Raw genomic sequence first — 55755 nt, 5'->3', positions numbered from 1 at the left:
CGTGACGGGATAAGCCGCAACAATGAAAAAGGCCGGATGTCAGACATCCGGCCTTTTTTATCACGCCTGGCCTACAGCTGCGGGCCGGCGGATACCAGCGCCGCACCGGCGGCCGTATCGGTATACTTATCAAAATTAGTAATAAACAGCTGCGCCAGGTCGCGCGCTTTCTCTTCCCACCGTGCGGCATCGGCGTAAGTGTTGCGCGGGTCGAGGATCGCACTGTCCACGCCTGGCAGCGCCAGCGGCACCGTCAGGTTAAAGATCGGCAGCGTGATGGTTTCCGCCCCGGCAATCTCATCGCTGAGGATAGCGTTGATAATGGCGCGTGTGTCCTTCAGCGAAATACGTTTGCCGCTGCCGTTCCAGCCGGTATTGACCAGATAAGCTTCCGCGCCCGCCGCCGCCATGCGTTTTACCAGCACCTCGGCGTATTGCGTCGGATGCAGCGTCAGGAACGCCGCGCCAAAGCAGGCGGAAAAGGTCGGCGTCGGTTCGGTGACGCCACGCTCCGTACCGGCCAGCTTGGCGGTAAAACCTGACAGAAAGTGATACTGCGTCTGCTCCGGCGTCAGGCGCGACACCGGCGGCAGCACGCCGAAAGCGTCCGCTGTCAGAAAGATCACCTTACGGGCGTGTCCCGCTTTCGACACGGGCTTCACGATGTTGTCGATGTGGTAAATCGGGTAGGAGACGCGGGTATTCTCGGTCTTGCTGCCGTCGTCATAGTCCACCGAACCGTCGGCGCGTACCACCACGTTTTCCAGCAGCGCATCGCGACGAATAGCGTGATAGATTTCCGGCTCCGCCTGTTCAGACAGCTTGATGGTTTTGGCGTAGCAGCCGCCTTCAAAGTTGAAGACGCCGTCATCGTCCCAGCCGTGCTCATCGTCGCCGATCAGCTGGCGGTTTGGATCGGTCGACAGCGTGGTCTTGCCGGTGCCGGAGAGGCCGAAAAACACCGCCACATCGCCTTTTTCGCCAACGTTGGCCGAACAGTGCATCGACGCGATACCCTTCAGCGGCAGCAGATAGTTCATGATGGCGAACAGCCCTTTCTTCATCTCGCCGCCGTACCAGGTGCCGCCAATCAGCTGGATGCGCTCGGTCAGGTTAAACGCGACAAAGTTTTCGGAATGCAGCCCCTGCTGTTGCCAGTCGGGGTTAGTGCATTTCGCGCCGTTCATCACCACAAAGTCAGGTTCGAAGCTGGCCAGCGCCGCCTCATCCGGCCGGATAAACATGTTCTTAACGAAATGCGCCTGCCAGGCCACTTCGGTAATAAAACGCACGCTGAGACGCGTATCCGGGTTAGCGCCGCACCAGGCATCCACAACAAAAAGACGTTTGCCGGAGAGCTGTTTGGTGACTTTGGCTTTCAGATCCTGCCAGATTTCCTGCGAAAGCGGCTGGTTGTCATTTTTGCCTTTGCCCTGATCGTTCCACCACAGCGTGTCGCGAGTTGTCTCGTCACGCACGATATATTTATCTTTGGGGGAACGGCCGGTAAAGATGCCGGTATCGACGGCAATCGCGCCGGATTGCGTTTCGATACCGCGTTCATATCCGCTCAGTTCGGGACGCGTTTCTTCCCTGTACAGCGTGTCGAAATCCGGGTTGTAAAGGATCTCAACCACGTCCGTGATGCCATAATCGACGAGATCCTGCTGGGTCAGGTCACGCATGTTACTGCTCCTTTGTCGGGTCGGTTGTAATTACAGATGAAGGGAAATCACGTGCCGTTAACCGTAGTGGTTATCAAATTCTTAATAAAGTGTAAATTGCGATCGCGCGCAGTTTACACGGCTAAAGGCTGAGGAAAAGCAACAGGAGGCAGAAATGAGAGGCGACACATGAAACGCTTATTATCGCCTCAGCGTATGCATTTGCGTAAGGGTTTTGCGGAATGACTACGGTAAAAAGGCATAGGATGGTCAGAGAGATGCGCCGCCTGGCGACGGCGCAGTATTATCAGTGCACGCGCTCGTCGCCGGCGGCAGAGTCGTTGCGGATCGCTGCGATATCTACAGCATCGTAAATATAGTGGCTGCCGCAGTAGTCGCAATGCATATCGATCTTGCCGTCTTCGGCCAGGATCTCATTCACTTCTTCTTCCGGCAGGCTGCGCAGAACTTCACCGCAGCGTTCATGCGAACAGGTGCAGCGGAAGATCACGTCCTGCGGATCGTAGAGCGTGACTTCTTCCTGATGATACAGTCGCCACAGCACTTCGTTGGCCGGCAGGCCCAGCAGCTCTTCCGTTTTAATGGTGTCGGTCAGCGTCGCCAGATGCTCGAAGTCCTCTGTTTTGGCGTCCTGCGCGGGCAGAACCTGCAGCAGAATACCACCTGCGCCAGCCTGGCCTTCCGCTTCGCCGGTACGGATAAACAGGCGGGTCGGCAGCTGCTCCGAACGCATAAAGTAGTCTTCCAGACACTCGGCCAGGGTTTCGCCTTCCAGCCCAACCACGCCCTGATAGCGTTCGCCTTTGGCTGGCGTGATGGTGATCACCAGGTAGCCGTTGCCGACCATCTCTTTCAGGCTGCTGTCCGGCGCGATCTCGCTGTTAACACGGGCCACGCCGCGCATTTCCTGACGATTGTTACCGTTGATCACGGCCAGGTTCAGCGGGCCGTCGCCCTGAAGCTGCACGGTGATGTCGCCGTCGAACTTCAGCGTGGCGGTCAGCAGGCTGGTGGCGACCAGCAGCTCGCCCAGCACTTTCTGTACCGGCAGCGGGTAATCGTGACCGTTGATAATCTGCTGCCAGGTGTCGGATACCGTCACCAGTTCGCCGCGTACGGCGTAATTTTCAAACAGATAACGGTGCATTTGGTCTTGATGAGCCATAATTCTCTCTCGTTGTGGCAAGCTTATTCGTCGCCAGAATTTTTAAATTTCATCAGGTCCCGGCGCTCTTTTTTGTCAGGGCGACGGTCAGGATGCGGCATAGTCAACGCGTTCATTTTTCGCGCCAGCGCTATCTTTTCCCGCTTCTCAATACTTTCAGCCGTTTCGGCATACATCTGCTGGGCTTCCGCGGCCGGACGACGCTGGTCACCCGTTGCCAGAACGATGATCGTACGTTCATCATTGCCCTGGCGTAAGGTTAGCTGGGCGTTCAGCTCCACCAGCTTGCTCGGCTTGCTGCGCTGGCCGTTGTAGTGCACTTTGCCGCCTTCAATCATCTCACGTGCGACCGCGCGGGTTTTATAGAAGCGAGCGGCCCACAGCCATTTATCGAGCCGAACCGCTTCTGCGGATTTCTCTTTCATCGCTGCTCCTGTTTGGGAATATCCCTATGTATGGGTTGCCTGTCGGAAATCAAGGTGCCTCTCCGGCTTAAGCCGGAGAGCGTCATGCGGGATGGCGCAGAGAGGACGATAACCTTAAAAATAGCATAAAACCGACGGGCTCAGAACAGCGGTCGGATAGTCTGCGGCGTGCTTAGCGCGGGGTTAAAACACTTATCGTAATAGTCCTGAATCGCCGTGGTGCGCACGCGATTGAGATGAATACGTCTGAGGGCCAGCAGACCGTTAAAGATAAAGCTTAAGGCAACGATCAGTAGCAGCAGGGTGGTGCCGAGATAGTGGCCCAGTCGGGTGGCGTCCGGCTCGCTGTGCAGCGCGATATGCCGCGTGCCGTTGGCGTCGGTGGTAATGCTGGTCACGATGCCGCTGGCGGAAAACGGCGTGTGCAGCAGCATGCCCGCCAGGCGCTGTAATTCCGGCCACTGGTCGGGCGCGTTGAAGTCGAACAGGGAGATGCCGGGCGCCTGCTGATTGACCAGCTGGCGGCCTTCATCGCTGAGGATCAGAAAACCGCCGGGCGGCGGGCTGTTAAGCGCTTCCGCCGCGCGTCTTGTTTCCCGATAGAAAAACGAAGAGGTGGCGGTGTTGACCAGGTTTTCCAGCGCTTCGGCGCTGACCGGTCGCAGCAGCACATTGGTGCCGGCCAGCGCGCCAGAGTCCGCCCGACGCACCAGCGTTTCCCAGTCTTTAGCGTTGCCAAGGTTGACCAGCGCGTTTTTCAGCCTGACGCAGTCCTGCTCCTGGCTGCACAGATCCTGCGTTTTCAGCACGATATCGGAAAAGTCATCCAGCAGGATCATGCCTGATTTTTGGATAGCCGTGGCGAGCTGCGGATTAAGCTTGGGATCGGTGCTGTTCTGTGGATGCAGCTGCAGGCTGGTGGTGTTCAGCAGGGCGGTAGCCTTATCGATAATATCCGACTGCGGCTGGGGCAGGGGAGCGGCGTTATTCCAGTAGACGGCCGAACAGTCGAAAGGCATAAACGCGTAGCTGCGGTTGCCCTGATAGGTCGCCGGGACTGAACACATGCCTTCACCGCTGACTTTAAGGGAGTCGCCGATGCGCAAGGCAACGTTTTCCAGATCGCCCACGCTGTGCACCTGGACGCTTTCGGTGCCTTTCAGCCAGGCGATGCTTAGCTTGAGCGGCATACTTAGCGGCACCAGAAAAACCAGCAGCACCAGCACCAGCAGCGAACCCGTAGCCAGCACCAGGTTTTTGCGCCAGCGATGAATAGGGAAATTGCGGACTTCATCCTGTAGTGACAGAAAGCGGCCCTGACGCACGACCTGACGGTTAAGATAGATATCCACTTCGGTAGGCTGGCCTAAATCGTGCGCCACGTAAGGCTGCCAGTGGGGAGGATAGATCAGATCGATAATGCCGAGTGAAATATTGCTGACCTGGCCCTGGTTGGATTCGCCGAACAGACCCCAGCGTTTGGGCGCGCCGCGCAGGCAGTGGATTTCCCGCAGGTCTTTCTCGCCTGGCCGCCGCCAGAGCGACCAGGCGCTGATAAGGATAATGACCAGCGCGGTGACCACCAGCCACGGCATCATTACCGCCGGGCTAATCAGGCTAAAAAAGAGCAGCAGCAGCCCCAGGCTGATAGCTACCGCCTCGCGCGTGCCGTCGGGACGGCTGAGCATATACTCTTCAGGCGTCTCTTTACGCACGCTAAGCAGCTCAATGTTTTCGCTTTCTTCTTTTCTGATCGAGGCGTTTTGCGCCGCAGGCCGCGTTACCGTCCCCAGCGCAGGCGGCTCGTAAACGTAGTTGACCAGCGAATGCCCGTTGAGCGAAACCACCAGCGGAATAGTTTGCGTTTTGATCAGCTCGACGTAATTTTCTTCGGCGATGTACTGTTCCCACAGCGGCGGCAGATGCACTTCAACCGCATCCAGATAGTAACGCCATTTGTGCGGATCGTCGGTGGAAAGGCCGTAGCGGGTAATAGAGCGGGTAACCGGATAGACGTTGCTGCTTTGCGAGGTTAGCGCCAGATTATCGTTTGCATGTGTATTGCCGCCGGGAAGCGGAATGCTGCGGTGCTTCGCTAAAGAGCCGATGTAGCGTTCAACGGCTTTACGCTCGTCGTCGCTCAGCTTGCGAAAAGGCGGACTAATGAATGGCAGCGGTTTCGCCAACGGCGGGCGATGCCGCATAGCGTACCAGAAAAAACAACCCGCTCCGAGTGAACAGGCCAGCATTACAGCCAATATAATGACTATTGTGCTCATGCTTTTCTCCCTGCCATCCTGCTCCTGCCATTGTGCTGGAAATTACCGGCCTGAATCATAGTTATATCGATATTGTGACGGCTTCAGGCAGCGCTGGCAATCCGCGAAGTTTAATAAAATAACGCGCAAAATCATAAAATTAGAATAATAGTAGATTAGCCCCGACCGAGATGGTAACAAGCCATAGGCCGTAGCAATATCGGTATATTCTTATTTTGTAAAACACGCATTGACTTTTTTAAAACTTTTTAATTACTTACGGGTGGATTTGTTATAACGGTGTAAAATAATTCATGCGCTGATTGGCAACCTTCTTTCACTGCCGCACAATAGCGTAACTGTCGGTAAATTTACCGCGACTGGCGAGCTATTACGCTCATTTTTTTGGCTTTTCCCTGGGGCCACTATGACCGGACAACTGCAAAAACCTAAAATCCTGAATGTTGAAACCGTCGCGCGGTCGCGTCTGTTTACCGTGGAGGCCGTGGATTTAGTGTTCAGCAACGGTGCTGAGCGCGTTTATGAGCGAATGAAACCCACTGAACGTGAAGCCGTGATGATCGTCCCCATTGTGGACAACCATCTTATTCTTATCCGGGAATATGCCGTCGGACTGGAAAATTATGAGCTGGGGTTCCCTAAAGGCCTGATCGATCCGGGCGAAACGCCTGCGGAAGCCGCCAACCGCGAGCTGAAGGAAGAGGTAGGTTTTGGCGCACGTCAGCAGGAATGGCTGGGCAAGCTCACCATGGCGCCGTCCTATTTTTCCAGCAAGATGAATATCATCGTGGCGGAAGATCTTTACGAAGAGCGGCTGGAAGGCGACGAGCCGGAACCGCTGCCGCAGGTTCGCTGGCCGTTGGATAACCTGATGGCGCTGCTGCAGGAGCCTGATTTTTGCGAGGCGCGCAACGTCAGCGCGCTGTTTATGGTGCGGGAGTGGTTGATTCGCCAGGGGCGGCTGAGCTACTAAAAACGCGACAGCATTCCAAAGAAAAGCCCGGTAAAAACCGGGCTTTTTTTGTGGCCGTCAGGCACGGGCGACAGGGCCCGGCATCAGAACAGCTCGTGGCTTTCGCCGTTGTCCATCAGCGTGGTGCCGACATCATGGACGGAATACTCGGTCGGCTGTGTGCCGTTGATAAAGTACTCCTGACGGGTATTGCCGCCGCCGTTGGCCAGCTTGCCGGTACGGCGATCGATGGTGACGGTAACCACGCCTTCAGGCGGCGTCAGCGGCTGCACCGGTACGCCATCCAGCGCGACCTTCATGTAGTCGTCCCACGCTGGCTGAGCGCTCTTCGCGCCGCCTTCATAGCCTGAAATCTGATCTTTAATCGCGCCGGAAGCGGTCGTTCGGCCCAAATCGCGGCGGTGATCGTCAAAGCCGATCCACACAGAGGTCACCACGCCCGGACCATAGCCTGAGAACCAGGCGTCTTTCGAGCTGTTGGTGGTGCCCGTTTTACCGCCGATATCGTTGCGCTTCAGATCGCGTCCTGCGCGCCAGCCGGTGCCCATCCAGCCCGGTTCGCCAAAGATATTGGAGTTCATCGCGCTTTTGATCAGGAAAGAGAGCGGCGTGTTGATCACGTGCGGCGCGTACTGTTCATCCTGCTGTGGCGGCTGGGAAACCTGCTCCAGCTGCGGCTGCGGAACGACTGCGTTGCCGCCCTGCTGCGATACCGTCGGGTTTTCCACGCTGTCTTCATTCAGCGCTACCGCTTTCTGCGTCTCGCCGTAAATCACCGGCAGATTGCATTCCGGGCAGGCTACTTTCGGCCTGGCTTCAAACAGCGTATTGCCCTGTTCATCCTCAATCTTGCTGATAAAGAAAGGATCGACCAGGAAGCCGCCGTTGGCCATCACCGAATAGCCGCGCACCATCTGCAATGGCGTAAACGAAGCGGAGCCAAGCGCCAGCGATTCGGTGTGCACGATATTCTGCGCCGGGAAGCCAAAGCGTTGCAGATACTGCGCGGCGTAATCAACGCCCATCGCACGCATGGCGCGCACCATGACCACGTTCTTGGACTGACCCAGCCCCTGACGCAGGCGGATCGGGCCGTCGTAGGTCGCCGGTGAGTTTTTTGGCCGCCAGTCGGCGCCCGAGCCGGCATCCCAGCGGGAGATCGGCACGTCGTTCAGGATAGAGGCCAGCGTCAGCCCGCGATCCATCGCTGCGGTATACAGGAACGGCTTGATGTTCGAGCCTACCTGGCGCAGCGCCTGGGTCGCGCGGTTAAATTTGCTCAGGTTAAAGTCGAAACCGCCTACCAGTGCGCGAACGGCGCCGTTGTGCGGATCCAGCGAAACCAGCGACGAGTTAACGTCCGGCACCTGCGCCAGCCACCAGCCGGTATCCATCTGGCGAACCCAAATCTGCTGGCCCGGCTGCACCACTTCGGTCACGGAAGTCGGCGTGCGGCCCTGGACGGTATCGGATTTATAAGGCCGCGCCCAGCGTACGCCAGCCAGGTTCAGCGTCACGCTGCTGCCGTCGCGCATCAGTACCGTGGCTTCTTCGCGGTTGGCTTCGGTTACCACCGCCGGGAAGAGCGGGCCGTAAACCGGCAGCGCCTTCAGCGTTTTCAGGATCTCCGTACGGCCCCAGGCGGTCTGGCCGACTTTCCACAGCACGTTGGCCGGGCCGCGGTAGCCATGACGCATATCGTAATTCAGCACGTTGTCCTGCAACGCTTTCTGCGCGCCCAGCTGTAATTTACGGGTAATGGTCGTGGTGACTTTAAAGCCGTCGTTATACGCGTTGTCGCCGTAGCGTTTCACCATCTCCTGACGCACCATCTCGGTCAGATAAGGGGCGGAGAAGGCGATTTCCGGCGCGTGATAGTGCGCTTCCAGCGGCGAAAGGCGCGCTTCGTCATACTGCGCCTGCGTAATGTAATTCTGATCCAGCATGCGGCTGAGCACGACGTTGCGACGAGACAGCGCGCGAGTAGGGGAATAGAGCGGGTTAAAGGTCGATGGCGCTTTAGGCAGACCGGCGATCATCGCCATCTCGCCCAGCGAGAGTTGATCGACATTTTTGCCGAAATAGACCTGTGCAGCGGCGCCCACGCCATAGGCGCGGTAGCCCAGATAGATTTTGTTCAGGTAAAGCTCAAGGATTTCGTCTTTGCTCATCATCTGCTCAATGCGAATGGCGAGAAAAGCCTCCTTGATTTTACGCATCAGCGTACGCTCGGGGCTGAGGAAAAAGTTACGGGCCAGCTGCTGTGTGATGGTACTGGCGCCCTGGGAAGCGTGGCCGGAAACCAGCGCAATGCTTACCGCGCGGAAAATGCCGATAGGATCGATACCGTGATGCTCATAAAAGCGGCTGTCTTCGGTAGCGATAAAGGCCTTGACCATGACGGGCGGGATCTGCCCAAGCTTTAACGGGATGCGGCGCTTTTCGCCGTATTGAGCAATCAGCTCGTTATCCGCGCTGTAGACCTGCATGGGCGTTTGCAGCCGGACATCTTTCAGCGTGGCGACATCGGGCAGCTGCGGCTGTATGTACTGATACAGACCATAAATCGAGCCGGCTCCCAACAAAATGCAACACACTGCAAGGATCAAAAAATACTTTACGAACTTCACCTGATATTTTCCATCTTAAGTCGCCTGGACAGTTTATAAACAATCGCGCGGTAGTATAAAGGCAAGCCAGAGGCCTGGATACATCATTTTTCTACTGAGCAGGGAGACCGCGCGAAATGGCATTTCAGACATGGCAAGTCGGCCTGGATATTCAGAACGGACAGCTTTGCGCCCTGGGTATTCAATACCGTCGTAACGGCTGGCAACTGCGCCACTGGTGGCAACATGCGCTGCCGCACGATACGTTAACCAACGGGCTGGTGCAACGGCCCGACCCGCTTATTCCCCTGCTGCGACAGTGGCGAAAACGGCTGCCGCGGCAGATCTCGCTGCGCGTCGGCTTTCCCGCCCGGCTGGCGTTGCAGCACGCGCTGGCGCTGCCGCAAATCTCACTGCGTGAACCAGAGCGTAGCAGCTATATCGCGGCCGCGGCGAAGCGATTTTTTCCGATAGAGCCTGAAAAACTTGCGCTTGACTACCGCCAGGCAGCTGCCGACAGCGGGCAGCTGTGGCTGACCGCCGCCCGCCGGGACGCGGTTCATGACTGGCTATCGATGCTGAAGACGGCGGGACTCAACCCTCGGGTGCTGGAGCTGGCCCCGGCCGCGCTGTTTGCGCTGGCGCAAAGCCTGCGGCTCAGCCCGGATGCCGTGCTGGTGCACCGTTTACCCGACCACTGGCTCTGGTTTGGCGCGCGGCTACAGCCGCCATGGGGGTGGTGTCCCGCTGATGAAGCGGCCAACCTGGCGGCGCTGCGCGAAAAATACCTCGCCGATGCGGCCACGCTTTACTATAGCTCGGCCTTGCCGGAAGCGCTGCCTGCCAATGCGCTGTGGCTGGAGCCGCTGGCGGCTTTCGCTTTTAAGTCGCTGCCGTTGCCCGCGTACAGCGGCGCTTTTGCGCTGGCCGCCGGGCTGGCGCTGCGGCCGGAGGACGCCTGATGGTCTGGGTAAATTTTCTTCCCTGGCGTCGGCAGCGGCAGCGCCAACAGCTGCGCCGCGACGGCCTGTTGCTTATGGCGCTACTGGTTCTGTTGCTCGCGCTGACGATGCCCTTACTGGAGCAGCAGACGCTCGGCAAGCGGCAGCAGACCGGCTTGCGCTGGCTGAAAGAGACTAACGACCAGCTCGACAGGCTCAGCGCTCGCCTGGCTCGTCTGGAAGCCCGGCGCGATACGCTTCGACGCGCGCTGGCCATCAGTGAAGGCAGGCAGGCGCGCCTGCGCGAGTGGCAGGCATTTACGCGTGACCTGGCCGCAACCCTGCCAGCGGCGCTCTGGCTGAGCGAAATCAGCAAAACCGCGCAGAGTCTGACCGTCACCGGATTTTGCCTGCGGCTGGCTGAAGTTGAGGCGTTTCGTCAGCAGTTAGAGCGGTTTCACCTGTTTCAACAGGTCAACACCGGCAGGCTCAGCCGCGACGGAAAGGGCATTATCCGCTTCAGCCTGGAGGCCACGCTGCCGGAACAGGAACATGAGTAGCGTTCTGCTGCATCGCTGGCTCGCTTTGCCGTTCTGGCTAAGGCTGCTGTTGCTGGTGCTCTGCTTTATCACGGGCGCGCTGATGGTACGCCAGGTCTGGCTGCGGCCTCTTCAGCAGCAGGCTTTACAGGTGGCGCAGCAGCGGCAACAGGAGCACAAGCGCTATCGGCTGCTGCTGCACAATTTGCAACAGCGAAGCTCGCTGCACGAAGCCGAAGCGGATATCGCTGGCCTGCAACTGGCGTTACGGCCTGGGGCGGCGCGGCCTTTCTCGTGGCTACAGCTGAGCGAGGCGGCGGGCAACCGTTTACAGGGCTGGCAGCCAACGCCTCAGGGCGGCGAATTAACCCTGCTGCTTAGCTGGCCGCAGCTGCAGTCCGCGTTTCGCTATCTGAGCGAGCGGCAACCCGCCGTCAGGCTGGCGCAGTTCAGCCTGAAGCGGGTGGATGAACAGCTGCGGTTAAATCTGGTGGTGCAATATGAACGCTAGTGCCTTTTTAAAAGATTGGCTAAAACGCCCGGTAATACTGGTGGCTGCGCTGCTGCTGGGGTGTAGCGCGCTGGCGGCCCGCGATCCCTTTTCGCCGCCGGAAAACATGTTTTGTGACCCCCTGTTACCCATGCCGCCGCCGCAGCTGCGCGGCATCATCGGTCGGCCAGCGAACTACCGCGCCTGGCTGGTGACCCGTAGCGGCAGCGGTAAATTATGGGCTGCGCAGAGCTGGCCGGACGCTTACTGGCAGCTGCGGGACGTCACCGCGCTGGGCATTACGCTGGCGGCCGCCACGCCGTGCAGCGCGCCTTTAAGGATTAACTTGCAAGGAAGCCTTTATGAAACACCTTCGCCTGTGGAAAGTTCTTCTCCTGCTGCCGCTATGGCTGGCAACGCCATTGCGGGGCAGCCCGGCGCCGCTTTCCCTGGCGTTCGATGACGCGCCTGTCGGGCAAATTCTTCAGGCGCTGGCGGACTATCAGCAGCTGAATTTGCTGGTTGCGCCCGGCGTCGAGGGACGGCTTTCCGTCCGTTTAAAAGAGGTCAGCTGGCAGCAGGCGCTGACGCTGGTTTCCCGCCTGGCGAAGCTGAAGGTGAATAAAGAAGGCAACGTGCTGCTGGTTTTCCCGCAGGGCTGGCAGGAAGAGCAGCAGCGACGGCAAACGCTTGAGCGGGAGGAGGCGGAAAAGGCGCTGCCGCTTGATACGCTGGCGTTGCCGCTGCGCTATGCAGAGGCGGAAAAAGTCTACGGCAGCCTGCAGAGCGCGCAGGCGAAGCTGCTGAGTTCGCGCGGCAGCGTGACGGTAGATAAACGCACCAACAGCCTGATCCTGCGCGACACCCGAGCCGCGCTGAACGAGATCCAGCGCTGGGTCACGGCATTGGATACGCCGCTGGAGCAGGTCGAACTCGCCGCGCATATCGTTACCCTCAGCGAAGAGAGCCTGCGCGAGCTGGGCGTGCGCTGGGGCCTGGGCGGCGAAGAGCAGATCGCCCGCGCGCTGCGGGTCAGCCAGCTGCGCGTTGATCTACCGGTGGCTAATCCCGCACTGGCCTTAGGCTTTACCCTGGCGCGCCTGAACGGCAGGATGCTGGATCTGGAGCTGAACGCGCTGGAGCAGGAAAACAAACTGGAGATTATCGCCAGTCCCCGACTGTTCACCTCGCATCAGCAGCCCGCCAGTATTAAGCAGGGCACCGAAATCCCCTATGAGGTCTCCAGCGGCAGCAACGGTAAAACCAGCGTGGAGTTCAGGGAGGCGGTCTTAGGCATGGACGTAACGCCTTACGTGCAGCCGAACGGCCGCATCATGCTAAAGCTGCATATCAGCCAGAACCTGCCCGGCAGTACGGTACGCAGCGGCGAGGGCGAATATATCGCCATCGATAAACAGGAGATCCAGACCCAGGTCACGCTGAAAGATGGTGAAACGCTGGCGCTGGGCGGCATCTTCCAGCAGCAGCGCGCAAAAGGGCAGAGCCGGGTGCCGTTTCTTGGCTCTGTACCGCTGTTGGGCGCGCTTTTTCGCCATGCGACTACCGGCCAAAAAAAACGTGAGCTGGTGATCTTCATTACCCCAAGACTGATTCGTGACGAGTAAAGCTTTTTTGTAACAAACTGAGCGAGCGAGTGCTTTTTTAGCGGATTGCAGCCATATGCGTTTGACGCAAGGGCGGAATTAGCTTACAAGGTTTAGCGATTTTTGAATTACAGGCCTCGGTTTGGCTTTAAGAAAAAGCATTTACCCGTTTTTTATCGTGCGCAACCGGCGTAACCGATGCTGTGACATCGGCGTGATAAATGAAGCGGACTGAACGCGCCAGCTGTGGGCGCAATGGGCAAGGTCAATTTAATCGGTTGCCAAAACACCTTCAGTGTTGAGATAATTTTCCTCTGACTCTCGCACTATCGCTCATGAGGTTTCAGTTCATGTCCTGTCCGCTGTAGGACGGGGTATCATTAACGAATTGTCTTAGTAATACCGAAAAAATGGCAGAGAAACGCAATATCTTTCTGGTTGGGCCTATGGGTGCCGGCAAAAGCACTATTGGGCGTCAGTTAGCTCAGCAACTCAATATGGAATTTTTCGATTCCGATCAAGAAATTGAGCGACGTACCGGAGCGGATGTGGGCTGGGTGTTCGACGTCGAAGGCGAAGAAGGCTTCCGCGATCGCGAAGAAAAGATCATTAACGAACTCACCGAGAAGCAGGGCATTGTCCTGGCGACCGGCGGCGGTTCCGTTAAGTCTCGCGAAACACGCAACCGTCTTTCCGCTCGCGGCGTGGTGGTCTATCTGGAGACCACGATCGAAAAACAGCTGGCTCGTACGCAGCGCGATAAAAAGCGTCCTTTGCTGCAGGTGGATTCTCCACCGCGCGAAGTGCTGGAAGCGTTGGCGGACGAACGTAATCCGCTGTATGAAGAGATTGCTGACGTCACCATTCGTACCGATGACCAAAGTGCTAAAGTCGTCGCAAATCAAATCATTAACATGCTGGAAAAGAGCTAGCGGCTCTGCTCCGCCTGCGGGCCGAAAAGGAGTGCTTCATGGAGAAGATTACCGTCACTCTGGGGGAACGCAGTTACCCCATTACCATCGCTGCCGGACTGTTTAACGATCCGGCTTCTTTTTGGCCGCTTAAGGCGGGCGAGCGGGCAATGCTGGTCACTAACGACACGCTGGCACCGCTTTATCTTCAACCTGTTCGTCAGCGGCTGGAAAGCGCTGGTATAGAAGTGGACCAGGTGATCCTGCCCGATGGCGAGCAGCACAAAACGCTGGCGGTGATGGATCGGGTCTTTACCGCGCTGCTGGAAAAACCGCACGGTCGCGATACCACGCTGATTGCCCTGGGCGGCGGCGTGATTGGCGATCTGACCGGTTTCGCGGCGGCCAGCTACCAGCGCGGCGTGCGGTTTATTCAGGTTCCTACCACGCTGCTGTCGCAGGTGGACTCCTCCGTTGGCGGCAAAACGGCCGTTAATCATCCCCTTGGCAAGAACATGATCGGCGCGTTCTATCAGCCGGCTTCGGTAGTGATCGATATCAACTGCCTGAGCAGCCTGCCCGCTCGCGAGCTGGCGTCAGGTCTTGCGGAAGTGATCAAATACGGCATCATCCTCGACGGTGAGTTCTTCTGCTGGCTGGAAGCTAACCTGGATGCGCTGCTGGCGCTGGACGGCAAGGCGATGGCCTACTGTATTCGCCGCTGCTGCGAGCTGAAAGCCGAGGTCGTCGCCGCCGACGAGCGCGAAATGGGGCAGCGCGCGTTGCTGAATCTGGGCCACACTTACGGACACGCCATCGAAGCGCATATGGGCTACGGCAACTGGCTGCATGGCGAGGCCGTGGCGGCTGGCATGGTGATGGCCGCGCGTACCGCAGAGCGGCTGGGCGAGTTTTCCGCTGGCGATACCGACAGGATCATCAGCCTGCTGCAGCGTGCCGGACTGCCGGTGCACGGCCCGGAGAGCATGGCGGCGACGGATTATCTGCCGCATATGCTGCGTGATAAAAAAGTGCTGGCGGGCGAGCTGCGTCTGGTGCTGCCGCTGGCTTTAGGACAGGCCTGCGTGCGCGGCGGCGTTGCGCATGATACGGTGCTGGCAGCGATTAACGACTGTCAGAAACCGGCCTGAGCCGTTAGTTAACTACTGGCGTACACGTAAAGCGGCGCGGCTGCTTTACCGGAGGAGGTGAAATGGACGATTTTAAACCGGAAGATGAGTTAAAGCCTGATACCAGCGATCGCCGTCCACAGCGAGCGCGAAAAACGTCCTCTGCCCCTAAGGTGCCGGTATCACGCCAGCATCTGATGATGGGGGTAGGCGTGCTGGTGCTGCTGCTGATCGTGCTTGGCATCGGTTCAACGCTGAACTCGTCGGACAGCGGCGATAAAAAAGCCGCCCAGACGCCGGCCACCTCCGGCGGCAGCGATAAAAATATCGATCTGACCGGCTCTTCTTCCATGAGCGGACAGAGCGGCGCGCAGCAGCCTGGCGCTGATGCAAGCGCCTCTGGCGCGGGCGGGCAGCCTGCCGAGGGCTCAGCCGCATCCGGTAATGCACCTCAGGAACTGAGTGCCCCGCCAGTCGCCTCCACGCCGACCGAAGCGCAGCCCGTGCAGACCCCGGCGGGCCAACAGCGCGTCGAGCTGCCGGGCGATCTCAATAGCGCGCTCTCTAACCAGCAGAATCAGGTGGATGCGGCCAGCACGGATATGCAGGGCAGCTCGCTGCCGCTGGCACCGGCGACCGTTGCGGGCGGCGGCACTGCTGGCAAACCGGTCACCGCGCCGCAGACGTCTCAGCCTGCGCCTGCACGTTCGGCTACGCGTCAGCCTGCCGCGCCTCAGCAGCACACCAGACCCGCCACGCACAAACCTGCGGCGGCGAAACCGGTCGCGAAAGAGAGCCACAGCGCGCCGGTAGCCGCGCCTGCTGCGGTAACCGGCGGCAACTATACGTTGCAGCTGAGCAGCGCTTCGCGTCCCGATACGCTTAACGCGTGGGCGAAAAAGCAGAACCTGAGCGGCTATCACGTGTATAAAACCACGCGCAACGGCCAGCCCTGGTACGTACTGGTAAGCGGCGCTTACGCCACGCCGGCAGATGCAAAACGCGCGGTAGCTTCGCTGCCGTCAGAGGTGCAGGCGAAAAACCCCTGGGTGAAACCTGTCAGCCAGGTGAAAAAAGAGTCAGCAAATTAACGGCTATTGAGCCTGACGATGTTCTCTGCCAGCCCGCGTTATGCGGGCTGGTAATTTAAAGCGCAGATATGCTGTCGGTGTAACCGCAGCCAGAAGAGTAAGTGTAATAAAACGACGGCATGAAAAAAAATCGCGCTTTTTTAAAATGGGCGGGCGGCAAGTTCCCGCTGCTTAACGATATCCAGCGTCACCTGCCGGAAGGGGATTGCCTGATTGAACCCTTCGTTGGCGCAGGGTCCGTATTCCTCAATACGCATTTCTCGCGCTACGTGCTGGCGGATATCAACAAAGATTTGATCAACCTGTACAACGTGGTAAGAGATCGCGCGGACGAGTTTGTGGCGGATGCCAGCCAGCTGTTCACGACCGAAAGCAACGACGCTGAGTTCTACTACGCTCGCCGGCTGGAGTTTAATCGATCTACTGATGCCTGGCGCCGCAGCGTGCTGTTTTTGTACCTTAACCGCCACTGCTACAATGGACTGTGCCGCTACAATTTAAGCGGCGAGTTTAACGTACCTTTTGGCCGCTACCGCAAACCCTATTTTCCTCAGGATGAGCTGTACTGGTTCTCCGAGCGGTCGCAAAACGCCACCTTTATCTGCGAATCATACGCTGATACGCTGGGTCGGGCGGAGCCGGGATCGGTGGTCTACTGCGATCCGCCCTATGCGCCGCTGTCGGCCACGGCAAATTTCACCGCTTACCACACCAACAGCTTTAGCCTGGCGCAGCAGCAGCACCTGGCGGAGCTGGCGGAGAAGCTGGCGCGTGAAAGCCGTATTCCGGTACTGATCTCCAATCACGATACGCCGCTGACCCGCGAGTGGTATCAGGCCGCGCAGCTGCATCAGATTAAAGCTCGTCGCTCGATCAGCCGCAGCGGCAGCGGGCGTTTGCAGGTCAACGAGCTGCTGGCGCTGTTTAGCAGCGACTGATCCTCAACAGCACTACGTGCCTGTCGCCAGGCGCGCTAAATTGGGAGAAATGGATGAAAAAGTTTTTGCTCGCTCCGTCAATTCTGTCTGCAGACTTTGCTCGCCTGGGCGAAGACACGGCTAAAGCGCTGGCTGCCGGTGGCGATGTCGTGCATTTCGACGTCATGGATAATCACTACGTGCCCAATCTGACTATGGGGCCGATGGTGCTGAAAGCGCTGCGTAATTACGGCATTACCGCCCCGATCGATGTGCACCTGATGGTGAAACCGGTCGATCGCCTGATCCCCGATTTTGCCAAGGCTGGTGCCAGCTATATCACCTTCCACCCGGAAGCGTCCGAGCATGTTGACCGCACGCTACAGCTGATCAGAGAGCATGGCTGTAAAGCAGGGCTGGTGTTTAACCCGGCCACGTCGCTCAGCTATCTGGACTACGTTATGGACAAAATCGACGTGGTGCTGATCATGTCCGTTAACCCGGGCTTCGGCGGTCAGTCGTTTATTCCCGGCACGCTGGACAAGCTGCGCCAGGCCCGTAAGCTAATCGACCAAAGCGGCTACGATATTCGCCTGGAAGTGGACGGCGGCGTGAAGACAGAAAACATCGGCGAAATCGCCGCGGCCGGCGCCGATATGTTCGTGGCCGGATCCGCTATTTTCAATCAGCCTGACTATAAAAAAGTCATTGATGATATGCGCACGGAACTGGAGAAATCTCGTCATGGCTCATTTCACTGATATTCGCGCGCTGGCGTTCGATCTTGACGGCACGCTGACCGACAGCGCGCCGGGCCTGACCAGCGCGGTAGACGCCGCTTTGCAGTCGCTCAACCTTCCGGCGGCGGGTCTGGCGCGCGTCTCCACCTGGATTGGCAACGGCGCGGACGTGCTGATTGAACGCGCGCTGACCTGGGCGCTGGGACACGCGCCGGAAAGCGATCTGCTGCGCGACGCGCGGGTGCTGCTTGATAAGCATTATGCTGTCGTTGTCGAAAGCGGCAGTAAACTCTTCCCCGGCGTGAAAGAAGGCCTGCAAAAACTGGCGGCCACCGGGATGCCGATGGCTATCGTGACCAACAAGCCGACGCCGTTTGTCGCGCCTTTGCTGGCCTCGCTCGGCATTGACGACTGCTTTTCGCTGATTATCGGCGGCGACGACGTGACGGCGAAAAAACCGCATCCGGCCCCGCTGTTTCTGGTGCTGGGCAAGTTTGGCCTGCTGCCCGGCGAACTGCTGTTCGTGGGCGATTCCCGCAACGATATTCAGGCGGCGAAAGCGGCGGGCACGCCCTGCGTAGGGCTGACCTACGGCTATAACTACGGCGAGCCGATTGCGAGCAGCCAGCCGACGCTGGTGCTTGACCATTTTAATGATTTGTTGCCCGCATTAGGGCTGTAACGACCAGGACGAAAAAGATGAAACCCATCGTATTTAGCGGCGCGCAGCCTTCCGGCGAACTGACCATCGGTAACTATATGGGAGCGTTGCGTCAGTGGGTCAGCATGCAGGACGACTACAACTGCATTTACTGCATTGTCGATCTTCATGCCATTACGGTACGTCAGGATCCGGCTGCGCTGCGTAAAGCGACCCTGGATACGCTGGCGCTCTATCTGGCCTGCGGCATCGATCCCCAGAAAAGCACTATCTTCGTGCAGTCGCACGTGCCGGAGCACACGCAGCTGAGCTGGATCCTGAACTGCTATACCTATTTCGGCGAGCTGAGCCGCATGACGCAGTTCAAGGACAAATCCGCACGCTATGAAGAGAATATCAACGCGGGCCTGTTCGATTATCCGGTGCTGATGGCGGCGGATATCCTGCTTTACCAGACCACGCAGGTGCCGGTTGGCGAAGATCAGAAGCAGCATCTGGAGCTGAGCCGCGACGTGGCCGCGCGTTTCAATGCGCTCTATGGCGATGTGTTTAAGGTGCCGGAGCCGTTTATTCCGAAATCCGGCGCGCGCGTCATGTCGCTGCTGGAGCCGACCAAAAAGATGTCCAAGTCGGACGATAACCGCAACAACGTGATCGGCCTGCTGGAAGATCCGAAGTCGGTGGTCAAGAAGATTAAGCGCGCCATGACCGATGGCGACGAGCCGCCGGTCGTGCGCTATGACGTAAAAAACAAAGCGGGCGTTTCTAACCTGTTGGATATCCTGTCCGGCGTCACCGGCACCAGCATTCCCGATCTGGAAAAGCAGTTTGAAGGCCAGATGTACGGGCACCTGAAAGGCGCGGTAGCCGATACGGTTTCCGGGATGCTGAGCGAGCTGCAGGAGCGCTATCATCGTTATCGCAATGATGAGGCTTTCCTGGAGCAGGTTATGCGTGACGGCGCGGTGAAAGCTCGCGCTCAGGCGCAGGAAACGCTGAAAAAAGTCTACGAAGCCGTAGGCTTTGTCGCCCAGCCGTAACGGCTAACCTGAACGGCGCCCTTGAAAGTCAGTCCGGGGCGCCGTTTTTTATGGGCTGGCTAAAACCAGCGCAGCGGCTCGCGTAAGGCCACCACCCGACCGATGATAATCAACGACGGGCTTTGCGCCTGCGTGGCCAGCTCGGCCAGCTCGCTCAGCTGCCCTGCCACAACGCGTTGTCGGGTCGAGGTGCCGTTTTCCACCAGCGCCACCGGCATCCCGCCGCTCATACCGTGCGCCAGCAGCTGCCGCTGGATCTCCGCCGCCTGCGTCAGACCCATATAGAACACCAGCGTCTGCCGCTCCGCCGCCAGGTTTTGCCAGTCCAGCTCACCGTTTTTCTGCACGTGGCCGGTCACCAGCCGCACGCTCTGCGCATAATCGCGATGGGTAAGCGGGATGCCGCTGTAGGCCGAGCAGCCCGACGCGGCGGTAATGCCCGGCACCACGGAAAAAGGAATGCCCGATCCGGACAGCGCCTCCAGCTCCTCCGCGCCGCGCCCAAAAATAAAGGGATCGCCGCCTTTCAGCCGCACCACGCGTTTTCCCTGGCCCGCCTGCTCCAGCAGGATTTGATTGATCTCCTCCTGGGGTACGCAGTGATAGCCCGCGCGTTTACCGACGAAGATCCTTTCCGCATCGCGCCTGACCAGCTCCAGCACCTCTTCAGATACCAGCCTGTCGTAAACCACCACGTCCGCCTGCTGGATCTGCTGTAGCCCTTTCAGCGTCAGCAGGCCCGCGTCGCCTGGCCCGGCGCCGACCAGCACCACTTCGCCCTGTTGCGCCAGCGGCTCGTTAAACAGCGCTTCCGTCAGCTTTTCCGCCTGCTTATCGTCCCCGTTGGCGAGCGTTTGCGCCAGCCGGTCGTGGTGGAACAGTTTTTCCCAGAAGCGCCTGCGCTGCCCGGCTTCGTTAAAGGTTGATTTTACCCGTGGTCGTAACGCGCCCGCCCACGCGGCAACTTTGCCCAAATGCTGCGGCAGCAGCGCTTCGATTTTTTCCCGCAGCAGGCGAGCCATCACCGGCGCGTCGCCAGCGCTGGAAATGGCAATCATCAGCGGCGAACGATCGACCACGGAAGGCATGATGGCGCTGGCCTGGGCAGGCGCGTCCACCACGTTGCAGAACATCTGCCGGGCGCTGGCGTAGTCGCTGACCTGCTGATTGACCTCATGACTGTCCGTCGCCGCTATTGCCAGCCAGCAGCCGTCAAGGTGTTCAGGGCTGAAGCGCGCTTCCCGCAGCGTCAGCTTCCCGGCCTGCTGCCATTCGTAAAAGGGGGAGGAAAAATGCGTGGCGCAGACGCGGACATCCGCCCCAGCCTTCAGCAGCAGCCGCGCTTTGCGCTCGGCCACGGCGCCGCCGCCGACCAGCAGGACGGTCTTATGGCGCAGGTCGCAAAAAAGAGGAAACCAGTTCACAGGAGGCTCGCAATAAAAAAGGGCCGCAATGCGCGGCCGTGAAAAAGAGAGAAGGGCTTATATCGCCACTTCCACCATGCCGTCGCGGACTCTGGCGGGCCAGGCGGGGATCGAGCGGCTCTCATCCTCCATACAGAGGCCGTCGCTCAGGCGAAAACGCTGCTTCTTCAGCGGGCTGGCAACCCACAGGCTTTGCTGGTGCTCGGCAATCAGGCCACGTGAGAGCACGCTGGCCTGGGCAAAGGGATCGATATTGCTCAGGGCGAACACCGCTTCATCGGCGCGAGGGCGAAACAGGGCAACCTGTTCTCCCGCCACCAGCGCACAAACGCCGGTGGCGGGCTGAATACTTTCTAAAGGGCAAACGCTATGCCACTGGCTCATGGCTGTTCCTCCATAACAACGGGAATACGCTCTTCGGGCCGCGCGGGCCGGTGCTGCTGACGCTCCGGCACGCTCTGCACCAGCGGGTCGCGGCTGTCGCTGTTGATAAAGTGGCGGAAGCGGGCAAGCCGCTCCGGTTGCGCAAGGGTTGCCTGCCACTCACAGACGAAGCGCTCGCGCAGGCGGGCCAGGTCGGCCTCCAGCTGCGCGTTGAGGCCCAGCTTGTCGTGGATAATGACCTGGCGCAGATAGTCGATGCCGCCGTCCAGGCTCTCCAGCCACAGCGAGGTGCGCTGCAATTTATCGGCGGTGCGGATATAAAACAGCATAAAGCGATCCAGATAGCGGATAAGCGTGTCCCGATCCAGATCCGCCGCCAGCAGATCGCCGTGGCGCGGCTTCATACCGCCGTTGCCGCAGACGTAAAGGTTCCAGCCTTTTTCCGTAGCGATGATGCCGACATCTTTGCTTTGCGCTTCCGAGCATTCACGGGTGCAGCCCGACACGCCAAATTTCATCTTGTGCGGCGTGCGGATGCCCTTGTAGCGGTTTTCCAGCTCCACGCCCAGCCCCACAGAGTCGCCGACGCCGAAGCGGCACCAGCTGCTGCCCACGCAGGTTTTCGCCATGCGCAGCGCTTTGGCGTAGGCGTGGCCGGTTTCAAAACCGGCTTCGATCAGCGTCTGCCAGATGGCGGGCAGATCGTCTTTCTGCGCGCCGAACAGACCGATGCGCTGCGAGCCGGTGATCTTGGTGTAAAGGCCGTAGCGGCTGGCAACCTCGCCAATGGCTATCAGCCCGGCTGGGGTGATCTCGCCGCCCGCAGAGCGCGGGATCACGGAGTAGGTGCCGTCTTTCTGAATATTGCCAAGAAAGCTGTCATTGCTGTCCTGCAAAGGCACCAGCGAAGGCTGGAGGGCATAATCGTTCCAGCACGAGGCAAGTAATGACGCTACCGTGGGTTTACAGACCTCGCAGCCATAGCCCTGGCCATATTTGCTAAGCAGCTGCTCAAAGGTTTGGATCTCTTCCACGCGGATCAGGTGATACAGCTCCTGGCGGGAATAGTGAAAGTGTTCGCAAAGGTGGCTGTTAACTTCAATGCCCTGGCGGCTCAGCTCGGCGTTCAGCACCTGGGTCATCAGCGGCACGCAGCCGCCGCAGCCGGTGCCGGCTTTGGTTTCCGCCTTCAGCGCCGCCACGGTATGGCAGCCGTTGTGGATCGCCAGCACCAGGTCGCCTTTGGTGACGTCAAAGCAGGAACAGATTTGCGCCGTTTCCGGCAGCGAATCCACGCCCAGCGCCGGTTTGCTTCCCGCATGGGCGGGCAGGATCAGCGTGTCGGGGTTGTCCGGCAGTTCGATGCCGTTAAGCATCAGCTGCAGCAGATTGCCGTAGTCGCTGGTATCGCCCACCAGCACCGCGCCCAGCAGCTTTTTATTGTCCGCGCTGACCACCAGACGCTTATAGACCTCTTTGTTTTCATCCAGGTAGAGATAGCTGCGCGCGCCTTCCGTCCGGCCGTGCGCATCGCCGATACCGCCGACGTCCACGCCCAGCAGCTTGAGCTTCGCGCTCATATCCGCGCCGGTAAAGGCGTTCTCCCGACCCAGCAGGCTGTCTGCCGTAACCTGCGCCATTTTGTAGCCCGGCGCCACCAGGCCATACACGCGTTCCTGCCAGGCGGCGCATTCGCCAATGGCGTAAATATCTGCATCCGTAGTGCGGCAGCTGTCGTCAATCACTACGCCGCCGCGCGGGCCAATGGCAAGGCCGGCTTCTCTGGCGAGACGATCCTGCGGGCGAATGCCGGTGGAAAACACGATAAAATCGACCGCCAGCTGGCTTTCATCCGCAAACTGCAGGATTTTTCCGCCTGACGGGCCGTCAATAATCTGTCGGGTATTTTTGCTGGTATGAACGGCAACGCCCATTCCTTCGATTTTTTTCCGCAGCAGCTTTCCGCCCAGCGGATCGAGCTGTTCCGCCATCAGCACGGGCGCGAACTCCACCACGTGCGTTTCCATGCCCAGATTTTTCAGCGCGCCGGCGGCCTCCAGCCCCAGCAGACCGCCGCCGATCACCGCGCCGCTACGGCTGTTACGGGCGCAGGCTTCGATTGCGTCCAGATCGTCCAGCGTACGATAAACAAAGCAGCTGTTCCCGTCGGCGCCTGCAATTGGCGGCACCCAGGGATAAGAGCCGGTCGCCAGCACCAGCTTATCGTAACTCACCGCGCGGCCCTGGTCGGAATACACCACCTTTTCCTGGCGGTCGATTGTTAAGGCCTTTTCACCAGTTAGCACGCTTATTTTATGCTTTTCGCAGAAGCCTTCCGCCACCAGCGAAAGGGCCTCGGCGCTGTGATGGGTGAAATAAGCGGAGAGATGCACGCGATCGTAAGCCACGCGAGGCTCTTCGCAAAAAACCGTGATGTCGAACTGCTCCGGCGCGGCCTTTTCGGCCAGCTCTTCCAGCAGGCGATGCCCTACCATGCCGTTGCCAATAATAACGAGTCGGGTGCGCATTTGTGCCTCACATTACAAAATAATGCCGCTACAATAGCGCGCAAAACTCCAGGGTTATTGATGTATATCAAGCCAGTTTTTAAATACCCCTTTATGGGTAGAGTGATGATTTTTAAGCTTTTTTAAGTAAGTTATGGATTTTACTGGTATTGCTCCCGTCTCGCTCCGCCACAAAGGATGGTATGGTTAAAAAAACCACCGACGTTCAGGAGCGTGTTTATGCAGGCTATTCCATTAAAAAGCATTCACCATGTGCGATTGCCGTGGCGTGAGGGACTCTGGCAGATTGCTATCCGCGACGGCAAAATCGCCACGATCTCGCCCCAGTCGCACGGCGCCGCGCAGGAAGGATCGCTGGATGCGGAGGGCGGGCTGGCTTTTCCGCCTTTTATTGAGCCGCATATCCATCTTGATACCACCCAGACCGCAGGCGAACCGGCCTGGAATGAATCCGGTACGCTGTTTGAAGGCATTGAGCGCTGGGCAGAGCGTAAAGCGATGTTGGATCATGAAGATGTCAAAACCCGCGCGCGGCAGACGCTGAAATGGCAGATCGCCAACGGTATCCAGCATGTGCGCACGCACGTAGACGTGTCCGATCCCTCGCTTACCGCGCTGCGGGCCATGCTGGAAGTGAAAAGCGAGATGGCACCCTGGGTCGATATCCAGATCGTCGCGTTTCCGCAGGAGGGCATTCTCTCGTACCCCGATGGCGAAGCCCTGCTGGAAGAGGCGCTGCGGCTGGGCGCGGACGTGGTTGGCGCTATCCCGCATTTTGAATTTACGCGCGAGTATGGCCTGGAGTCGCTGCATAAAACTTTCGCGCTGGCGCAGAAGTATCAGCGCATGATTGACGTGCACTGCGACGAAATCGACGACGAACAGTCGCGCTTTGTGGAAACCGTCGCCGCGCTGGCGCTGCGCGAGAAAATGGGCGCCCGCGTCACCGCCAGCCATACCACGGCGATGCACTCTTATAACGGCGCTTATACCTCGCGTCTGTTTCGGCTGCTGAAGCTTTCCGGCATCAATTTTGTCGCCAATCCGCTGGTGAATATCCATCTTCAGGGACGCTTCGACAGCTATCCCAAACGGCGCGGCGTAACGCGGGTAAAAGAGATGCTGGAGGCGGAGATCAACGTCTGCTTTGGCCACGATGACGTTTTCGATCCCTGGTATCCGCTCGGCACCGCCAATATGCTTCAGGTGCTGCATATGGGGATGCATGTTTGTCAGCTGATGGGGTATGGCCAGCTGGATGAAGGCATTAAGCTGATTACGCATAACAGCGCCAGAACCCTACAGCTGCAGGATTACGGCATTCAGAGCGGCAACAGCGCCAACCTGATTATCCTGCCTGCGGAGAACGGTTTTGATGCGCTGCGGCGTCAGGTGCCGACGCGTTATTCGATCCGTCAGGGAAGGGTGATTGCACAAACGCAGCCTGCGGCGAGCACAATTTATTTAGCGGAGAGCGAAAAAGTGGATTTTCGGCGCTAATAAAAAAGGCCGGTTTCCCGGCCTTTCCCGTTAGTGCGAGGACATATGCCCGTGCAGCTTGTGTTTGCTGACGAAGCCCAGCAGCAGGCACATCACGAACACCACCGCGTACAGCATGTTAGCGGTAGAGAGCGCCGCGTGAGCGCCGTGCTTATCCACAATCGGGCCGGTGACCACGAAAGTCAGCATGGTGCCAACGGTGCCGCAGGTCAGAATAAAGTTCACCAGCTTTGGCGAAGAGACTTTAGTCTGGAGCGATCCCAGCGTAATGATGGTGGTGTAGATGGCGCTGGAGAAGAAGCCCAGGCTCATCATGATCCACTTCAGCATGCTGGCGTCGCTGCTGCTGATAAACCAGTACATCAGCGCCGTCGCCAGCAGCGCCAGTACGGTGACGATGCGCTGCGGATCGAAGAAGCGCAGAATGGCGCTGAACGCCCACATGCCGATCATATAGGCGGTCCAGAAGTTGCCGACCAGCGCGCCAGCCTGGGTCAGATCCATGCCCATGGTTTTTGTGGCGTACAGCGGCACCCAGCCGATAAAGCCAAGCTGGCCGAGGATGTAGCAGAGCGCGGCGACAGACAGGAACAGCACGCCGATGCCCCATTTCTCTTTTTCCACGTTCTGAACGGCGGCTTTTTTGCCCAGCACGGGAAACTCAAAGCAGAGCGCCAGCACAAAAATAGCCAGGTAGATCACGCCGATACAGACATAAACCCAGTACCACGGCAGCGAACGCGCCAGCAGCGCGGCGGCGATAATGGGAAAAATAGTGCCCGCCATGCTGAAGAAGGAGTCGGTAAACAGCAGGCGCGAACCGCGCTGACGGCCTTCGTACAGATGGGTGATCAGGAAAGTACCAATCGACATGGTGATGCCGCTGACCACGCCCAACACGAACATACAGAGCGAGAAGACGCTCAGCGAGTGGCTGGTCATTAGCCCCAGTATGGCGAGCACCATCAGCACGAAGCCGAAAATCAGCTGTCGGCGCAGAGGAATGATTTCCATCAGCCAGGCGTTAAGAAACACGGCGACTAAAATGCCGGCGTTCAGGAAGGTGAAGGTGTTGCTCATCTGCGCAACTGGCAGATGAAAATAGTCAGCAATATTCTCCAATACCATACCGGTGACGATTACTACCGCGCCGGTTAGCGCATAGGAGAAAAAGCTGATCCAGGTAAGCCCGATTCGATCGCGATTAGTCATAGTTGTGGCCCGTGGAGTCAAGAGTTGTGAGGCTGGACGCTCACGCTAAGCGCGGGCAGTTTAGCTGGATTCGTGATCTGCTTAAATAAATAATGCAAGTTTCCCCAGCGATTTCAGGATATTCGTGATGAATATCACCGTTTTTTGCCTGGCGAAAGCGTTTGCGTCGGCCCGGCACGCGTAAAAATAGGTAAAACGCTGGCGCAGGGATAAGCGCCTCTTTACAATCAGCTTTCGGCCTGTAGCCCTTAAGTAAGGAATCTTTTATGTTAAAACGTACTTTGACAGCGGTCGCCACCGTGTTTGCGTTATCTACGCTCTCCGCTTCTGCCCTGGCGGCAAAAGGAGATACGCACGTGCTGCTGACCACCTCTGCTGGCAATATTGAGCTGGAACTCAATAATCAAAAGGCCCCGATTTCCACGAAGAACTTTGTTGATTACGTCAACAATGGCTTCTACAACAACACCGTTTTCCATCGCGTGATCCCGGGCTTTATGGTGCAGGGCGGCGGCTTTACCGCCGATATGCAGCAGAAACCTGGCGCCGCGCCGATTAAAAACGAAGCGGATAACGGCCTGCTGAACAAGCGCGGCACCATCTCCATGGCCCGCACCGCCGATAAAGACAGCGCTACCAGCCAGTTCTTTCTCAATGTAGCGGACAACGCTTTCCTGGATCACGGCCAGCGTGACTTTGGCTATGCCGTCTTTGGCAAAGTGGTGAAAGGCCAGGAAGTGGTGGATAAAATCGCTCAGGTGCCGACCCAGAATATGGGGCCATACCAGAACGTGCCGGTTAAACCTGTCGTGATCCTTTCCGCAAAAATCCTGCCTTAACGCTCCGGTCGGGGGATTGCTGCTGATAATCAGCTAAGCTTTTAGCAGCAATTACCCCTTCAAGGAGAACTCATGTCCAGAAAGCTCACCGACAAGCAAAAAAATACGCTCTGGCAGCAGCGTCTGCCGACCAACTTCCTGGCGAGCTTTTTATTAACGGGTTCCCTGCCCGAACTGGGCACGCGCAATCCGGGTCTGCCTCATCTGCGCGCCATGCACCGCGCGCTTTTTCAGGATGTGCTGGAGGAGGCGGGCGAGCTGCGCGAAGTCGATATCGCCATCGGCGACACGCCCTGCTGCCACTTTGAATACATCGAGAAAGAAGGCAACGCGCTGATGCAGGCGCTGGAAGAAGAGAACGGTCTGGCCGATCTGCCGCTGGATCGCATGGCGGAAAGGCTCGCCTGGTACTACTGCGAGCTGACCGTGCTGCATCCTTTTCTGCGCGGCAACGGACGCGCCCAGCGGCTTTTTTTCGAACAGCTGATTATCCATGCCGGTTGCGACATTCAATGGAGCCTGATCGACAGCGAAAGCTGGCAGGCGGCCGTTAAGGCAAGCCTGGCGGGCGACTTATCGCTGCTGGAAGCCGCTTTCGGCAAAGTCATCAGCGAGCGGGACGAAAACGCGTAGAATAGCGGCGTTTCTTTTTTCCCGGAGCTTGTATGCTGCTGCTGATCGATAACTATGACTCTTTTACCTGGAACCTTTATCAATATTTTTGTGAAGCAGGCGCAGATGTTCACGTCAGACGTAACGACGAGCTGACGCTGGCGCAAATAAGCGAGCTAAAGCCTGAACATCTGGTGATTTCGCCGGGGCCGTGCACGCCCAACGAGGCGGGCATCTCGCTGGAGGCTATCCGGGCCTTCGCCGGAAAAATCCCGGTGCTTGGCGTTTGTCTGGGGCATCAGGCGATAGCGCAGGCTTTTGGCGCGCGTATTGTGCGGGCGCGTGAGGTAATGCACGGTAAAACCTCGCTGATTGAGCATAATAACAGCGGCGTTTTTAACGGCCTGAATCATCCGCTACGGGTAACGCGCTATCATTCGCTAATCGTCGAGGCTGCCTCGCTCCCCGCCGATTTTGAGGTGACGGCCTGGTCGCTGCGCGACGGCGAGAAGGACGAGATCATGGGCGTGCGGCATCGTGATTTGCCGCTGGAAGGCGTGCAGTTTCATCCGGAAAGTATCCTCAGCGAGCAGGGGCATCAGCTGCTGAAGAATTTCCTCAGGCAATAAATTTGGTTGCCTTAAAGTGATTTTTTATGCATATTTTGTGATTATAATTTCAGTGGCTCTGTAACGTAAAAAGATGAGGTTGGCAATGGCAGCGGATAAATTATCGGTAACGCGCTCGACGTTTGATGAAGTGATTTTGCCTGTTTATGCACCAGCGCAGTTTGTGCCGGTTAAGGGAAAAGGCAGCCGCGTCTGGGATCAGCAGGGTAAAGAGTACGTCGACTTTTCCGGCGGTATCGCCGTTACCGCGCTGGGCCACTGTCATCCGGCGCTGGTGGAAGCGCTGAAAACGCAGGGTGAAACCCTGTGGCACACCAGCAACGTCTTCACCAACGAACCCGCGCTGCGCCTGGCCAGCAAGCTGATTGCCGCCACTTTCGCCGAACGCGTGTTCTTCGCTAACTCCGGCGCGGAAGCCAACGAGGCGGCCTTTAAGCTGGCTCGTTATTACGCGACTAAACGCCATTCGCCTTTTAAAAGCAAAATTATCGCGTTTCATAACGCCTTCCACGGCCGCACGCTGTTTACCGTTTCCGTCGGCGGCCAGCCGAAATATTCCGACGGCTTTGGCCCTAAACCAGCGGACATCGTCCACGTGCCGTTTAACGATCTTAACGCGGTAAAAGCGGTTATCGACGACCATACCTGCGCCATCGTGGTGGAACCTATCCAGGGCGAAGGCGGCGTGATGCCGGCTACTCAGGCGTTTATGCAGGGGCTGCGCGAGCTGTGCGACCAGCATCAGGCGCTGCTGGTGCTGGATGAGGTACAGAGCGGCATGGGCCGCAGCGGCAAGCTGTTTGCGTATGAACACTACGGCGTCCAGCCCGATATTCTGACCACCGCCAAAGCGCTGGGCGGCGGCTTTCCGGTCAGCGCCATGCTGACCACCAACGAGATCGCCTCGGTGATGGCGCCCGGCGTGCACGGCACCACCTATGGCGGCAACCCGCTGGCCTGCGCGGTAGCGGAAGCGGCGCTGGATATCATCAATACGCAAGAAGTGCTGAACGGTGTAGAGGCGCGCCGCGAGCAGTTTGTCGCCGCGCTGAAAGCGCTGGACGCGCAGCTGGATCTGTTCAGCGACATTCGCGGCAAAGGCCTGCTGATTGGCGCGGCGCTGAAGCCGCAGCATGCCGGTAAAGCGCGCGATATTCTGAACGCCGCCGCCGCCGAAGGCGTAATGATCCTCAATGCCGGGACGGACGTGATCCGTTTTGCGCCGTCGCTGGTCATTGAACCGACCGATATCGAAGAGGGCATGAACCGCTTCGCCACCGCCGTGAAAAAACTGCTGGCTTAACTCGTCAGGCCGGAAGCCTCGCGCTTCCGGCTAAACAGGCGCGTCGTCTGCACCAGGCCGCTTACACGCGCCGAAAAACTTCTGCTCAGCATCATCAGGCTGATTTCCGTAAATGGCGCGACAGCCAGCGGCCATGATGAGGTCGGCTGCTCCAGGCCAACGAAGAAATAGTGTGCATCACGCCAAGATGTTCCAGAATGCGCTTTATGTGCCTTTCCATCACCGTCGTCGCGCCCTGCTGAAAGGGCGTATCCGTCTCCAGCACGTTGTTTGTGGAACTCGGCCCGTCATACTCCAGCCGCTGCTGGCAGCGCTGTAGCGCAATTTCGCACGCCTGTAGATAGCGCTCGGCCAGCTGCGGCGTCAGCATGGTATGTTCACGCGCTAAAATGGTCATGGCGTTGATATGCTCAACGATAAACTGACTGTGCGTAACCCAAAGCTTCATATCGGCCAGGTAGCGGGCGTCGAAACCCGGCTCCTGCATCGCCTGGTTCAGCGAGTTAAACAGCGCGTTGTGCGCCTGGTTAACGCGCATACGCTGCCAGGCAAGCTTCTGCGGACTCTCTTCGTCCCCCAGCAGTTTCTGGAGCGCTTCCTGATAGGTTTCCAGCGCGTCGTGCGCATTCTGCCGCAGCAGGCCGCTTTGCCACTGCGGCCACAGCCAGATCATCCCGGCAAAGGCGATCAGGCAGCCCATCAGCGTATCCAGCAGGCGCGGCAGCAGAAAGTCGGCGCCGTTCAGCGACAGCAGCTGAAGCGAATATACCGCCGTCACGGTAAAGCCGATCGTCGCCAGGCCGTAATATTTGCGGATCACCAGATAGCCCGCCAGCGTCAGCGTCAGCATCACCAGCAGCACAGCCGATTCCGGCACCTGAAAGCGTAGCGTCAGCGCGGCCACCACCAGCCCGCCCAGCGTGCCCAGCGCACGGTGCTGAATACGTACCCTGGTCGCGCTGTAGCCGTTCTGGCTGACAAACATCACCGTCATCAGCAGCCAGTAAGGCTTGGGCAGATTAAACGAGAGCGCCAGGGTGCTGGCGAAAGCGAGCATAACCGCAAACCTGGCGGCGGTGCGCAGCGCGGCGGATTTCAGCGACAGATAGCTTCTGATGGCAGATAGCAGCGGCAGTCGTTTCTGACGATCCGCCATCAGATCGCGCTGGTAAAGCGGACGCTGGGTACGCAGCACGCGGGCGATACGGCTGAAATGCCAGGCGCAAAAGTTGCCGACCGGGTTGGCGGGATGCTGGCGGGCAATTTTTTCCAGCGCCTGCAGCTGTTTATCCATGCTGAAACGTGTCGGCAGACGGTGATAGAGAATATCGTCCGCCAGCTCGCGCAGCCTGGCCGCAATGGTCTGCGCGTTCCAGCGGATCACCGCCTCGGCATGGCTCTGCTCCACCAGTTTCTGCACCTCTTCCGGCTGATGCAGGCTGACAGCGATATGCTCCTGCAAATCCAGCGCAACCTGAAAAGCGCGGGTCAACCGCTTATGGTGATTATCGTTGCTGGCGGCCAGCATGTGCATTTGCTGATAGCAGGTATTGATAAGGTCGACCGCTTTTTGCTGGCGAGCCAGCAGCGGCGGCAGCGTTTTTTCCGGGTCGGCAAGCTGCGTCAGCAGGCTGTATTTGGCCTCGCAGTAGCCGGCCAGCTCGCGATAAAGCAGGCTGAGCGTTTCCCGCATCGGCTGCTCTTTCCACAGCCAGAACCAGAACCAGTTAAAGAGGCCGTACCAGACCGTGCCCAGGATATAAAGCGACGGCGGCTGCCAGATGGGCATCCGACCGGCCAGGCTCAGGGTAAAGATGCCGGCAATCAGCGCGCCGGGCAGCAGTCTGCCATGCAGCGGGCTGATTTCGCCGGTCACGCCCAGCAGCATGGCCATGGAAAACAGGATAATGGGCAGGGGAACGGCATAGTCGCCAAGATACTGCACCAGAAAGCTGCTGAAGGCGAAAAGGCCGCCGCCGATCAGCAGACGTTTAAAGAAGCGTTTATGGGGCGTATCCAGACCGGCGATATTGCAGCAGGCCGGCACCAGCGAGAACAGCAGGCCGTTTTGCAAATTGCCCAGCAGCCAGCCGACGGCGACGGGCAGGCAAAGCACCAGCGTCTGCCGCAGGGCGTAGTTAACTTCGGGATGGTAGATGAGTCGGCGCCACATTGCTTTGTACCCGCTGAAAAGGCGCAACGAAGGCATTGCGCCATGCAATCAGAGCGGTTTAGCGTGTACCGTAGACCACGATGGTTTTACCGTGTGCGGAGATCAGATTCTGATCTTCCAGCATCTTCAGAATACGGCCGACGGTTTCGCGCGAGCAGCCGACGATCTGGCCAATCTCCTGGCGGGTAATTTTGATCTGCATCCCATCCGGGTGGGTCATAGCGTCCGGCTGTTTGGCCAGATTCAATAGCGTTTGCGCGATGCGACCTGTCACATCGAGGAAAGCTAAATTGCCCACTTTCTCGGAGGTAACCTGCAGGCGGCGCGCCATCTGTGAAGAGAGACGCATCAGAATATCCGGGTTGACCTGGATCAGCTGGCGAAACTTCTTATAGGAGATTTCCGCCACTTCACAGGCCGTTTTTGCCCGCACCCATGCGCTGCGCTCCTGGCCTTCTTCAAACAGGCCAAGCTCGCCGATAAAATCGCCCTGGTTAAGGTAAGACAGGATCATCTCTTTACCTTCTTCATCCTTGATGAGCACCGCTACCGCGCCTTTGACGATGTAGTAAAGGGTTTCTGCTTTCTCACCCTGGTGGATCAGCGTGCTTTTGGATGGATACTTATGAATATGGCAATGTGACAGGAACCATTCAAGTGTCGGGTCTGTTTGCGGTTTGCCGAGAACCATTCGCTGTTATCCTCTGTTGTTATCGTGCCTAAATACAGGGGCAGAGTTCCCTGACAGGCGTTGAAATAGTCAAGCGCTTCCCATGCAGGAAAGTTATTCGGCTCTCTGTTGAGTGCCGGGCTCGTTATGTCGTCCCGTTTCGTCTGGTCTGTAGAGTACTGACGAAATACAGCCTTGTTTGTAGCACAGCTTTGCATGGGTGTCTTCTGTTGTCTCGCTTCAGCATAGCGGGAAATCTGCCGCGCTGCTGTTTTAGTTGCCCTAAGCCGACCGCGGCTTAACTAAATGAATTAGAGGAGTTTGTTATGCAAGCGAGCGTCAAATGGGTGGAAGGGCTGACCTTTTTGGGAGGATCCTCATCGGGCCATCAGATCGTGATGGACGGCAACGCGGGCGATAAAGCGCCCAGCCCGATGGAAATGCTGCTGATGGCGGCAGGCGGCTGTAGCGCGGCGGAAGTGGTTGCCATTCTGCAAAAAGGGCGTTTCACGGTAGACAACTGCGAGGTGAAGCTGACGTCAACCCGGCGCAAGAAGCCGCCGCGCCTGTTTACCCGCATCAACCTGCATTTTATTGTCAGCGGCAGCGGGCTGACGGATAAGGCGCTGGCGCGCGCGGTCAGCCTTGCTGTCGGGAAATATTGCCCGGTCGCGCTGATGCTGGGTAAGGGCGTGACCCTTACCCATAGCCATGAGATGGGCGTTACTTGATAGCTTTGCCTTCCATCAGGCGCTTGACCAGCGGCCCCATAATCAGCTCCATTGCCAGGCCCATTTTGCCGCCCGGCACCACCAGCGTGTTGATATGGGAGATAAAAGAGCCTTGCAGCATCGCCAGCAGATAGGGGAAGTCAATCTGTTCCAGCGCCTGGAAATGGATAACCACGAAGCTCTCGTCGAGCGAAGGAATGCCGCGCGCGGCAAAAGGGTTGGACGTATCCACGGTAGGGACACGCTGAAAGTTAATATGGGTGCGGGAAAATTGTGGCGTAATGAAGTTAATATAATCGTCCATTGAGCGCACCACGGAATCCATCACCGCCTCGCGTGAATGACCGCGTTCGCTGGTATCGCGGATCATTTTTTGGATCCACTCCAGGTTGACGATAGGCACCACGCCCACCAGCAGATCGACATGCTGCGAGACATTGTTCTGCGGCGTCACCACGCCGCCGTGCAGCCCTTCATAAAACAGCACGTCGGTGGGTTCCGGCAGCGGCTGCCACGGCGTAAAAGTGCCAGGCACCTGGTTCCAGGGCACCGCTTCGTCATAGGTGTGCAGATATTTTCTGGACTGGCCGCTGCCGCTGCGGCCATATTCCGCGAAGGTTTGCTCCAGCAGCGAAAAATCGTTGGCCTCCGGGCCGAAATAGCTGATATGGCGGCCCATATCGCGCGCTTTGCGGATTGCCATATCCATTTCGGGACGGGTATAGCGATGGAAGCTGTCGCCTTCCACTTCCGCCGCGTGCAGGTTCAGCTGCTGAAAAATTTTGCGGAAGGCCAGGCTGGTGGTGGTGGTGCCCGCGCCGCTGGAACCGGTCACGGCAATCACTGGATGTATGGCGGACATAAACGAGTTTCCTGTGAACGTTATTCCGCCATTGTTATCACGTTTTGCTATAGCCTGTCATCTTCTGCCCAGGGGTGAGCGCGCGGCAGAGGTTATGCAATAAAGCCAAGCGCGAACAGCGGTTTAGCCGTCAGGAAAACGAGATCGCCGTCTTCCGACTAGCTAAGCGGTAAGAAGAACACGGCGTCGCCGATAGGCTTTTGCCCCCTCAGCGGGAGGCTTTAACGGATCTGGCCTTTAGGCATGATATTGACCGTCTCGTGCAGCTCTGACCAGACCAGCACCGCCTCGCCGTTTGTCAGCTGACGACGAACGTCATTGACTTTTTGCTCCAGCGAGCGCTCCTGCTCGCCATAGTCGGTGCCTTCGCGCAGCACGAAGGCTTCAATCAGGTTAGCGAGCGTGTCCGGGTCCAGTTCTTTCCAGGGAATAATCATCGTTGTCCAGCCAGGTTGAAAGCCATTGCGGTATACGCTGCTCCAGCCACATTTGCGGCCTGCGCAGCGTTCCCCCCACGAATCCCACATGTCCGCCGTGCTGCGTCAGCTGATACGTTACGCAATCGGGCAGCCTGTCGGTTGCAGGAATGACCTCGTCGGTCATAAAGGGATCGTCTTTAGCATGAATAATCAGCAGAGGTTTACGCACGCCGGAAAGCAGCGGCAGCGCGCTACAGCGGCGATAGTAATCCGTCGCGTCCACAAAACCGTGCGCTCTGGCAGTAATGGCGTCGTCAAACTCCCTGAGTCTCTTAAGCGCCTTAAGCTGCGTCAGATCGACAGGCAGCGTGCCGGGCCAGGCGTGCAGTTTGCGGGTGGCGTTCTGCTTCAGCAAGTTTAGCAGGTAGCGCTGATAGACACGCGAGAATCCCTGCTCCAGCCGCTGGCTGCAGGGTTCCAGCATCAGCGGCGCGGAAACGATAACGCCGGCATCCAGCAAACAGCTGTCGCCCTGTTGGCCCATCAGGCAGCCCAGCATATTACCGCCAAGCGAAAAGCCCACGGCAGCGGTCGCCACCGTTCCCCAGGTTTCCCGTAGCCAGCGTAAAAAATAGCTGGCGTCTTCGGTTTCGCCCGAATGATAAATGCGCTCGAGACGGTTCGGTTCGCCGCCGCAGCCGCGAAAATGCATCACCACGCCCAGCCAGCCGCGCTGTCGACAGGCCTGCAAAAGCCCGTGCGCGTAAGGGCTGTGAAAGCTGCCCTCAAGGCCATGAAAAAGCACCACGCGCGGCTTGTGGCTCGCCTGCGCCGGATCTTCGCTCCAGGCAAGATCGACAAAATCACTGTCCGGCAGCGTCAGGCGCTGCCAGTGCGGCTGCAAAGCGATACGGCGACGAACCAGGCGCGGCAGGATGGTTTGCAAATGCGCGTTGCTCATGCCCGCCAGCGGACGAAAAGTATTTTCCAGCGACCCGTCAAAATTCATCTTCAAAAGGCTTCCCGGATCCTTGTCATACTGTTAGCTTCGATAAGTTTGTTGTTAAGTGGGGTGAGGAGCGCCCGTTTCATATGGAACTGAAACTGTTTTTGTCGATGCTGGGTTTTTTGTGGGTCGCTGCGATCACGCCAGGCCCTAATAATATGTTACTCACCGCCTCGGGCGCCAACTTTGGTTTTCTGCGTTCGCTGTGGCTGCTGATCGGCATCATGATCGGGATGCAGGTCATGCTGCTGCTGGTCGCGTTCGGTATTGGCGGCCTGATCCTGCTTTATCCTGCTTTGCATCTGGTGTTGAAAATCGCCGGGAGCGTCTATCTGCTGTGGCTGGCGTGGAAAATCGCCACGGCGAAATATGAGCGGCTGGATACCGGCACTCTCCCCACAGCGCCAATGCCGTTCTGGCAGGGCGGCCTGCTACAGCTGATCAATCCCAAAGCCTGGCTGATGGCGCTGGGCGCGGTCGCCAGCTTCAGCCTGGGCGGTGAGGCTTATCGGGGATCGGTAATGGCTATCAGCTTTGCGATGGCGCTGGTCAACCTGGTTTCCGGCCTGATCTGGCTTGGCTTTGGCACGCTGATTGGCCGCCTGCTGCACAGCCGTCGCGCCTGGACGCTGTTCAATATGGCGATGGGCGTGCTGACAGCGGCCTGCGTGCTGCTTATCTGGCGCTAAGCAAAGTGCCTGGCGAACGTCGCTTCGGGCAAAGTGCTTTCCCCATTCTCAATTCGTAAGCAGCGGGCGCCGTTACGGCGGGTTTTTGAACCCGCTACTTACGCTGCTGCCAGCCTCTGACGTCTTAAAGGCAATCCCACTCTCCGGCATTAAAATCCTGTTTTTCTTCTAAGGACTTATCGTTATAACCGATAATTTTTTATTACTTTATCGCGGCAAGCGCTCTCGGTTACAAAGGCGTTGTTCACTTTTATAACAATAACGACCGGAGCAAAGCATGGCGCATAAATTTACTCTTTCACTGCTGGCCTTCAGCCTTTCTTTTTCGGCGCTGAGCGCACAGGCTTTGGACGTTACCGTGGCGTATCAGACCTCGGCAGAACCGGCCAAAGTGGCCCAGGCCGATGACGCTTTTGCCAAAGCCAGCGGCGCAAAAGTGGACTGGCGCAAGTTTGACAGCGGCTCCAGCGTGGTCAGAGCGCTGGCTTCGGGCGATGTGCAAATCGGCAATATCGGCTCCAGCCCGCTTGCCGTAGCGGCCAGCCAGCAGGTGCCGATTGAGGTGTTTCTGCTGGCGTCGCAGCTCGGCAGTTCCGAAGCGCTGGTGGTGAAGAAAAGCATCAAGGATCCCAAAGATTTGATTGGCAAACGTATCGCCGTGCCTTTTATCTCCACCACTCACTACAGCCTGCTGGCCGCGCTTAAGCACTGGGGCATCAAGCCGGGCCAGGTGCAAATCGTCAATCTTCAGCCGCCCGCGATTATCGCTGCCTGGCAACGTGGCGACATTGACGGCGCCTACGTCTGGGCGCCGGCGGTGAACGAGCTGGAGAAGCAAGGAAAGGTACTGACCGACTCCGCGCAGGTCGGCAAGTGGGGCGCGCCAACGCTGGACGTCTGGGTTGTGCGTAAAGATTTCGCGCAGCAGCATCCTGAAGTGGTCACCGCTTTCGCCCGTAGCGCGCTGGAGGCGCAAAAAGCCTACCTGGACAGCCCTGAGCAGTGGCTGAAAGATGACAATCACCTCAACAAGCTGTCGCGTCTGAGCGGCGTGCCGACACAGCAGGTGCCGGGGCTGGTAAAAGGCAACACTTACCTGACGGCGCAGCAGCAGGTTGAACAGCTGGGCCAGCCGGTCGATAAGGCTATCGGCGATACCGCACAGTTTTTAAAAGAGCAGGGCAAAGTGCCGCAGGTTGCCAGCGATTACAGTGGCTTTGTCACCAACCGCTTTGTTAAAAATCTTACCCAGTAAGGAGCCGCCATGCTTTCAGTCTCGCATCTGACGGCCCGTTACGACGGCCACCTCGCGCTTGAAGATATTAACCTGACGATTGCCGGGGAAGAGCTGGTGGTGGTGCTGGGGCCTTCAGGCTGTGGCAAAACCACGCTGCTGAATCTGATTGCCGGTTTTCTGACGCCGGAGTCGGGCAGCATTACGCTGGACGGCCAGCGCGTAACCGGGCCGGGAGCCGAGCGCGGCGTGGTGTTTCAGCATGAAGGGCTGCTGCCGTGGCGCAACGTGCTGGATAACGTCGCCTTTGGCCTGCAGCTGGCCGGGATGGATAAAGCGACGCGCCATCAAACGGCCCGTCAGATGCTGAAAAGCGTCGGGCTGGGCGGCGCGGAAAAGAAATTTATCTGGCAGCTTTCCGGCGGGATGCGCCAGCGCGTAGGTATTGCCAGAGCCTTAGCCGCCGATCCGCAGCTGCTGTTGCTGGATGAGCCCTTCGGCGCGCTGGATGCCTTTACCCGCGAGCAAATGCAGGAGCTGCTGCTGAACCTGTGGCGGGACAGCGGCAAGCAGGTGCTGCTGATTACGCACGATATCGAGGAGGCGGTTTTTCTGGCCAGCGAGCTGATCCTGCTGTCGCCCGGCCCCGGCAAAATTATCGAGCGTCTGCCGCTGGCGTTTGGCCGCCGCTATGCCGCCGGCGAAGCCTGCCGCAGCATTAAATCCGATCCCGCTTTTATCGCCACGCGGGAATATGTATTAAGCCGGGTGTTCCAACAGCGCGAGGTGTTTTCATGAGCCTGTTATCCACGGAGAAAGTCGCGGTGCGCCGATTGAGGCTGCGCTGGCCGTTTGGCCGTCAGCTTACCCTGAGCGTGGCGACCCTGCTGGTGCTGCTGGGCATCTGGTGGGCAGTAACCGCTTTTGGCCTGATCGCGCCGCTCTTTCTGCCCGCGCCGCAGCAGGTTTTCCATCAGCTGCTGGTGGTTGCCGGCCCGCAGGGTTTTATGGATGCGACGCTCTGGCAGCATCTTGCCGCCAGCCTGACAAGGATAGCGATAGCGCTGCTGGCGGCCACGCTGATCGGCGTGCCGGTTGGTATCCTGATGGGGCTGAACGCCACCGCGCGCGGCATCCTTGACCCGCTGATTGAGCTGTATCGACCGGTGCCGCCGCTGGCCTATCTGCCGCTGATGGTGATCTGGTTCGGTATCGGCGAAACGTCCAAAATCCTGCTGATCTATCTGGCCATCTTCGCGCCCGTGGTGATGTCCACGCTGGCAGGCGTCAAAAGCGCGCAGCAGGTTCGTCTGCGCGCCGCGCAGTCGCTGGGCGCCAGCCGCTGGCAAACGCTGTGGTTCGTGGTGCTGCCCGGCGCGCTGCCGGAAATTTTAACCGGGCTGCGGATCGGTCTTGGCGTCGGCTGGTCAACGCTGGTGGCCGCCGAACTTATCGCCGCCACGCGCGGGCTGGGCTTTATGGTGCAGTCCGCCGGTGAATTTCTGGCAACCGATGTGGTACTGGCAGGCATCGCCGTTATCGCGCTGATTGCTTTTTCGCTTGAGCTGGGGCTGCGAGCCTTACAGCGCCGTTTAACCCCCTGGCATGGAGTCACATCATGAATGAACGTCTGTCTGTTACCGCGCTTGGCCCCTATATCGGCGCGCTGGTCGCTGACGTGGATCTCAGCCGCCCGCTGAGCGACGCGCAGTTTGAGCAGCTTTACCATGCGCTGATCCGTCATCAGGTGCTGTTCTTCCGCAATCAGCCCGTTACGCCTGCCCAACAGCGAGCGCTGGCGGCCCGTTTTGGCGATCTGCACATCCATCCCGTCTATCCGCACGCGCCGGATGTGGAAGAGATTATCGTGCTGGATACGCATGATGATAACCCGCCGGACAACGATAACTGGCACACCGACGTGACCTTTATCGAGACGCCGCCGGCCGGGGCGATCCTGGCGGCAAAGCAGCTGCCGGAAACTGGTGGCGATACGCTCTGGGCCAGCGGCATTGCTGCTTACAACGCGCTTTCAGAGCCTTTTAAGGCCCTGCTTGCCGGCCTGCGGGCGGAGCACGACTTCACTAAATCGTTTCAGGAATTTAAGTATCGCGGCAGCGAGGAGGAGCATGCGCGCTGGCGGCAGGCCGTGGCGAAGAATCCGCCGCTGCTGCATCCGGTCGTGCGCACGCATCCGGTTAGCGGCAAGTCGGCGCTGTTTGTTAATGAGGGATTCACCACGCGCATTGTCGATCTCAGCCCGAAAGAGAGCGACGCGCTGCTGAATTTCCTGTTTGCGCATATCACCAAACCGGAGTTCCAGGTGCGCTGGCGATGGCAGCAGGACGATGTGGCGATTTGGGATAACCGCGTGACCCAGCACTACGCCAATGCAGACTACCTGCCTGCACGGCGGATTATGCATCGCGCCACTATTCTGGGCGACAAGCCTTTCTATCAGCCTGGCCGGGCATAAACGCCACGGCCTAATCGGCAGGCATAAGATTACGCGTAAAGTTGTGCACGTCGGCCTCTTTCCTGCGGCGGTACAGTTTGGCTTTGCGCGCGCCGGTAGCTACGCTCTCGCCCGTTTCCTCAAACATCTCTGAGGAATCAAAGCGGCGGATCAGGCTTTTCCGCTGCACCGGGCGGCCAAGGATGGCTTCGGTGGCTTCCTGTAGCTGAGTCAGCGTAAAGCGTTCCGGCAGGCAAAACACCGGCAGCAGCGTATACAGCGTTTTTTGCCGCAGCCTTTTTAAGGCGCTGGTAATAATAGTCTGGTGATCGAAGGCAATATCCTTGCGCTGCATCACGGTGTTGACCGGCAGCCACGCGGCGTCGCTGACATCGCCGCTGTACGATCGACAGCTCTCCTGCGCAATCAGCGCATACCAGGCGGTGGTCAGGCTCCAGCCGCGCGGGTCGCGATCGGGGCCGGAAAAAGTTTCGAGCTGTTCCAGCCACGGCGGAACCACGCCGGTTTTCTCCTGCAGCTTCCTTAACGCGGTGGCGCGCGTTGAGGCATCATGCTGCATATCGATAAACCCTCCCGGCAATCCCCACCAGCCTTTTTGCGGATGATTGGCCCGCTGCACCAGCAGTACGCAGAGCTGTTGCTCGTGCAGCGTAAAAAGTACGCTGTCGACGGTCACAATTGGAGAGGGGTAGCGCGAGGCGTCGTAGCTGGCCAGATACTCTGATTCTGAAAGCATAAGCTTTTCCGTAAATAATTGTCGCTCAGACACATTAGCATTGCGGACGGATATCCTGCAATGTACGACCGCCTTTTCCTTTTTTTAATCATTATTAATCAGCTTGTTAATTGATTTTTTCTACAGGATGGTAAATTCCGCTTGCTAAATAATGTCACAGGGACAATTATATAAATGTCACAAGGACATTATTAGCCCCGGAGGAAAACAATGCTGCTGGAACTCTTTCTTGATGGAAACAAAGTCGCGCTGGAAACAGGCCGCTTTCCCGATGGCGCAGTCCGCGTAAGGCTGCTGCCGCCACGGCTTCCCCGGGCGGAAAAATTGAAAATCCGCGCCACGGCCATGCGCAATATGGACGATTTGATGCTGCTGGCGCAGGTTATGGACGCCGCCCGCAGCCAATACGATTTGCACTGGACAACGCTGGAGCTGCCCTGGCTTCCCTATGCCCGTCAGGACCGCAGTATGCAGGAAGGCGACAGTTTCGCCCTGAAGATCTTTGCCGGTTTTTTGAATCAGCTGGGCTTTGACCGGATACGGGTGCTGGATCCCCATAGCGACGTGGCGGGTGCCGTGGTCAATAACATGGTGGCTATTCCGCAGCACCTTTGCCTGCGACACAGCGCGAACCTGATGGAAAAACTGCAAAGCGGCATGATGCTGATGGCGCCGGACGCGGGCGCGCTAAAAAAAATCCACGCTGTTGCGCAGCAGGTGGCGGCCCGCGAGTACGGCATCCTGGGGAAACACCGCGACCTGAGCAGCGGTGCGCTGAGTGGTTTTTCACTGCTGCAGGGCGACGTAGCCGGCAAAGATGTGCTGATAGCCGATGATTTGTGCGATGCGGGCGGCACCTTTATCGGCTCGGCCGCGGTGCTGCGTGCGGCGGGCGCGCGTTCGGTCAGCCTGTACGTTACCCACGGCTTGTTTAGCCGGGGCGTCGCCGCGCTGTTGCAGCAGGGCATCGACCATATCTGGACGACGACTTCAGTAGCCGATCCGGCGATAGCCGGGGAGCGGGTTGAACTGATTGATATTGAAACTATTTATAACAACGAAGGAGCGGCCCATGCGCATTAATCCCATTCTGGCTATCGACGGCTATAAAACCTCCCATCGCGAACAGTACCCGCAGGGAACCAGCCGCATTTACTCAAATTTTACGCCGCGCGGTAACCGCTTTTTTACCTCGCCGCTGTCGGATAACCGGCTGGTATTCTTTGGGCTACAGGGCTTTCTGCAGTGGTTTATGGTCGATCTGTTTAACGAGGCGTTTTTTGCCCGACCCGAAGAGGAAGTCGTCACGGAATACCAACAGCTGATGGACAGCTATCTTGGCAAAGCGCGTATTGATGTGGAACACATCCGGGCGCTGCATCGCCTGGGCTATCTGCCGCTGGAAATCAAAAGCCTGGATGAAGGCAGCAAGGTGCCGATGCAGGTGCCGGTTCTGACCATTACCAACACCGTTGATGATTTTTTCTGGCTGGTTAATTACCTGGAAAGCGTGATGTCAGCAGAATTATGGAAAGCCTCTACTAACGCCACTATCGCTTACCATTACCGGCTGGTCTGCGAGCGTTGGGCGGCCCTGACCTGTGATGACCAGAGCCATCTGGATTTTCAGTGCCATGATTTTTCGCTGCGGGGCATGTCCGGGCTGCACGATGCCGCCCAGGCGGGCGCCGGCCATCTGCTGAGCTTTACCGGCACCGACAGCATTCCTTCGATTCTTTATCTTCGTCAGTACTACACGCCGCCCAAAGACTACTTTATTGCGGGCAGCATTCCGGCGACGGAGCACAGCGTTATGTGCATGGGCGAAGAGCAGGGAGAGATTGCCACCTTTCGTCGTCTGATCACCGAGCTCTATCCCCACGGCTTCGTTTCCATCGTCTCGGATACCTGGGATTACTGGAAGGTGCTTACGGAATACAGCCGCGAGCTGAAAGCAGACATCATGGCGCGGCAGGGGCGTCTGGTTTTCCGCCCGGACAGCGGCGACCCGGTGGAGATCCTTTGCGGAACCGGCGACGATAGCGACAGCGATCCGGCGCGGACGCCACAGCAAAAAGGCTCGGTAGAGGTGCTGTGGGACATTTTTGGCGGCACCGTTAATGCGAAAGGCTACCGGGTGTTGGATGAGCACGTTGGGCTGATCTATGGCGACTCGATTACGCTGGAGCGGGCTAACCAGATCCTTGCCCGTCTGGAGGCTAAAGGTTTCGCCAGCAGCAACGTGGTCTTCGGCGTCGGATCTTATACTTATCAATACAGTACGCGCGATACATTCGGCTTTGCGATGAAGGCGACATGGGGCGAGGTGCAGGGCGTTGAGCGTGAGATTTTCAAGCAGCCAAAAACCGACGGCGGCCTGAAAAAATCCGCCAGAGGACTGCTACGGGTAGAGCGGGATAGCGCAGGCGACTACTACCTGTTGGATCGGCAGAGCCGGGAGCAGGAGCAGGGCGGCGAACTGAAAACCCGTTTTTTAAACGGCAAACTGCTTAACGCTGAGGATCTGTCCACGCTGCGTCGACGCCTGGCGGAGCGGTAATCAGGTCGGGAGAAAGAAACCTTTCTCCCGGCTCTGTTTATGAAGCCAGCATCGTTTCGAGCTGCTCCTGCGCATCCAGCCAGTCCATCTCGCACGCTTCCAGCGCGGATTTCGCTTCAGCCTGCTGCTGCAGCGCCGCCGTAAGATCGGCCTTGCGGCTCTGATCGTACAGCGCGGTATCCGCCAGCTTTGTTTCCGCATCGGCCAGCGTGGCGTTGAGTTTTTCCATCTGCTTTTCCAGCTTTTCGATCTGCTTGCGCAGCGGCTGCGTTTGCGTGCGCAGTTCCGCCTCGCGGCGCTTCTGATCCTTTCTGGCCTGCGCGCTGTTGCCGCTCTCCTGTTTAGGTTCAGCGGCGGCGCTGGTCTGCTTTTGCAGATCGCTCAGCCACTGCTGGTAGTCTTCCAGATCGCCGTCAAAGGCTTCTACTTTACCGTCGTGGACCAGGTAGAGATCGTCAGTGGTGGAGCGCAGCAGATGGCGGTCGTGCGAAACCACCACCAGCGCCCCTTCAAAATCGATCAGCGCTTCGGTCAGCGCCTGGCGCATATCCAGATCGAGGTGGTTGGTCGGTTCATCCAGCAGCAGCAGGTTAGGGCGCTGCCAGACAATCAGCGCCAGCACCAGCCGCGCTTTTTCGCCGCCGGAGAAGCGTTCGGTCTGCTCGGTGACCTTATCGCCCTGAAAACCAAAGCCGCCCAGGTAGTCGCGCAGCTGCTGTTCCAGCACTTTTGGCGCCAGCCGCACCAGATGCTGCAACGGTGATTCATCCGCCCGTAAGAATTCCAGCTGATGCTGGGCGAAGTAGCCGAGCTTGATGCCTTTCGCCAGGCCGATATCGCCTTTCAGCGGCGCCAGCTCGCCGGCCAGCAGCTTAATCAGCGTGGATTTGCCCGCGCCGTTGCGGCCCAGCAGACCGATGCGCGAGCCGGGAACCAGGTTCAGCTTGATAGAATCCAGAATGATGCGATCGGCATAGCCCGCGCTGACTTTTTCCATCTTCAACAGCGGATTAGGCAGGCTTTCCGGCGCGCGGAAGCTGAAAGTAAAAGGATTATCGACGTGGGCGGGCGCGATAAGCTCCATGCGCTCCAGCATTTTGATGCGGCTTTGCGCCTGCTTCGCCTTGCTGGCCTTGGCCTTAAAGCGGTCGATAAAACTTTGCAGATGCGCCACCTTCTGCTGCTGGTTTTCAAACATCGACTGCTGCTGCGCCAGTTTGGTGGCGCGCTGGATCTCAAACGAGCTGTAGTTGCCGGTGTATTCAAAGATCGACTGCTGTTCGATATGCAGGATTTTATCCACCACGGGATCGAGAAAGTCGCGGTCGTGGGAAATCAGGATCAGCGTACCCTGATAGCTTTTCAGCCAGCGCTCCAGCCAGATCACCGCGTCCAGATCGAGGTGGTTGGTTGGTTCGTCAAGCAGCAGCAGGTCGGAGCGGCAAATCAGCGCCTGCGCCAGGTTCAGGCGCATCCGCCAGCCGCCGGAGAAGTCGCTGACGGGCCGCTGAAGCTGCTCCTGAGAAAAGCCCAAACCGTTAAGCAAGCTGGCGGCGCGCGACTGTATTGTCCATGCCTGGACGGCGTCCAGCTTGCCGTGCAGCGTGGCGATAGCGTGCCCGTCGTCGTTCTCGTTGGCCTTCGCCAGCTCCGCCTGCAGCTGGCGGTACTCGCGATCGCCATCAATGACATATTCGATAGCGGGCGTATTCAGCGCGGGCGTCTCCTGGTTAACCCAGGCCAGCGACCAGTTGCCCGGATAGGTAAAGCTGCCCGCATCGGCGCTTATCTCGTTCTTAAGCAGCGACAGCAGCGTGGATTTACCGCAGCCGTTTTTGCCTACCAGCCCCACTTTCTGACCGGGATTGATGGTGGCGGAGGCGTTATCCAGCAGGACGCGCACGCCGCGTCGGATTTGTAACGATGAGAAGAGAATCATAAGCGCCGTAATAACCAGAATATGTTAAATTGAAACATCATAAATGCTTTGCGGAATGCACGATTCCGCGGTGTCGAGCATGGTAGCGGAATTTCCCCGCCGTGACGACGATTTGGAGGGGATTGATGTCGCAGCCGCCCAAAGTTTTGCTGCTTTACGCGCATCCGGAATCCCAGGACTCGATTGCCAATCGGGTTTTGCTGGAGCCGGCTAAAGCGTTACCTAACGTGACCGTTCATGACCTGTACGCGCACTATCCAGACTTTTTTATTGATATCCACTACGAACAGCAGCTGCTGCGCGAGCATGACATCATTGTTTTTCAACATCCGCTTTATACCTACAGCTGCCCCGCGCTGCTGAAGGAGTGGCTGGATCGCGTACTGTCGCGCGGCTTCGCCAGCGGCCCTGGCGGCAACGTGCTGGAAGGAAAATACTGGCGCAGCGTGGTGACCACCGGCGAACCGGAAACGGCCTACCACCAGGAAGGGCTTAACCGTTATCCGCTGTCGGCCATCATGCGGCCGTTCGAGCTGACGGCGCAAATGTGCCGTATGCACTGGCTGACGCCGATGATTATCTACTGGGCGCGACGGCAGACCCCGGAAGTCATGAAAAATTATGCGCGCGCCTACGGCGACTGGCTGTCGTCACCTTTGCCCTATGGAGGCACCTGAATGGAAGGACAAACCCTGCTCACGGCTGGCGTGGTCTATCTTTTTGCGGCGGTTATTGCCGTTCCGATCGCGGCCCGGCTCGGCATTGGCGCGGTGCTGGGCTATCTGCTGGCCGGTATCGCTATCGGGCCATGGGGACTGGGCTTTATCAGCGACGTAGAGGAAATTCTGCATTTCTCCGAGCTGGGCGTGGTCTTCCTGATGTTTATCATCGGCCTGGAGCTGAATCCTTCCAAACTTTGGGAGCTGCGGCGCTCGATTTTCGGCGTTGGCGCGGCGCAGGTTATTTTCAGCGCGGCGATACTGGGCGGCCTGCTCTGGCTGACCGACTTCTCCTGGCAGGCGGCGGCGATCGGCGGTCTTGGCCTGGCGATGTCCTCTACGGCGATGGCGCTGCAGCTGATGAGCGACAAGGGCATGAAGCGCAATGAATCCGGCCAGCTGGGCTTTTCGGTGCTGCTGTTCCAGGATCTGGCGGTGATCCCGGCGCTGGCGCTGGTGCCGCTGCTGGCGGGCGGCGACAGCGGCCACACCGACTGGATGAAAGTGGGCATGAAGGTGCTGGCGTTTGCCGGGATGCTGGTCGGCGGCCGTTTTCTGCTGCGGCCTATTTTCCGCTTTATCGCCGCTTCCGGCGTGCGGGAAGTTTTTACCGCCGCTGCCCTGCTGCTGGTGCTGGGATCGGCGCTGTTTATGGACGCGCTGGGGCTGTCGATGGCGCTGGGGACCTTTATCGCCGGCATTCTGCTGGCGGAAAGCGAATACCGACACGAGCTGGAAGTCGCTATCGATCCTTTTAAAGGCTTGCTGCTGGGGCTGTTCTTTATCTCGGTAGGCATGGCGCTGAATCTGGGCGTGCTTTATACCCATATCGTCGAGATTTTAGTGGGCGTGGTGCTGCTGGTCGCGATCAAAGCGGGCGTGCTTTATCTGCTGTCGCGTATCTTTGGCCTGCGCAGTTCTGAGCGGCTACAGTTTTCGGCGGTGTTGAGCCAGGGCGGCGAGTTCGCGTTCGTGCTTTTTTCCGCCGCCTCGTCGGCAAAACTGTTCAGCGGCGACCAGATGCCGCTGCTGCTGGTGACGGTAACGCTGTCGATGATGACCACGCCGCTGCTGATGCAGAGCGTGGATAAAATCCTGGCGAAGCGGTTTAACGACGGCGACGACAGCGAAGAGAAGCACTTTGTCGAAGACGACAAGCCGCAGGTTATCGTGGTCGGCTTCGGACGTTTTGGTCAGGTGGTGGCGCGTTTGCTGATGGCCAACGAAAAGCGGATCACGGTGCTGGAGCGCGATATCAGCGCGGTCAGCCTGATGCGCACCTATGGCTATAAAGTATACTATGGCGATGCCACCGAGCTGGAGCTGTTACGCGCCGCAGGCGCAGAAACGGCGCAGTCTATCGTCATTACCTGCAACGGCCCGGAAGACGCGATGGAAATCGTGCGGCTCTGCCAGCATCATTTCCCGCATCTGCAAATCCTGGCGCGGGCGCGCGGCCGCGTGGAGGCGCACGAACTGTTGCAGGCCGGCGTCACCCAGTTCTCGCGTGAAACCTTCTCCAGCGCGCTGGAGCTTGGCCGTAAAACGCTGATGTCGCTGGGGATGCATCCGCATCAGGCCTTTCGCGCGCAGCAGCACTTCCGCCGTCTGGATATGCGCATGCTGCGCGAGCTGATGCCGAACCACGGCGACAGCCAGCAGATTTCCCGCGTGAAAGAAGCCCGGCGCGAGCTGGAAGATATCTTCCAGGCCGAAATGCGGCACGAAAAGCGCCAGTTTGACGGCTGGGACGAATCGGAATAGGGCGGGGCGAAAGCCTCTTACTGAGTCGGCATCGCTTTGCGTTGCCTTTTATTTAATCGGAAAACCTATGCGTAAAAGATTTATTGCCGGGGCGACTTGTCCAAAGTGCCAGGCTAAAGATACCCTTGCTCTGTGGGTTGAAAATAATGTCGATGTGGTTGAATGCGTTAAGTGCGGTCATCAGATGCGCGAAGCAGACAAGCATGTTCGTGACGAAGTTCGCACTAATGAGCAAGTGATCGGAATTTTTCATCCTGAGTAGCGTTATGGCTCAGCTTTTTTTAAGCTGTATCTTACAGCGGCGTTGAAATTCATTACAATCAGCGCAAACTCAGAGCTTGCCGGCAAATCCGCCGATGTTTCAAGCTCTCAACGGTTAGGAGTAATCATGAAAGTAGCAAAAGACCTGGTAGTCAGCCTGGCATATCAGGTACGTACGGAAGACGGTGTGTTGGTTGATGAGTCTCCGGTGACCGCACCGCTGGACTATCTGCACGGTCATGGTTCCCTGATTTCTGGTCTGGAAAAGGCGCTGGAAAATCACGAAGCCGGCGACAAGTTTGAAGTGCACATCGCAGCTGACGAAGCCTACGGCCAGTACGACGACAACCTGGTGCAGCGCGTGCCGAAAGACGTCTTTATGGGCGTTGATGAACTGCAGGTTGGCATGCGTTTCCTGGCGGAAACCGACCAGGGCCCGGTACCGGTTGAAATCACCGAAGTGGAAGATGACCACGTGGTGGTTGACGGTAACCATATGCTGGCTGGCCAGAACCTGAACTTCAACGTGGAAGTGGTGGCGATCCGTGAAGCGACCGAAGAAGAGCTGGCTCATGGCCATGTTCACGGCGAGCACGACCATCATCACGATCACGACCACGATCATGACCACGGCAAAGGCGGTTGTGGCACCGGCGGCTGCGGCTGCAGCCACTAAGCTTAAATGAAAAAAGGCCACCGATAAGGTGGCCTTTTTTTTGGCGCGAAATCAATAGTGCGGCGGCGGCGTCTCTTCCGACTGCGAGGCGACCATTGACGGCGCTGCCGCCTTCAGTTTGTCGGTCAGCAGGCGCATTTGTTCGCGCAGGCGGGCCATTTCCAGCTCGTGATGAACCACCGTCTGGTTCAGCTCTTCGATAGTGTGCTCCTGAAAGGCCAAACGGCTTTCCAACAGCTCTAAGCGCTGCTCAAACACGGATTGTTGCATATTCTTTCCTCTTGCTGCCGCCAGGGCTGGATTGTTCCGATTCTAACGACAAAAACCGGGCCAGCACAGGCATAGCCGGTTTAATTTCGCCCTTACCGTTGAAAAAAGCCCTGGTTGCCTGCATCTTCATAGTGAAACTTTCGGACAGACAAGCGGTCGGAAGTAGTTAGTTTTCATTGCGAGAGTATGCAGTTTGCTCGCGCACGGTTGTTAGAGTACAGGCTCTGTCTGTAAAACGATTTCCGAGGTGAGAGGCTTCGGTTTTGGAGAAATGGATGAAATCACTATTTAAAGTCACACTGTTAGCCACCACCCTGGGCGTTGCGCTGAACGCACCGCTGGCCTCAGCAGCCGAAACCGCCGCGGCGCCATCAGCTCCAGCCGCACAGCAGGCACCGAAGAATGCCGCGTTTACAAACGAAGACCAGCAGTCTGCCTATGCACTGGGCGCATCGCTTGGCCGCTACATGGAAAACTCGCTGAAAGAGCAGGAGAAACTGGGCATCACGCTGGATAAGCAGCAGCTGATCTCCGGCGTCCAGGACGCTTTCGCCGGCAAGAGCAAGCTTTCCGATCAAGAGATCGAACAGACCCTGCAGGCGTTTGAAGGCCGCGTGAAAACCGCCGCTCAGGCGAAGATGGAAAAAGATGCGAAAGAAAACACCGAGAAAGGCAACGCTTTCGCGACTAAATTCGCCAAAGAAAAAGGCGTGAAGAAAACCGAATCCGGCCTGCTGTATCAGGTAGAGAAAGAAGGCACCGGCGACGCGCCGAAAGACAGCGATACCGTAGTGGTTAACTACAAAGGGACGCTGATCGACGGCTCCGAGTTCGACAACTCCTACACGCGCGGCGAGCCGCTCTCTTTCCGTCTTGACGGCGTGATCCCTGGCTGGACCGAAGGCCTGAAGCACGTGAAAAAAGGCGGCAAGATCAAGCTGGTGATCCCACCGCAGCTTGCCTACGGTAAAAACGGCGTACCGGGTATCCCGGCTAACTCTACGCTGGTGTTCGATGTAGAACTGCTGGACATCAAACCGGCCGCTAAAGCGGACGCTAGCGCGCAGGCACCGACCGAAGCGCCAGCCGCTGCCCAGACCAAATAATGCCCGTGCCGCCACGCTCGTGGCGGCATTTTCCCCGCTTTTTCCTCCCCCGCGCTATGTCCACAAGAAATACATGACAAAGGTCAGGACAGGCATTTCCGATATTTGCTAGACTGACGCTCTTCGAAACTAACCTGCGCGAGCCGCATACCGCGGGCTCTTTTAAGGGTGGTGTCTTAATGTCTGGTTCAATTTTTACCGGTGATGTGAACGATCTGGAATTACTGGAGCAGCATCCCTTCGAACAAACCGATTTTGATATTCTTAAATCTTACGAAGCCGTGGTCGACGGGCTGGCGATGCTGATCGGCTCGCACTGCGAAATCGTCCTGCATTCGCTGGAAGATTTGAAATGCTCGGCGGTCAGGATCGCTAATGGCGAACATACCGGCCGCAAAATCGGTTCACCGATAACCGATCTGGCGTTGCGAATGCTGCATGATATGACCGATGCGGAAAGTAATGTTTCCAGAGCCTATTTCACCCGCGCCAAAAGCGGCGTGCTGATGAAATCCGTGACCATCGCTATCCGTAACGGCAAACAGCGCGTTATCGGTTTGCTGTGTATCAATATGAACCTGGACGTGCCTTTCTCGCAGATTATGGCGACTTTTATCCCGCCGGAAACGCCGGAGATGGACTCTTCCGTCAACTTCGCCTCCTCGGTAGAGGATCTGGTGATGCAGACGCTGGAGTTTACGATTGAAGAGGTCAGCAACGACCGTAATATCTCCAACAATGCCAAGAACCGCCAGATTGTGCTGAACCTCTATGAGAAAGGCATCTTCGACATCAAAGACGCGATCAATCAGGTGGCGGATCGACTGAATATTTCCAAGCACACCGTTTATCTCTATATCCGCCAGTTTAAAAACGGCGACTTCCAGGGAAGCGAGCGCTGATGCGTTACACGCTGTTAGTCACCGGCCCGGCCTATGGCACCCAGCAGGCCAGCTCGGCCTGGCTGTTCGCGCAGGCGCTGCTGGCGGAAGGTCACGAGCTGGAAAGCGTCTTTTTTTATCGCGAGGGCGTACTTAACGCCAGCGCGCTGACCTCGCCCGCCAGCGACGAGTTCAATCTGACCCAGGCCTGGCAGCAGCTGCATCGTGACCATCACGTTGCGCTCAATATCTGTGTGGCCGCCGCGCTGCGCCGCGGTATCACGGACGAGCAGGAAGCGAAAAACCAGGGCCTGCCCGCCGCCAATCTGGCTGAAGGCTTTCAGCTTGCCGGCCTGGGCGCGCTGGCGGAAGCCGCATTAAGCAGTGAACGAATGGTGCAGTTTTGATGAAGCGAATCGCCTTTGTATTCAGCCAGGCGCCGCACGGTTCCAGCGCCGGAAGAGAGGGGCTGGATGCGGTGCTGGCCGTTTCCGCGCTTAGCGAGGACGTGGCGCTGTTTTTTATCAGCGACGGCGTGATGCAGCTGTTGGGCGACCAGCAGCCGGAAAAAGTGCTGGCGCGCAACTACGTCGCCACCTTTGGCGTGCTGCCGCTCTACGATCTGGAAAATTTTTATGCCTGTTCAGCTTCGCTGGCCGAGCGAGGCATTGACGCCGCCGCGTTAAAGGCGCTGCCAGTAGCGGTGCTGTCGCCTTACGCATTGCGTGCGGAACTGGAAAAATACGATCGAATAATTTCTTTCTGAGGGAAGTATGCTGCATACGCTGATCAACTCGCCTTTTAAGTGCGATTTCAACGCCATGCTGCGGCTGCTGGCGGAAGGGGACGAGGTGTTGCTGCTGCAGGATGGCGTGCTGGCGGCGCTGGAAGGCAGCCAGGCCCTTGAATCGCTGCGTGCCGCCCCCATTTCTCTTTACGTGCTGCAGGACGATGTTATCGCTCGCGGGCTTTCTGCTCAAATTTCATCCAGCGCGGCCGCAGTAAGCTATACTGAGTTCGTCGCGCTGACGGTAAAACAGACTCAACAAATGACCTGGTGAGTACGATATCCTGGTTATTTCTTGACACCTTTTCTGCTCAGCCCTAAAATTCCGCGTCCTCGTTATCTGACGAGGCGATTTATTACGTGTTTACGAAGCAAAAGCAAATTCCAGGAGCTATTTAATGGCAACAGTTAACCAGCTGGTTCGCAAACCACGCGCACGCAAAGTTGCAAAGAGCAACGTGCCTGCGCTGGAAGCTTGCCCGCAGAAACGTGGCGTATGTACTCGTGTGTACACCACTACCCCTAAAAAACCAAACTCCGCACTGCGTAAAGTTTGCCGTGTGCGTTTGACCAACGGTTTTGAAGTTACCTCCTATATCGGCGGTGAAGGTCATAACCTGCAGGAACACTCCGTGATCCTGATCCGTGGCGGTCGTGTTAAAGACTTGCCAGGTGTGCGTTACCACACCGTTCGTGGCGCGCTGGACTGCTCAGGTGTTAAAGACCGTAAGCAGGCTCGCTCCAAGTACGGCGTGAAGAAGCCAAAGGCTTAATGGTTCTCCGTTAAGTAAGGCCAAACGTTTTATCTTAAATGTCATAATAAACTCGTAGAGTTTTGGACAATCCTGAATTAACAACGGAGTATTTCCATGCCACGTCGTCGCGTCATTGGTCAGCGTAAAATTCTGCCAGATCCTAAGTTCGGATCAGAGCTGCTGGCCAAATTTGTAAATATCCTGATGGTAGATGGTAAAAAATCTACTGCCGAATCAATCGTTTATACTGCACTTGAGACCCTGGCTCAGCGTGCTGGTAAAGGCGAACTGGAAGCATTCGAAGTAGCCCTGGACAACGTCCGCCCAACCGTGGAAGTTAAATCCCGTCGCGTTGGTGGTTCTACTTATCAGGTACCAGTTGAAGTCCGTCCGGTTCGTCGTAATGCTCTGGCAATGCGTTGGATCGTTGAAGCTGCTCGTAAACGCGGTGATAAATCAATGGCTCTGCGCCTGGCGAACGAACTTTCTGATGCTGCGGAAAACAAAGGTACCGCAGTGAAGAAACGTGAAGACGTTCACCGTATGGCCGAAGCCAACAAGGCGTTCGCACACTACCGCTGGTAACAGCTCAGTAGTTGTTATTAACCCAGCGGGCGTTCAGTTGACCCCGCTGGGATTTAACTTTGAACGTCCTAGAATCAGAGGAATCAAATGGCTCGTACAACACCCATTACACGCTACCGTAACATTGGTATCAGTGCACACATCGACGCCGGTAAGACGACCACTACCGAACGTATTCTGTTCTACACCGGTGTAAACCATAAAATCGGTGAAGTTCATGATGGCGCAGCCACAATGGACTGGATGGCGCAGGAGCAGGAGCGTGGTATTACCATTACCTCCGCAGCGACTACCGCTTTCTGGTCAGGTATGGCTAAGCAGTTCGAGCCGCACCGCGTTAACATCATCGACACCCCAGGACACGTTGACTTCACCATCGAAGTAGAACGTTCCATGCGTGTTCTTGACGGCGCAGTAATGGTTTACTGTGCAGTTGGTGGTGTTCAGCCACAGTCTGAGACCGTATGGCGTCAGGCTAACAAATATAAAGTTCCACGCATCGCGTTCGTTAACAAAATGGACCGCATGGGTGCTAACTTCCTGAAAGTAGTTGGCCAGATTGAAGCACGTCTGGGCGCAACTCCGGTCCCTCTGCAGCTGGCTATCGGCGCAGAAGAGAACTTCACCGGCGTTGTTGACCTGATCAAGATGAAAGCGATCAACTGGAACGACGCAGACGCAGGCGTGACCTTCGATTACGAAGAGATCCCAGCTGATATGCAGGAACTGGCTGAAGAATGGCGCCAGAAACTGATTGAAGCCGCAGCTGAAGGCTCTGATGAGCTGATGGAGAAATTCTTTGGCGGCGAAGAGCTGACCGAAGAAGAGATCAAAACTTCTCTGCGTAAGCGCGTACTGAACAACGAAATCATCCTGGTTACCTGTGGTTCTGCATTTAAGAACAAAGGTGTTCAGGCGATGCTGGATGCCGTGATCGAATATCTGCCGTCACCAACTGACGTTACAGCGATCAACGGTATTCTGGACGACGGTAAAGATACGCCGGCAGTTCGTCACTCAGACGACAACGAGCCGTTTGCTGCGCTGGCGTTTAAAATCGCGACCGACCCGTTTGTTGGTAACCTGACATTCTTCCGCGTTTACTCTGGTATCGTTAACTCTGGCGACACCGTGTACAACCCGGTTAAATCTCAGCGCGAGCGTCTGGGCCGTATCGTACAGATGCACGCTAACAAGCGTGAAGAGATCAAAGAAGTTCGCGCAGGCGATATCGCTGCGGCTATCGGTCTGAAAGACGTGACTACCGGTGACACCCTGTGTGACCCGGACAACGTTATCATTCTGGAGCGCATGGAATTCCCTGAGCCGGTAATCTCTATCGCTGTAGAACCGAAAACCAAAGCTGACCAGGAAAAAATGGGTCTGGCTCTGGGCCGTCTGGCTAAAGAAGACCCATCATTCCGCGTATGGACTGATGAAGAGTCTAACCAGACTATCATCGCCGGTATGGGTGAGCTGCACCTCGACATCATCGTTGACCGCATGAAGCGTGAATTCAACGTTGAAGCGAACGTCGGTAAACCTCAGGTTGCTTACCGCGAAGCGATTCGCTCTAAAGTAACTGACGTCGAAGGTAAACACGCCAAGCAGTCTGGTGGTCGCGGTCAGTACGGTCATGTTGTTATCGACATGTACCCACTGGAGCCGGGTTCAAACCCGAAAGGCTACGAATTTGTCAACGACATCAAAGGTGGTGTAATTCCTGGCGAATACATCCCTGCGGTTGATAAAGGCATTCAGGAACAGCTGAAAGCTGGCCCACTGGCGGGTTACCCGGTAGTAGATCTGGGCGTGCGTCTGCACTTCGGTTCTTACCATGACGTTGACTCCTCTGAGCTGGCGTTTAAACTGGCGGCATCTATCGCCTTTAAAGATGGCTTTAAGAAAGCACAGCCTGTGCTGCTTGAGCCTATCATGAAGGTTGAAGTTGAAACGCCAGAAGAGAACACTGGTGACGTTATCGGTGACCTGAGCCGTCGTCGTGGTACGCTGCGCGGTCAGGAATCCAACGTGACTGGCGTTGTGATCCACGCTGAAGTGCCGCTGTCCGAAATGTTCGGATATGCTACACAGCTGCGTTCTATCACCAAAGGCCGTGCATCTTACTCCATGGAATTCCTGAAGTATGATGACGCGCCAAACAACGTCGCTCAGGCTGTTATTGAAGCCCGTGGTAAATAATCGGGTTTAACCAATTGATCCCGTGCTCTCCTTTCCACAGGGGAGAGCACAGAAAGTAAGGAATATCGCCGTGGCTAAAGAAAAATTTGAACGTTCCAAACCGCACGTCAACGTTGGTACTATCGGCCACGTTGACCACGGTAAAACTACCCTGACTGCTGCTATCACCACCGTTCTGGCTAAAACCTACGGCGGTTCTGCTCGTGCATTCGACCAGATCGATAACGCACCAGAAGAAAAAGCTCGTGGTATCACCATCAACACTTCTCACGTTGAGTATGACACCCCGACTCGCCACTACGCGCACGTTGACTGCCCTGGCCACGCCGACTATGTGAAAAACATGATCACCGGTGCTGCGCAGATGGACGGCGCTATCCTGGTTGTTGCTGCGACTGACGGCCCAATGCCGCAGACCCGTGAGCACATCCTGCTGGGCCGTCAGGTTGGCGTTCCTTACATCATCGTGTTCCTGAACAAGTGCGACATGGTTGATGACGAAGAGCTGCTGGAGCTGGTTGAGATGGAAGTACGTGACCTGCTGTCACAGTACGACTTCCCTGGCGATGACACCCCAATCGTTCACGGTTCCGCGCTGAAAGCGCTGGAAGGCGACGCCGAGT

At 57.7% G+C, this 55755-nt stretch carries 57 protein-coding genes (1 of these 57 only partly in view); 40 read left to right on the top strand and 17 right to left on the bottom strand.

Annotation, left to right across the window (positions count from 1 at the left end; genetic code table 11):
* Nucleotides 1-13, top strand: the 3' end of a protein-coding gene (gene envZ, locus QCD69_RS09640; protein WP_253457611.1) for a two-component system sensor histidine kinase EnvZ. The gene continues 1337 nt to the left of window position 1, outside the view; 13 of the gene's 1350 nt are visible here — the last part of the coding sequence; its start codon lies beyond the left edge, outside the window; its stop codon occupies nucleotides 11-13.
* 58 nt (nucleotides 14-71) lie between these two features.
* On the opposite strand, the gene pckA is transcribed toward envZ, so the two are convergent.
* From pckA to QCD69_RS09620, 4 genes are all read right to left on the bottom strand, one after another.
* Nucleotides 72-1685 carry a phosphoenolpyruvate carboxykinase (ATP) gene (pckA, locus tag QCD69_RS09635; RefSeq protein ID WP_301251845.1) on the bottom strand — a complete coding sequence of 538 codons (1614 nt, stop codon included), beginning with the start codon at nucleotides 1683-1685 and terminating at the stop codon, nucleotides 72-74.
* 286 nt (nucleotides 1686-1971) lie between these two features.
* Nucleotides 1972-2850, bottom strand: a complete 879-nt coding sequence (gene hslO / locus QCD69_RS09630; RefSeq protein ID WP_253457617.1) for an Hsp33 family molecular chaperone HslO — start codon at nucleotides 2848-2850, stop codon at nucleotides 1972-1974.
* Between the two features lie 23 nt (nucleotides 2851-2873).
* On the bottom strand, nucleotides 2874-3275 hold the full coding sequence (gene hslR, locus QCD69_RS09625) for a ribosome-associated heat shock protein Hsp15 (RefSeq protein ID WP_301251843.1): 402 nt from the start codon (nucleotides 3273-3275) through the stop codon (nucleotides 2874-2876).
* Between the two features lie 140 nt (nucleotides 3276-3415).
* Entirely contained in the window at nucleotides 3416-5554 is a 2139-nt protein-coding gene (locus QCD69_RS09620; protein ID WP_301251841.1) for an intracellular growth attenuator family protein, read from the bottom strand.
* A gap of 406 nt (nucleotides 5555-5960) precedes the next feature.
* Here QCD69_RS09620 and nudE point away from each other — a divergent pair, with 406 nt between their 5' ends.
* Nucleotides 5961-6527, top strand: a complete 567-nt coding sequence (gene nudE / locus QCD69_RS09615; RefSeq protein WP_253457626.1) for an ADP compounds hydrolase NudE — start codon at nucleotides 5961-5963, stop codon at nucleotides 6525-6527.
* Nucleotides 6528-6610: 83 nt separating this feature from the next.
* Here the strand turns inward: nudE and mrcA are convergent, their stop codons facing one another.
* Nucleotides 6611-9157, bottom strand: a complete 2547-nt coding sequence (mrcA, locus tag QCD69_RS09610) for a peptidoglycan glycosyltransferase/peptidoglycan DD-transpeptidase MrcA (protein WP_253457629.1) — start codon at nucleotides 9155-9157, stop codon at nucleotides 6611-6613.
* Nucleotides 9158-9273: 116 nt separating this feature from the next.
* Here mrcA and pilM point away from each other — a divergent pair, with 116 nt between their 5' ends.
* From pilM to trpS, 12 genes are all read left to right on the top strand, one after another.
* Nucleotides 9274-10098 (top strand): pilus assembly protein PilM, encoded by an 825-nt coding sequence (pilM, locus tag QCD69_RS09605; protein WP_301251839.1) that lies wholly within the window; start codon nucleotides 9274-9276, stop codon nucleotides 10096-10098.
* Nucleotides 10098-10637, top strand: coding sequence for a PilN domain-containing protein (locus QCD69_RS09600; RefSeq protein ID WP_253457637.1), 540 nt, complete (start codon nucleotides 10098-10100; stop codon nucleotides 10635-10637). The genes pilM and QCD69_RS09600 overlap by 1 nt, the downstream gene beginning before the upstream one ends.
* Nucleotides 10630-11127 (top strand): HofO family protein, encoded by a 498-nt coding sequence (locus tag QCD69_RS09595; RefSeq protein WP_253457640.1) that lies wholly within the window; start codon nucleotides 10630-10632, stop codon nucleotides 11125-11127. The genes QCD69_RS09600 and QCD69_RS09595 overlap by 8 nt, the downstream gene beginning before the upstream one ends.
* A complete protein-coding gene (locus tag QCD69_RS09590; protein ID WP_301251837.1) occupies nucleotides 11117-11569 on the top strand; it encodes a hypothetical protein in 453 nt (150 codons plus the stop codon). Before QCD69_RS09595 ends, QCD69_RS09590 begins: the two co-directional genes overlap by 11 nt.
* Nucleotides 11469-12731, top strand: a complete 1263-nt coding sequence (gene hofQ, locus QCD69_RS09585) for a DNA uptake porin HofQ (RefSeq protein WP_301251836.1) — start codon at nucleotides 11469-11471, stop codon at nucleotides 12729-12731. Before QCD69_RS09590 ends, hofQ begins: the two co-directional genes overlap by 101 nt.
* Before the next feature lie 389 nt (nucleotides 12732-13120).
* Complete coding sequence (gene aroK, locus QCD69_RS09580; RefSeq protein ID WP_034934892.1) at nucleotides 13121-13642, top strand: shikimate kinase AroK; 522 nt, start codon at nucleotides 13121-13123, stop codon at nucleotides 13640-13642.
* Between the two features lie 38 nt (nucleotides 13643-13680).
* Nucleotides 13681-14772 carry a 3-dehydroquinate synthase gene (gene aroB, locus QCD69_RS09575; protein WP_253457647.1) on the top strand — a complete coding sequence of 364 codons (1092 nt, stop codon included), beginning with the start codon at nucleotides 13681-13683 and terminating at the stop codon, nucleotides 14770-14772.
* A 62-nt stretch (nucleotides 14773-14834) separates the two neighbouring features.
* Nucleotides 14835-15842, top strand: a complete 1008-nt coding sequence (locus QCD69_RS09570) for an SPOR domain-containing protein (protein WP_301251834.1) — start codon at nucleotides 14835-14837, stop codon at nucleotides 15840-15842.
* Nucleotides 15843-15961: 119 nt separating this feature from the next.
* Nucleotides 15962-16780, top strand: coding sequence for an adenine-specific DNA-methyltransferase (dam, locus tag QCD69_RS09565; protein WP_253457652.1), 819 nt, complete (start codon nucleotides 15962-15964; stop codon nucleotides 16778-16780).
* Between the two features lie 53 nt (nucleotides 16781-16833).
* Complete coding sequence (gene rpe / locus QCD69_RS09560) at nucleotides 16834-17520, top strand: ribulose-phosphate 3-epimerase (RefSeq protein WP_301251832.1); 687 nt, start codon at nucleotides 16834-16836, stop codon at nucleotides 17518-17520.
* On the top strand, nucleotides 17504-18181 hold the full coding sequence (locus QCD69_RS09555; RefSeq protein ID WP_253457655.1) for a phosphoglycolate phosphatase: 678 nt from the start codon (nucleotides 17504-17506) through the stop codon (nucleotides 18179-18181). Before rpe ends, QCD69_RS09555 begins: the two co-directional genes overlap by 17 nt.
* A 17-nt stretch (nucleotides 18182-18198) precedes the next feature.
* Nucleotides 18199-19200 (top strand): tryptophan--tRNA ligase, encoded by a 1002-nt coding sequence (trpS, locus tag QCD69_RS09550; protein WP_301251830.1) that lies wholly within the window; start codon nucleotides 18199-18201, stop codon nucleotides 19198-19200.
* A gap of 59 nt (nucleotides 19201-19259) precedes the next feature.
* Here the strand turns inward: trpS and cysG are convergent, their stop codons facing one another.
* From cysG to nirB, 3 genes are read right to left on the bottom strand one after another with little or no spacing between them, the layout of a single operon-like run.
* Nucleotides 19260-20624 carry a siroheme synthase CysG gene (gene cysG, locus QCD69_RS09545; protein ID WP_301251828.1) on the bottom strand — a complete coding sequence of 455 codons (1365 nt, stop codon included), beginning with the start codon at nucleotides 20622-20624 and terminating at the stop codon, nucleotides 19260-19262.
* A gap of 57 nt (nucleotides 20625-20681) precedes the next feature.
* Nucleotides 20682-21008 (bottom strand): nitrite reductase small subunit NirD, encoded by a 327-nt coding sequence (gene nirD / locus QCD69_RS09540; protein WP_253457664.1) that lies wholly within the window; start codon nucleotides 21006-21008, stop codon nucleotides 20682-20684.
* On the bottom strand, nucleotides 21005-23536 hold the full coding sequence (gene nirB, locus QCD69_RS09535; RefSeq protein ID WP_301251827.1) for a nitrite reductase large subunit NirB: 2532 nt from the start codon (nucleotides 23534-23536) through the stop codon (nucleotides 21005-21007). Before nirB ends, nirD begins: the two co-directional genes overlap by 4 nt.
* Nucleotides 23537-23755: 219 nt before the next feature.
* On the opposite strand from nirB, the gene QCD69_RS09530 reads away from it, so the two are divergent.
* Nucleotides 23756-25036 (top strand): cytosine deaminase, encoded by a 1281-nt coding sequence (locus QCD69_RS09530; protein ID WP_301251826.1) that lies wholly within the window; start codon nucleotides 23756-23758, stop codon nucleotides 25034-25036.
* A gap of 30 nt (nucleotides 25037-25066) precedes the next feature.
* Here the strand turns inward: QCD69_RS09530 and tsgA are convergent, their stop codons facing one another.
* Nucleotides 25067-26248, bottom strand: coding sequence for an MFS transporter TsgA (tsgA, locus tag QCD69_RS09525; protein WP_253457673.1), 1182 nt, complete (start codon nucleotides 26246-26248; stop codon nucleotides 25067-25069).
* A gap of 266 nt (nucleotides 26249-26514) precedes the next feature.
* Here tsgA and ppiA point away from each other — a divergent pair, with 266 nt between their 5' ends.
* From ppiA to argD, 4 genes are all read left to right on the top strand, one after another.
* On the top strand, nucleotides 26515-27087 hold the full coding sequence (gene ppiA, locus QCD69_RS09520) for a peptidylprolyl isomerase A (protein ID WP_253457676.1): 573 nt from the start codon (nucleotides 26515-26517) through the stop codon (nucleotides 27085-27087).
* Between the two features lie 72 nt (nucleotides 27088-27159).
* Nucleotides 27160-27720 carry a putative adenosine monophosphate-protein transferase Fic gene (locus QCD69_RS09515; protein ID WP_301251824.1) on the top strand — a complete coding sequence of 187 codons (561 nt, stop codon included), beginning with the start codon at nucleotides 27160-27162 and terminating at the stop codon, nucleotides 27718-27720.
* A gap of 32 nt (nucleotides 27721-27752) precedes the next feature.
* The gene (locus tag QCD69_RS09510) at nucleotides 27753-28328 is read left to right on the top strand and encodes an aminodeoxychorismate synthase component II (protein WP_253457682.1); all 576 of its coding nucleotides are present in this window, start codon (nucleotides 27753-27755) and stop codon (nucleotides 28326-28328) included.
* Nucleotides 28329-28413: 85 nt separating this feature from the next.
* Entirely contained in the window at nucleotides 28414-29631 is a 1218-nt protein-coding gene (gene argD, locus QCD69_RS09505; RefSeq protein ID WP_253457683.1) for a bifunctional acetylornithine/succinyldiaminopimelate transaminase, read from the top strand.
* A 94-nt stretch (nucleotides 29632-29725) separates the two neighbouring features.
* Here the strand turns inward: argD and QCD69_RS09500 are convergent, their stop codons facing one another.
* Nucleotides 29726-31804, bottom strand: a complete 2079-nt coding sequence (locus QCD69_RS09500) for a YccS/YhfK family putative transporter (protein WP_253457687.1) — start codon at nucleotides 31802-31804, stop codon at nucleotides 29726-29728.
* Between the two features lie 58 nt (nucleotides 31805-31862).
* Entirely contained in the window at nucleotides 31863-32495 is a 633-nt protein-coding gene (gene crp / locus QCD69_RS09495; protein WP_017803012.1) for a cAMP-activated global transcriptional regulator CRP, read from the bottom strand.
* 305 nt (nucleotides 32496-32800) lie between these two features.
* On the opposite strand from crp, the gene QCD69_RS09490 reads away from it, so the two are divergent.
* A complete protein-coding gene (locus QCD69_RS09490; RefSeq protein WP_301251822.1) occupies nucleotides 32801-33205 on the top strand; it encodes an OsmC family protein in 405 nt (134 codons plus the stop codon).
* Here the strand turns inward: QCD69_RS09490 and QCD69_RS09485 are convergent.
* The 3 genes from QCD69_RS09485 to QCD69_RS09475 form a co-directional block, all read right to left on the bottom strand.
* Nucleotides 33198-34067, bottom strand: a complete 870-nt coding sequence (locus tag QCD69_RS09485; RefSeq protein WP_125289852.1) for a phosphoribulokinase — start codon at nucleotides 34065-34067, stop codon at nucleotides 33198-33200. The two genes, QCD69_RS09490 and QCD69_RS09485, sit on opposite strands and share 8 nt — an antisense overlap.
* A 221-nt stretch (nucleotides 34068-34288) precedes the next feature.
* Entirely contained in the window at nucleotides 34289-34504 is a 216-nt protein-coding gene (locus tag QCD69_RS09480) for a YheU family protein (protein WP_253457694.1), read from the bottom strand.
* Entirely contained in the window at nucleotides 34461-35495 is a 1035-nt protein-coding gene (locus tag QCD69_RS09475; RefSeq protein ID WP_301251899.1) for a hydrolase, read from the bottom strand. Before QCD69_RS09475 ends, QCD69_RS09480 begins: the two co-directional genes overlap by 44 nt.
* An 83-nt stretch (nucleotides 35496-35578) precedes the next feature.
* On the opposite strand from QCD69_RS09475, the gene QCD69_RS09470 reads away from it, so the two are divergent.
* The 5 genes from QCD69_RS09470 to tauD all read left to right on the top strand — a co-directional run bounded on the left by QCD69_RS09470 (nucleotide 35579) and on the right by tauD (nucleotide 39891).
* Nucleotides 35579-36181 (top strand): LysE family translocator, encoded by a 603-nt coding sequence (locus QCD69_RS09470; protein ID WP_301251821.1) that lies wholly within the window; start codon nucleotides 35579-35581, stop codon nucleotides 36179-36181.
* Between the two features lie 277 nt (nucleotides 36182-36458).
* Nucleotides 36459-37436, top strand: coding sequence for a taurine ABC transporter substrate-binding protein (gene tauA / locus QCD69_RS09465; RefSeq protein WP_301251820.1), 978 nt, complete (start codon nucleotides 36459-36461; stop codon nucleotides 37434-37436).
* Between the two features lie 9 nt (nucleotides 37437-37445).
* Nucleotides 37446-38213 (top strand): taurine ABC transporter ATP-binding subunit, encoded by a 768-nt coding sequence (gene tauB, locus QCD69_RS09460; RefSeq protein ID WP_253457703.1) that lies wholly within the window; start codon nucleotides 37446-37448, stop codon nucleotides 38211-38213.
* The gene (gene tauC / locus QCD69_RS09455) at nucleotides 38210-39037 is read left to right on the top strand and encodes a taurine ABC transporter permease TauC (RefSeq protein ID WP_253457706.1); all 828 of its coding nucleotides are present in this window, start codon (nucleotides 38210-38212) and stop codon (nucleotides 39035-39037) included. Before tauB ends, tauC begins: the two co-directional genes overlap by 4 nt.
* Nucleotides 39034-39891, top strand: a complete 858-nt coding sequence (tauD, locus tag QCD69_RS09450) for a taurine dioxygenase (RefSeq protein ID WP_125289843.1) — start codon at nucleotides 39034-39036, stop codon at nucleotides 39889-39891. Before tauC ends, tauD begins: the two co-directional genes overlap by 4 nt.
* A 10-nt stretch (nucleotides 39892-39901) precedes the next feature.
* Here tauD and QCD69_RS09445 read toward each other — a convergent pair whose 3' ends face one another.
* A complete protein-coding gene (locus tag QCD69_RS09445) occupies nucleotides 39902-40627 on the bottom strand; it encodes an NUDIX hydrolase (protein WP_253457709.1) in 726 nt (241 codons plus the stop codon).
* A gap of 210 nt (nucleotides 40628-40837) precedes the next feature.
* Between QCD69_RS09445 and prs the strand changes: the two genes are divergently transcribed.
* Both prs and QCD69_RS09435 read left to right on the top strand, forming a co-directional pair.
* Nucleotides 40838-41710, top strand: a complete 873-nt coding sequence (gene prs / locus QCD69_RS09440; protein ID WP_301251819.1) for a ribose-phosphate diphosphokinase — start codon at nucleotides 40838-40840, stop codon at nucleotides 41708-41710.
* Nucleotides 41700-43187 (top strand): nicotinate phosphoribosyltransferase, encoded by a 1488-nt coding sequence (locus tag QCD69_RS09435; protein WP_253457716.1) that lies wholly within the window; start codon nucleotides 41700-41702, stop codon nucleotides 43185-43187. The genes prs and QCD69_RS09435 overlap by 11 nt, the downstream gene beginning before the upstream one ends.
* A gap of 37 nt (nucleotides 43188-43224) precedes the next feature.
* On the opposite strand, the gene QCD69_RS09430 is transcribed toward QCD69_RS09435, so the two are convergent.
* Nucleotides 43225-45126, bottom strand: a complete 1902-nt coding sequence (locus tag QCD69_RS09430; RefSeq protein WP_301251817.1) for an ABC transporter ATP-binding protein — start codon at nucleotides 45124-45126, stop codon at nucleotides 43225-43227.
* 125 nt (nucleotides 45127-45251) lie between these two features.
* On the opposite strand from QCD69_RS09430, the gene kefG reads away from it, so the two are divergent.
* From kefG to slyD, 4 genes are all read left to right on the top strand, one after another.
* Complete coding sequence (gene kefG, locus QCD69_RS09425; RefSeq protein WP_125289994.1) at nucleotides 45252-45803, top strand: glutathione-regulated potassium-efflux system ancillary protein KefG; 552 nt, start codon at nucleotides 45252-45254, stop codon at nucleotides 45801-45803.
* On the top strand, nucleotides 45804-47609 hold the full coding sequence (gene kefB / locus QCD69_RS09420; protein WP_253457721.1) for a glutathione-regulated potassium-efflux system protein KefB: 1806 nt from the start codon (nucleotides 45804-45806) through the stop codon (nucleotides 47607-47609).
* Nucleotides 47610-47676: 67 nt separating this feature from the next.
* Complete coding sequence (locus QCD69_RS09415; RefSeq protein ID WP_125289837.1) at nucleotides 47677-47871, top strand: YheV family putative zinc ribbon protein; 195 nt, start codon at nucleotides 47677-47679, stop codon at nucleotides 47869-47871.
* Between the two features lie 126 nt (nucleotides 47872-47997).
* Entirely contained in the window at nucleotides 47998-48546 is a 549-nt protein-coding gene (gene slyD / locus QCD69_RS09410) for a peptidylprolyl isomerase (protein ID WP_125289836.1), read from the top strand.
* Nucleotides 48547-48597: 51 nt separating this feature from the next.
* Here slyD and QCD69_RS09405 read toward each other — a convergent pair whose 3' ends face one another.
* Nucleotides 48598-48816 carry a protein SlyX gene (locus QCD69_RS09405; RefSeq protein WP_125289835.1) on the bottom strand — a complete coding sequence of 73 codons (219 nt, stop codon included), beginning with the start codon at nucleotides 48814-48816 and terminating at the stop codon, nucleotides 48598-48600.
* Between the two features lie 275 nt (nucleotides 48817-49091).
* Here QCD69_RS09405 and fkpA point away from each other — a divergent pair, with 275 nt between their 5' ends.
* The 9 genes from fkpA to QCD69_RS09360 form a co-directional block, all read left to right on the top strand.
* Entirely contained in the window at nucleotides 49092-49922 is an 831-nt protein-coding gene (gene fkpA / locus QCD69_RS09400) for an FKBP-type peptidyl-prolyl cis-trans isomerase (RefSeq protein WP_253457725.1), read from the top strand.
* 179 nt (nucleotides 49923-50101) lie between these two features.
* Entirely contained in the window at nucleotides 50102-50824 is a 723-nt protein-coding gene (locus QCD69_RS09395; protein WP_253457728.1) for a helix-turn-helix transcriptional regulator, read from the top strand.
* On the top strand, nucleotides 50824-51210 hold the full coding sequence (gene tusD / locus QCD69_RS09390; RefSeq protein ID WP_253457730.1) for a sulfurtransferase complex subunit TusD: 387 nt from the start codon (nucleotides 50824-50826) through the stop codon (nucleotides 51208-51210). Before QCD69_RS09395 ends, tusD begins: the two co-directional genes overlap by 1 nt.
* Nucleotides 51210-51569 (top strand): sulfurtransferase complex subunit TusC, encoded by a 360-nt coding sequence (gene tusC / locus QCD69_RS09385; protein ID WP_301251816.1) that lies wholly within the window; start codon nucleotides 51210-51212, stop codon nucleotides 51567-51569. Before tusD ends, tusC begins: the two co-directional genes overlap by 1 nt.
* A gap of 7 nt (nucleotides 51570-51576) precedes the next feature.
* Nucleotides 51577-51864 carry a sulfurtransferase complex subunit TusB gene (gene tusB / locus QCD69_RS09380; protein WP_253457734.1) on the top strand — a complete coding sequence of 96 codons (288 nt, stop codon included), beginning with the start codon at nucleotides 51577-51579 and terminating at the stop codon, nucleotides 51862-51864.
* Nucleotides 51865-51988: 124 nt separating this feature from the next.
* Nucleotides 51989-52363 carry a 30S ribosomal protein S12 gene (rpsL, locus tag QCD69_RS09375; protein WP_075182598.1) on the top strand — a complete coding sequence of 125 codons (375 nt, stop codon included), beginning with the start codon at nucleotides 51989-51991 and terminating at the stop codon, nucleotides 52361-52363.
* A 96-nt stretch (nucleotides 52364-52459) separates the two neighbouring features.
* Nucleotides 52460-52930 (top strand): 30S ribosomal protein S7, encoded by a 471-nt coding sequence (gene rpsG / locus QCD69_RS09370; protein ID WP_125289829.1) that lies wholly within the window; start codon nucleotides 52460-52462, stop codon nucleotides 52928-52930.
* Between the two features lie 87 nt (nucleotides 52931-53017).
* Nucleotides 53018-55132, top strand: coding sequence for an elongation factor G (gene fusA, locus QCD69_RS09365; RefSeq protein ID WP_253457736.1), 2115 nt, complete (start codon nucleotides 53018-53020; stop codon nucleotides 55130-55132).
* A gap of 70 nt (nucleotides 55133-55202) precedes the next feature.
* Nucleotides 55203-55755, top strand: a 553-nt coding sequence (locus QCD69_RS09360) for a GTP-binding protein (protein WP_301251812.1), incomplete at its 3' end; no start/stop codon positions are given.

Source organism: Erwinia sp. PsM31, from assembly GCF_030433775.1.
Lineage (GTDB): Bacteria > Pseudomonadota > Gammaproteobacteria > Enterobacterales > Enterobacteriaceae > Erwinia > Erwinia aeris.
The sequence above is the reverse complement of the archived record's forward strand: the minus strand, read 5'-3'. Positions and strand labels throughout refer to the sequence as shown.

Coding starts and splice junctions, on each gene's coding strand:
- pckA (WP_301251845.1), bottom strand. CDS start 1,685: ATGCGTGACCTGACCCAGCAGGATCTCGTCGATTATGGCATCACGGAC.
- hslO (WP_253457617.1), bottom strand. CDS start 2,850: ATGGCTCATCAAGACCAAATGCACCGTTATCTGTTTGAAAATTACGCC.
- hslR (WP_301251843.1), bottom strand. CDS start 3,275: ATGAAAGAGAAATCCGCAGAAGCGGTTCGGCTCGATAAATGGCTGTGG.
- QCD69_RS09620 (WP_301251841.1), bottom strand. CDS start 5,554: ATGAGCACAATAGTCATTATATTGGCTGTAATGCTGGCCTGTTCACTC.
- nudE (WP_253457626.1), top strand. CDS start 5,961: ATGACCGGACAACTGCAAAAACCTAAAATCCTGAATGTTGAAACCGTC.
- pilM (WP_301251839.1), top strand. CDS start 9,274: ATGGCATTTCAGACATGGCAAGTCGGCCTGGATATTCAGAACGGACAG.
- QCD69_RS09600 (WP_253457637.1), top strand. CDS start 10,098: ATGGTCTGGGTAAATTTTCTTCCCTGGCGTCGGCAGCGGCAGCGCCAA.
- QCD69_RS09595 (WP_253457640.1), top strand. CDS start 10,630: ATGAGTAGCGTTCTGCTGCATCGCTGGCTCGCTTTGCCGTTCTGGCTA.
- QCD69_RS09590 (WP_301251837.1), top strand. CDS start 11,117: ATGAACGCTAGTGCCTTTTTAAAAGATTGGCTAAAACGCCCGGTAATA.
- hofQ (WP_301251836.1), top strand. CDS start 11,469: ATGAAACACCTTCGCCTGTGGAAAGTTCTTCTCCTGCTGCCGCTATGG.
- aroK (WP_034934892.1), top strand. CDS start 13,121: ATGGCAGAGAAACGCAATATCTTTCTGGTTGGGCCTATGGGTGCCGGC.
- aroB (WP_253457647.1), top strand. CDS start 13,681: ATGGAGAAGATTACCGTCACTCTGGGGGAACGCAGTTACCCCATTACC.
- QCD69_RS09570 (WP_301251834.1), top strand. CDS start 14,835: ATGGACGATTTTAAACCGGAAGATGAGTTAAAGCCTGATACCAGCGAT.
- dam (WP_253457652.1), top strand. CDS start 15,962: ATGAAAAAAAATCGCGCTTTTTTAAAATGGGCGGGCGGCAAGTTCCCG.
- rpe (WP_301251832.1), top strand. CDS start 16,834: ATGAAAAAGTTTTTGCTCGCTCCGTCAATTCTGTCTGCAGACTTTGCT.
- QCD69_RS09555 (WP_253457655.1), top strand. CDS start 17,504: ATGGCTCATTTCACTGATATTCGCGCGCTGGCGTTCGATCTTGACGGC.
- trpS (WP_301251830.1), top strand. CDS start 18,199: ATGAAACCCATCGTATTTAGCGGCGCGCAGCCTTCCGGCGAACTGACC.
- nirD (WP_253457664.1), bottom strand. CDS start 21,008: ATGAGCCAGTGGCATAGCGTTTGCCCTTTAGAAAGTATTCAGCCCGCC.
- nirB (WP_301251827.1), bottom strand. CDS start 23,536: ATGCGCACCCGACTCGTTATTATTGGCAACGGCATGGTAGGGCATCGC.
- QCD69_RS09530 (WP_301251826.1), top strand. CDS start 23,756: ATGCAGGCTATTCCATTAAAAAGCATTCACCATGTGCGATTGCCGTGG.
- tsgA (WP_253457673.1), bottom strand. CDS start 26,248: ATGACTAATCGCGATCGAATCGGGCTTACCTGGATCAGCTTTTTCTCC.
- ppiA (WP_253457676.1), top strand. CDS start 26,515: ATGTTAAAACGTACTTTGACAGCGGTCGCCACCGTGTTTGCGTTATCT.
- QCD69_RS09515 (WP_301251824.1), top strand. CDS start 27,160: ATGTCCAGAAAGCTCACCGACAAGCAAAAAAATACGCTCTGGCAGCAG.
- QCD69_RS09510 (WP_253457682.1), top strand. CDS start 27,753: ATGCTGCTGCTGATCGATAACTATGACTCTTTTACCTGGAACCTTTAT.
- argD (WP_253457683.1), top strand. CDS start 28,414: ATGGCAGCGGATAAATTATCGGTAACGCGCTCGACGTTTGATGAAGTG.
- QCD69_RS09500 (WP_253457687.1), bottom strand. CDS start 31,804: ATGTGGCGCCGACTCATCTACCATCCCGAAGTTAACTACGCCCTGCGG.
- crp (WP_017803012.1), bottom strand. CDS start 32,495: ATGGTTCTCGGCAAACCGCAAACAGACCCGACACTTGAATGGTTCCTG.
- QCD69_RS09490 (WP_301251822.1), top strand. CDS start 32,801: ATGCAAGCGAGCGTCAAATGGGTGGAAGGGCTGACCTTTTTGGGAGGA.
- QCD69_RS09485 (WP_125289852.1), bottom strand. CDS start 34,067: ATGTCCGCCATACATCCAGTGATTGCCGTGACCGGTTCCAGCGGCGCG.
- QCD69_RS09480 (WP_253457694.1), bottom strand. CDS start 34,504: ATGATTATTCCCTGGAAAGAACTGGACCCGGACACGCTCGCTAACCTG.
- QCD69_RS09475 (WP_301251899.1), bottom strand. CDS start 35,495: ATGAATTTTGACGGGTCGCTGGAAAATACTTTTCGTCCGCTGGCGGGC.
- QCD69_RS09470 (WP_301251821.1), top strand. CDS start 35,579: ATGGAACTGAAACTGTTTTTGTCGATGCTGGGTTTTTTGTGGGTCGCT.
- tauA (WP_301251820.1), top strand. CDS start 36,459: ATGGCGCATAAATTTACTCTTTCACTGCTGGCCTTCAGCCTTTCTTTT.
- tauB (WP_253457703.1), top strand. CDS start 37,446: ATGCTTTCAGTCTCGCATCTGACGGCCCGTTACGACGGCCACCTCGCG.
- tauC (WP_253457706.1), top strand. CDS start 38,210: ATGAGCCTGTTATCCACGGAGAAAGTCGCGGTGCGCCGATTGAGGCTG.
- tauD (WP_125289843.1), top strand. CDS start 39,034: ATGAATGAACGTCTGTCTGTTACCGCGCTTGGCCCCTATATCGGCGCG.
- QCD69_RS09445 (WP_253457709.1), bottom strand. CDS start 40,627: ATGCTTTCAGAATCAGAGTATCTGGCCAGCTACGACGCCTCGCGCTAC.
- prs (WP_301251819.1), top strand. CDS start 40,838: ATGCTGCTGGAACTCTTTCTTGATGGAAACAAAGTCGCGCTGGAAACA.
- QCD69_RS09435 (WP_253457716.1), top strand. CDS start 41,700: ATGCGCATTAATCCCATTCTGGCTATCGACGGCTATAAAACCTCCCAT.
- QCD69_RS09430 (WP_301251817.1), bottom strand. CDS start 45,126: ATGATTCTCTTCTCATCGTTACAAATCCGACGCGGCGTGCGCGTCCTG.
- kefG (WP_125289994.1), top strand. CDS start 45,252: ATGTCGCAGCCGCCCAAAGTTTTGCTGCTTTACGCGCATCCGGAATCC.
- kefB (WP_253457721.1), top strand. CDS start 45,804: ATGGAAGGACAAACCCTGCTCACGGCTGGCGTGGTCTATCTTTTTGCG.
- QCD69_RS09415 (WP_125289837.1), top strand. CDS start 47,677: ATGCGTAAAAGATTTATTGCCGGGGCGACTTGTCCAAAGTGCCAGGCT.
- slyD (WP_125289836.1), top strand. CDS start 47,998: ATGAAAGTAGCAAAAGACCTGGTAGTCAGCCTGGCATATCAGGTACGT.
- QCD69_RS09405 (WP_125289835.1), bottom strand. CDS start 48,816: ATGCAACAATCCGTGTTTGAGCAGCGCTTAGAGCTGTTGGAAAGCCGT.
- fkpA (WP_253457725.1), top strand. CDS start 49,092: ATGAAATCACTATTTAAAGTCACACTGTTAGCCACCACCCTGGGCGTT.
- QCD69_RS09395 (WP_253457728.1), top strand. CDS start 50,102: ATGTCTGGTTCAATTTTTACCGGTGATGTGAACGATCTGGAATTACTG.
- tusD (WP_253457730.1), top strand. CDS start 50,824: ATGCGTTACACGCTGTTAGTCACCGGCCCGGCCTATGGCACCCAGCAG.
- tusC (WP_301251816.1), top strand. CDS start 51,210: ATGAAGCGAATCGCCTTTGTATTCAGCCAGGCGCCGCACGGTTCCAGC.
- tusB (WP_253457734.1), top strand. CDS start 51,577: ATGCTGCATACGCTGATCAACTCGCCTTTTAAGTGCGATTTCAACGCC.
- rpsL (WP_075182598.1), top strand. CDS start 51,989: ATGGCAACAGTTAACCAGCTGGTTCGCAAACCACGCGCACGCAAAGTT.
- rpsG (WP_125289829.1), top strand. CDS start 52,460: ATGCCACGTCGTCGCGTCATTGGTCAGCGTAAAATTCTGCCAGATCCT.
- fusA (WP_253457736.1), top strand. CDS start 53,018: ATGGCTCGTACAACACCCATTACACGCTACCGTAACATTGGTATCAGT.